Origin of the sequence: Sulfuriferula multivorans (genome assembly GCF_003851125.1) — a bacterium.
Taxonomy (GTDB): Bacteria; Pseudomonadota; Gammaproteobacteria; order Burkholderiales; family Sulfuriferulaceae; genus Sulfuriferula; species Sulfuriferula multivorans.
On the sequence record NZ_BGOW01000029.1, the window covers coordinates 1 to 48,293 of the forward strand.

At 57.5% G+C, this 48,293-nt stretch carries 41 protein-coding genes and 1 tRNA gene; 19 read left to right on the forward strand and 23 right to left on the reverse strand.

Going from position 1 to position 48,293, the window contains the following annotated elements:
• Window positions 1-110: 110 nt before the first annotated feature.
• Genes parC through EI185_RS13365 form a run of 3 tightly spaced genes read right to left on the reverse strand, consistent with a single transcriptional unit; the run spans window position 111 to window position 4,634 of the window.
• Window positions 111-2,492: a DNA topoisomerase IV subunit A gene (gene parC, locus EI185_RS13355; RefSeq protein WP_124705653.1), complete on the reverse strand. Its 2,382-nt coding sequence runs from the start codon at window positions 2,490-2,492 to the stop codon at window positions 111-113.
• Complete coding sequence (locus EI185_RS13360; RefSeq protein WP_124705654.1) at window positions 2,489-2,698, reverse strand: hypothetical protein; 210 nt, start codon at window positions 2,696-2,698, stop codon at window positions 2,489-2,491. Before EI185_RS13360 ends, parC begins: the two co-directional genes overlap by 4 nt.
• Entirely contained in the window at window positions 2,670-4,634 is a 1,965-nt protein-coding gene (locus EI185_RS13365; protein WP_124705655.1) for a DNA topoisomerase IV subunit B, read from the reverse strand. The genes EI185_RS13360 and EI185_RS13365 overlap by 29 nt, the downstream gene beginning before the upstream one ends.
• Before the next feature lie 199 nt (window positions 4,635-4,833).
• Between EI185_RS13365 and htpG the strand changes: the two genes are divergently transcribed.
• The 3 genes from htpG (at window position 4,834) to EI185_RS13380 (ending at window position 9,570) form a co-directional block, all read left to right on the forward strand.
• Window positions 4,834-6,735 (forward strand): molecular chaperone HtpG, encoded by a 1,902-nt coding sequence (gene htpG / locus EI185_RS13370; protein ID WP_124705656.1) that lies wholly within the window; start codon window positions 4,834-4,836, stop codon window positions 6,733-6,735.
• A gap of 302 nt (window positions 6,736-7,037) precedes the next feature.
• On the forward strand, window positions 7,038-7,460 hold the full coding sequence (locus EI185_RS13375) for a hypothetical protein (RefSeq protein ID WP_124705657.1): 423 nt from the start codon (window positions 7,038-7,040) through the stop codon (window positions 7,458-7,460).
• Window positions 7,453-9,570 carry a putative bifunctional diguanylate cyclase/phosphodiesterase gene (locus EI185_RS13380; RefSeq protein ID WP_124705658.1) on the forward strand — a complete coding sequence of 706 codons (2,118 nt, stop codon included), beginning with the start codon at window positions 7,453-7,455 and terminating at the stop codon, window positions 9,568-9,570. The genes EI185_RS13375 and EI185_RS13380 overlap by 8 nt, the downstream gene beginning before the upstream one ends.
• A 170-nt stretch (window positions 9,571-9,740) precedes the next feature.
• Here EI185_RS13380 and EI185_RS13385 read toward each other — a convergent pair whose 3' ends face one another.
• Together EI185_RS13385 and EI185_RS13390 are read right to left on the reverse strand one after the other, a co-directional pair.
• Window positions 9,741-10,205 carry a cyanophycin metabolism-associated DUF1854 family protein gene (locus tag EI185_RS13385; protein WP_124705659.1) on the reverse strand — a complete coding sequence of 155 codons (465 nt, stop codon included), beginning with the start codon at window positions 10,203-10,205 and terminating at the stop codon, window positions 9,741-9,743.
• Window positions 10,206-10,385: 180 nt separating this feature from the next.
• Window positions 10,386-12,692 carry a cyanophycin metabolism-associated ABC transporter gene (locus tag EI185_RS13390; RefSeq protein WP_124705660.1) on the reverse strand — a complete coding sequence of 769 codons (2,307 nt, stop codon included), beginning with the start codon at window positions 12,690-12,692 and terminating at the stop codon, window positions 10,386-10,388.
• Window positions 12,693-12,996: 304 nt separating this feature from the next.
• On the opposite strand from EI185_RS13390, the gene EI185_RS13395 reads away from it, so the two are divergent.
• Both EI185_RS13395 and cphA read left to right on the forward strand, forming a co-directional pair.
• The gene (locus EI185_RS13395) at window positions 12,997-15,198 is read left to right on the forward strand and encodes a cyanophycin synthetase (RefSeq protein ID WP_124705661.1); all 2,202 of its coding nucleotides are present in this window, start codon (window positions 12,997-12,999) and stop codon (window positions 15,196-15,198) included.
• Window positions 15,199-15,242: 44 nt separating this feature from the next.
• Window positions 15,243-17,816, forward strand: a complete 2,574-nt coding sequence (cphA, locus tag EI185_RS13400; protein ID WP_124705662.1) for a cyanophycin synthetase — start codon at window positions 15,243-15,245, stop codon at window positions 17,814-17,816.
• 20 nt (window positions 17,817-17,836) lie between these two features.
• Here cphA and cueR read toward each other — a convergent pair whose 3' ends face one another.
• Both cueR and EI185_RS13410 read right to left on the reverse strand, forming a co-directional pair.
• The gene (cueR, locus tag EI185_RS13405) at window positions 17,837-18,241 is read right to left on the reverse strand and encodes a Cu(I)-responsive transcriptional regulator (protein WP_124705663.1); all 405 of its coding nucleotides are present in this window, start codon (window positions 18,239-18,241) and stop codon (window positions 17,837-17,839) included.
• A gap of 151 nt (window positions 18,242-18,392) precedes the next feature.
• Window positions 18,393-20,813 (reverse strand): heavy metal translocating P-type ATPase, encoded by a 2,421-nt coding sequence (locus tag EI185_RS13410; RefSeq protein ID WP_124705664.1) that lies wholly within the window; start codon window positions 20,811-20,813, stop codon window positions 18,393-18,395.
• A 290-nt stretch (window positions 20,814-21,103) separates the two neighbouring features.
• Between EI185_RS13410 and EI185_RS13415 the strand changes: the two genes are divergently transcribed.
• From EI185_RS13415 to EI185_RS13425, 3 genes are all read left to right on the forward strand, one after another.
• Complete coding sequence (locus tag EI185_RS13415) at window positions 21,104-21,892, forward strand: class I SAM-dependent methyltransferase (protein ID WP_223247844.1); 789 nt, start codon at window positions 21,104-21,106, stop codon at window positions 21,890-21,892.
• Between the two features lie 46 nt (window positions 21,893-21,938).
• Window positions 21,939-23,981 carry a thioredoxin domain-containing protein gene (locus EI185_RS13420; RefSeq protein ID WP_124705666.1) on the forward strand — a complete coding sequence of 681 codons (2,043 nt, stop codon included), beginning with the start codon at window positions 21,939-21,941 and terminating at the stop codon, window positions 23,979-23,981.
• A 251-nt stretch (window positions 23,982-24,232) separates the two neighbouring features.
• Entirely contained in the window at window positions 24,233-25,282 is a 1,050-nt protein-coding gene (locus EI185_RS13425; RefSeq protein ID WP_124705667.1) for a YncE family protein, read from the forward strand.
• A 114-nt stretch (window positions 25,283-25,396) separates the two neighbouring features.
• Here the strand turns inward: EI185_RS13425 and EI185_RS13430 are convergent, their stop codons facing one another.
• The 6 genes from EI185_RS13430 to EI185_RS18225 form a co-directional block, all read right to left on the reverse strand.
• On the reverse strand, window positions 25,397-25,789 hold the full coding sequence (locus EI185_RS13430) for a carboxymuconolactone decarboxylase family protein (RefSeq protein ID WP_124705668.1): 393 nt from the start codon (window positions 25,787-25,789) through the stop codon (window positions 25,397-25,399).
• A 44-nt stretch (window positions 25,790-25,833) separates the two neighbouring features.
• Window positions 25,834-26,244, reverse strand: a complete 411-nt coding sequence (locus EI185_RS13435) for a YybH family protein (RefSeq protein WP_124705669.1) — start codon at window positions 26,242-26,244, stop codon at window positions 25,834-25,836.
• Between the two features lie 165 nt (window positions 26,245-26,409).
• A complete protein-coding gene (locus EI185_RS13440; RefSeq protein WP_223247838.1) occupies window positions 26,410-26,811 on the reverse strand; it encodes a nuclear transport factor 2 family protein in 402 nt (133 codons plus the stop codon).
• A 4-nt stretch (window positions 26,812-26,815) separates the two neighbouring features.
• A complete protein-coding gene (locus EI185_RS13445) occupies window positions 26,816-27,244 on the reverse strand; it encodes a hypothetical protein (RefSeq protein ID WP_124705670.1) in 429 nt (142 codons plus the stop codon).
• Between the two features lie 83 nt (window positions 27,245-27,327).
• Window positions 27,328-27,588 (reverse strand): glutathione S-transferase C-terminal domain-containing protein, encoded by a 261-nt coding sequence (locus tag EI185_RS18450; RefSeq protein WP_223247845.1) that lies wholly within the window; start codon window positions 27,586-27,588, stop codon window positions 27,328-27,330.
• Between the two features lie 80 nt (window positions 27,589-27,668).
• Window positions 27,669-27,953, reverse strand: coding sequence for a glutathione S-transferase N-terminal domain-containing protein (locus tag EI185_RS18225; RefSeq protein WP_223247839.1), 285 nt, complete (start codon window positions 27,951-27,953; stop codon window positions 27,669-27,671).
• Window positions 27,954-28,065: 112 nt separating this feature from the next.
• On the opposite strand from EI185_RS18225, the gene EI185_RS13455 reads away from it, so the two are divergent.
• Window positions 28,066-28,266 carry a heavy-metal-associated domain-containing protein gene (locus tag EI185_RS13455; RefSeq protein ID WP_124705671.1) on the forward strand — a complete coding sequence of 67 codons (201 nt, stop codon included), beginning with the start codon at window positions 28,066-28,068 and terminating at the stop codon, window positions 28,264-28,266.
• Between the two features lie 35 nt (window positions 28,267-28,301).
• On the opposite strand, the gene kdpE is transcribed toward EI185_RS13455, so the two are convergent.
• The 8 genes from kdpE to uvrB all read right to left on the reverse strand — a co-directional run bounded on the left by kdpE (window position 28,302) and on the right by uvrB (window position 39,537).
• On the reverse strand, window positions 28,302-28,997 hold the full coding sequence (gene kdpE, locus EI185_RS13460) for a two-component system response regulator KdpE (RefSeq protein WP_124705672.1): 696 nt from the start codon (window positions 28,995-28,997) through the stop codon (window positions 28,302-28,304).
• Window positions 28,994-31,726: a two-component system sensor histidine kinase KdpD gene (gene kdpD, locus EI185_RS13465; protein WP_124705673.1), complete on the reverse strand. Its 2,733-nt coding sequence runs from the start codon at window positions 31,724-31,726 to the stop codon at window positions 28,994-28,996. Before kdpD ends, kdpE begins: the two co-directional genes overlap by 4 nt.
• 30 nt (window positions 31,727-31,756) lie before the next feature.
• A complete protein-coding gene (gene kdpC / locus EI185_RS13470; protein ID WP_124705674.1) occupies window positions 31,757-32,329 on the reverse strand; it encodes a potassium-transporting ATPase subunit KdpC in 573 nt (190 codons plus the stop codon).
• A 15-nt stretch (window positions 32,330-32,344) separates the two neighbouring features.
• Window positions 32,345-34,417, reverse strand: a complete 2,073-nt coding sequence (gene kdpB / locus EI185_RS13475) for a potassium-transporting ATPase subunit KdpB (protein ID WP_124705675.1) — start codon at window positions 34,415-34,417, stop codon at window positions 32,345-32,347.
• A gap of 25 nt (window positions 34,418-34,442) precedes the next feature.
• Window positions 34,443-36,251, reverse strand: a complete 1,809-nt coding sequence (gene kdpA / locus EI185_RS13480) for a potassium-transporting ATPase subunit KdpA (RefSeq protein ID WP_124705676.1) — start codon at window positions 36,249-36,251, stop codon at window positions 34,443-34,445.
• Complete coding sequence (gene kdpF / locus EI185_RS13485) at window positions 36,248-36,340, reverse strand: K(+)-transporting ATPase subunit F (RefSeq protein WP_124705677.1); 93 nt, start codon at window positions 36,338-36,340, stop codon at window positions 36,248-36,250. Before kdpF ends, kdpA begins: the two co-directional genes overlap by 4 nt.
• 279 nt (window positions 36,341-36,619) lie before the next feature.
• Complete coding sequence (locus tag EI185_RS13490) at window positions 36,620-37,498, reverse strand: alpha/beta hydrolase (protein WP_124705678.1); 879 nt, start codon at window positions 37,496-37,498, stop codon at window positions 36,620-36,622.
• An 11-nt stretch (window positions 37,499-37,509) separates the two neighbouring features.
• Window positions 37,510-39,537 carry an excinuclease ABC subunit UvrB gene (uvrB, locus tag EI185_RS13495; RefSeq protein ID WP_124705679.1) on the reverse strand — a complete coding sequence of 676 codons (2,028 nt, stop codon included), beginning with the start codon at window positions 39,535-39,537 and terminating at the stop codon, window positions 37,510-37,512.
• 97 nt (window positions 39,538-39,634) lie between these two features.
• Between uvrB and EI185_RS13500 the strand changes: the two genes are divergently transcribed.
• Window positions 39,635-40,828, forward strand: coding sequence for a pyridoxal phosphate-dependent aminotransferase (locus EI185_RS13500; RefSeq protein WP_124705680.1), 1,194 nt, complete (start codon window positions 39,635-39,637; stop codon window positions 40,826-40,828).
• A 70-nt stretch (window positions 40,829-40,898) separates the two neighbouring features.
• Here EI185_RS13500 and EI185_RS13505 read toward each other — a convergent pair whose 3' ends face one another.
• A complete protein-coding gene (locus EI185_RS13505; RefSeq protein WP_124705681.1) occupies window positions 40,899-42,140 on the reverse strand; it encodes an OmpP1/FadL family transporter in 1,242 nt (413 codons plus the stop codon).
• Window positions 42,141-42,359: 219 nt separating this feature from the next.
• Between EI185_RS13505 and EI185_RS13510 the strand changes: the two genes are divergently transcribed.
• From EI185_RS13510 to EI185_RS13550, 9 genes are all read left to right on the forward strand, one after another.
• A tRNA-Asn gene (locus EI185_RS13510) sits at window positions 42,360-42,435 on the forward strand.
• A gap of 116 nt (window positions 42,436-42,551) precedes the next feature.
• The gene (locus EI185_RS13515) at window positions 42,552-42,818 is read left to right on the forward strand and encodes an ArsR family transcriptional regulator (RefSeq protein WP_124705682.1); all 267 of its coding nucleotides are present in this window, start codon (window positions 42,552-42,554) and stop codon (window positions 42,816-42,818) included.
• 200 nt (window positions 42,819-43,018) lie between these two features.
• Window positions 43,019-43,543, forward strand: a complete 525-nt coding sequence (locus EI185_RS13520; protein WP_124705683.1) for a hypothetical protein — start codon at window positions 43,019-43,021, stop codon at window positions 43,541-43,543.
• Window positions 43,544-43,606: 63 nt separating this feature from the next.
• The gene (locus EI185_RS13525; RefSeq protein ID WP_124705684.1) at window positions 43,607-43,975 is read left to right on the forward strand and encodes a MarR family winged helix-turn-helix transcriptional regulator; all 369 of its coding nucleotides are present in this window, start codon (window positions 43,607-43,609) and stop codon (window positions 43,973-43,975) included.
• 140 nt (window positions 43,976-44,115) lie between these two features.
• On the forward strand, window positions 44,116-44,418 hold the full coding sequence (locus EI185_RS13530) for a GIY-YIG nuclease family protein (protein ID WP_223247840.1): 303 nt from the start codon (window positions 44,116-44,118) through the stop codon (window positions 44,416-44,418).
• Between the two features lie 180 nt (window positions 44,419-44,598).
• The gene (locus tag EI185_RS13535; protein ID WP_124705685.1) at window positions 44,599-45,504 is read left to right on the forward strand and encodes a recombination-associated protein RdgC; all 906 of its coding nucleotides are present in this window, start codon (window positions 44,599-44,601) and stop codon (window positions 45,502-45,504) included.
• Between the two features lie 106 nt (window positions 45,505-45,610).
• Complete coding sequence (locus EI185_RS13540) at window positions 45,611-46,309, forward strand: UPF0149 family protein (RefSeq protein ID WP_124705686.1); 699 nt, start codon at window positions 45,611-45,613, stop codon at window positions 46,307-46,309.
• A 10-nt stretch (window positions 46,310-46,319) separates the two neighbouring features.
• Window positions 46,320-47,153 carry a ferritin-like domain-containing protein gene (locus EI185_RS13545; protein ID WP_223247841.1) on the forward strand — a complete coding sequence of 278 codons (834 nt, stop codon included), beginning with the start codon at window positions 46,320-46,322 and terminating at the stop codon, window positions 47,151-47,153.
• Window positions 47,154-47,264: 111 nt separating this feature from the next.
• Window positions 47,265-47,621, forward strand: coding sequence for a nitroreductase family protein (locus tag EI185_RS13550; protein WP_223247842.1), 357 nt, complete (start codon window positions 47,265-47,267; stop codon window positions 47,619-47,621).
• A gap of 146 nt (window positions 47,622-47,767) precedes the next feature.
• On the opposite strand, the gene EI185_RS13555 is transcribed toward EI185_RS13550, so the two are convergent.
• Complete coding sequence (locus tag EI185_RS13555; RefSeq protein ID WP_124705688.1) at window positions 47,768-48,136, reverse strand: DUF2934 domain-containing protein; 369 nt, start codon at window positions 48,134-48,136, stop codon at window positions 47,768-47,770.
• Window positions 48,137-48,293 lie beyond the last annotated feature (157 nt).

Here is a 48,293-nt window from a genome sequence, read left to right on the forward strand (position 1 = left end):
CTCGCGACTGCTTGCGGGCGTCTTCTTTTTCCATGCGCGCTGAGACACGTTACAAACCTTAAAGTTCACGGATAATTCGTGCCGAGTCTATAGTGCTTGCAAATGATGGTCTATGATTCAGTTACAATCGATTCCACTTTGAATTTCACCGGCGCCAATACACCCTTGCGGGCGCGGTGCAGAACGTAATCCTGCAATGCATTCCAGGCCAGCGAGTGTTCCGAGCGTTTGCCGCCCCTGCCCTGACCGAGGATTTTCACTGTGCCGCCTTCGCGTACCGTGGTAGCGGAAAGCATGGTCTCACCTTCCCCGACGGCCAGCACAATCACGCCTTTGCCGCCCGATAGCACTTTCATTTCGCCGACCGGGAAGGCAAGCAGCTTGCCATTGCTACCCAAGGCGACGATGAGCGCGCCGTCACCAACTTCAACGGGTGGCAACAGGACATCCTTCTCGCCGATGTTCATGAATGCCTTGCCGGCGCGTTGTCGCGACACCAGATCCTTGAGTACCGCGATGAAGCCGTAGCCTGCCGAGGTGCTGAACAGGTATTGGGTATCGGGTGCAGCCGCACACATGGCGACAATTTTCGCCTTGGCCGGCAAACCCAGCAGGGAAGCCACCGGCACGCCATCGCTGCGACCGCCGGGAATATCGGACGAGGCCACGGTGTAAGCGCGCCCACCGCTGTCGATCAGCACCACCGGATGCACGGTGCGTGTTTTGCAGAGCGCAAGCAGATCATCGCCGTCCTTGAAAGTCAGGGTGCTGGCGTCGGCGTCATGGCCGCTGCGTTGCCTGATCCAGCCATTCTTCGACAGGATTACCGTACAGGCTTCGTCGGGGACAGCAACGGCTTTGGCACTAATCCGCTCCGCTGCCTCGATCAGCGTGCGCCGCTCATCGCCGAATTTCTTCACGTCGGCCTTGATCTCGCTCACGATCAGGTCGCGCATGACCTTGCGGCTGCCCAGTACCTTGTTCAGGCCGTCTTCTTCCGTCCGCAGTTCGCCGATTTCTTTCTCGATGCGGATGGCCTCCAGACGCGCCAATTGCCGCAAACGGATTTCCAGAATGTCCTCAGCCTGGATTTCGCTGAGTTTGAAATGCATCATCAAATCGCTTTTCGGCTCATCCGATTCGCGAATTACGCGGATGACTTCATCGATGTTGAGCAGCACCGCCATCCGGCCTTCAAGGATATGCAGCCGCTTTTGTACCTGGGCCAGGCGCGTCTCGCTCCGGCGCGTGACGGTGGTGTAGCGGAACGCGATCCATTCGGACAATAGATCGAGAATATTCTTCTGGCTCGGCCTGCCATCCAGCCCGATCGCCACCATATTGGCGGATACGGTCGTCTCCAGGCTGGTATGCGTCAGCAACAGCGCGGTGAATTGCTCCAGCGGCATGCGCGAGGAACGCGGCTCCAGCACGATGCGTACGCTGGCGTCCTTGCCGGATTCGTCGCGCACCGTTTCCAGCGCATCGAGGAACAATTGCTTCATCGCCTTTTGCTCTGGGTTCAGGTCTTTCTTGCCTGCCTTCACCTGCGGATCGGTGTATTCGCCGATTTCCTCCAGCACTTTTTTTACCGACACGCCGTGCGGCAACTCGTGGATCACCATGCGCCACTGGCCACGTGCCTGCTGTTCGATGGTCCAGCGCGCGCGTACGCGCAAGCTGCCGCGACCGCTGACATAAGTGTCACGGATGTCTTTCGGGCTGGAAATGATGTGGCCGCCACCGGGGAAATCCGGCCCCTTGATGTGTTCCAGCACGCCATCCACGCTGAGGGCCGGGTCGCGCAACAAGGCCACCGCCGCTGCGCCCACTTCGCGCATGTTGTGCGGCAGGCATTCGGTCGCCATCCCCACCGCGATACCGGATGCGCCATTCAGCAACAGGAACGGCAAGCGCGCCGGCAGGTCCACCGGTTCCTGTTCGGAGCCATCGTAATTGGGGCGGAAATCCACCGTACCTGCGCCCACTTCGGACAGCAGCAGCTCGGCATATTTGGTCAGCCGCACTTCGGTGTAACGCATGGCGGCCGCGGAGTCGCCATCGCGCGACCCGAAATTGCCCTGCCCGTCGACCAGCGGATAGCGCAGCACGAAATCCTGCGCCATGCGCACCATGGCTTCATACGAGGCGGAATCGCCATGCGGGTGGTATTTACCGATCACATCGCCGACCACGCGCGCCGATTTCACCGGCTTGGCGCCGGGCATCAGGCCCAGCTGGTGCATGGCAAACAAAATGCGGCGCTGCACCGGTTTTTCGCCATCCGATACGGACGGCAACGCGCGTCCCTTCACCACGCTGATGGCATAGCGCAGATACACCTGATGGGTATATTCACCGAGCAGAAAACGCACATCCCCGTCTTCCGGCGGCGCCGCGGATGCGGGCGGCGGCTGATCGCCGTTACCGCCGCCCGCGGAGGCCGCCGGCAAATCACTGATCCCGGAAAATAAATCTGTTGGTTTGTTCATGTTAAGTCCTGATTTACAGCTCGAATAAAGCACACGCCACGAAGAACACTGAAAAGATAATCCTCAAGCCCAGTGGAGTCCTTGCCTTTTGCCTTTTGCCTTTTGCCTTTTGCCTTTTGCCTTTTGCCTTTTGCCTTTTGCCTTTTGCCTTTTGCCTTTTGCCTTTTGCCTTCCCCGTTAAATATCTGCCTCGACTTCATTGCCATGCACGGAGATCTGTTCCTTGCGATACGCTGCGTTGGCCTTGCCCATCAAGTTATCGAAGATGCTCAAAGTGCCGGGCAGATCGTCGCCGACCTCGACCCGCACCAGTCTTCTGGTATCCGGGCACAGTGTGGTTTCCCACAGCTGGATCGCATCCATCTCGCCCAGACCCTTGAAGCGCGATACCTGCCAGGCGCCTTCCTTGACGCCTTCCTGGCGCAGGCGCGCTTCCAGCACCGTCAGTTCCGTCTCGTCCAGCGCATACAGTTTGCGCGGCGGCTTGCCTTTGCCCTGCGCGGGAACGTCGACGCGGAACAGCGGCGGCTGGGCGATGTAGATATGCCCATGCGTGATCAGCTGCGGGAAGTGGCGGAAAAACAGCGTCAGCAACAGCGCCTTGATATGCTCGCCGTCATCATCGGCATCGGCCAGGATGATCACTTTTCCGTAGCGCAGTTCGTTCAGGTCCAGCGTGCTGTCCAGGCTATGCGGGTCGATGGCCAGCGAGACGGCGATGTTGTGGATTTCCTGATTGGCAAGGATCTGCGAGCGTTCCACCTCCCAGCTGTTCATGCCCTTGCCGCGCAATGGCAGCACCGCCTGAATCTCCTTGTCGCGGCCGGCCTTGGCCGAGCCTCCGGCGGAATCGCCCTCCACCAGAAACAGCTCGGTAATGCGATTGTCGGTGGATTCCGCATCGCTCAGTTTTCCCGGCAATACTGCTACCCCCGAACTCTTGCGCCGCTCCACCGCCTTCGACGACTTGGTGCGCGCCACCGCCAGCTTGATCGCCTGCTCGGCAATGCGGGTGGCCTCCGCCACATGCTTGTTGAGCCACAGATCGAAAGTGTCCTTGATGGCCGCACCGACCAGCTTGACTGCCTCGCGCGAGGACAGCTTTTCCTTGGTCTGTCCGGCAAAACTCGGATCGACCATGCGCACCGCCAGCACAAAGCGCAGTTTGGCCCACACGTCGTCGGCGGCAAGCTTCACGTTGCGCTGCATCAGTCCGTGCTGTTCGGCAAATATGCGTACGCTGTTGAACACCGTGTCGCGCAAGCCGGCCTCGTGCGTGCCGCCGCCCAGCGTCGGGATGAGGTTGACATACGATTCTCCGCCGCCCGATCCTGTCACCCACGCCAGCGCCCATTGCACCCCTTCGCCATTGGAAAAGGATTCGTTGCCGCTCAGATAGCGCTCGCCGCAAAACGCCGGTGCGATGGGCTCGTCTTCGGCAATCATCTGGTCGAGATACTGCGCCATGCCGCCTTCGAAATGCCATTCCTTCACATCCGTTCCGGATGCGGTTTCGATGTTGAGCGTGACGCGCACGCCGGGCAGCAGCATGGCCTTGGCGCGCAGCAGGTGTTCCAGCTCGCTGCGCGAAACACCGGGCGAATCGAAATATTTCGGGTTCGGCCAGATGCGGATTGCCGTGCCGGTGTCTTTGGCCGCACAGTTACCGGTGATGGTCAGCGGTTCGACAACCTCGCCTTCGGCAAAGCTCATGCGGTGCAGCTTGCCTCCGCGTTTGACTTCGACTTCCAGCCGCGTGGACAGTGCGTTGGTGACCGAAACCCCCACGCCATGCAGCCCGCCGGTGAATTTATAGCTGCTGTCCGCATCGCCTTTGGCGAATTTCCCGCCGGAATGGATGACGGTAAACACCACCTGCACCGTCGGCACTTTTTCTTCCGGGTGGATGCCGGTTGGAATACCGCGCCCGTCGTCGCGCACCGAAACCGAGGCATCGCGGTGCAGCGTGACTTCGATATTTTTCGCGTAGCCTGCCATTGCCTCATCCACGCCATTGTCGATGGCCTCCACAATGATGTGGGTGGGATCGTTGGTGCGGGTATACATGCCGGGGCGTAACTGGATCGGCTCCAGTTTGCGCAGTACGCGGATGGAAGATTCGTCGTAATTCTGTTTTGCCATGGGTGTGTTGCCGTATATATTTTATTCAGGAATGCGCTATAGACTAACAAGAATGCGCGCAAGCATAAATCGGTAGATGGTAATTCCCGGGAGGATTATCGTGCAAACCAGCCCGATAAGCCTCTTCCTCTTGAAAAATTTTCACTCGCCCCAATTTGATTACCAGCTTTTTTACCCTACTAACCGGAGAATCCATACCATGACCGTAGAGGCACACAAGGAAACCCTTGGCTTCCAGGCTGAAGTCAAGCAGTTGCTGAACCTGATGATCCACTCGCTGTACAGCAACAAGGAAATTTTCCTGCGCGAACTGATTTCCAATGCTTCCGACGCGGCCGACAAGCTGCGCTTCGAAGCGCTGTCGGACGACGCGCTTTGGGAAAACGACCCGGAACTCAGGATCCGTATCGCTTTCGACAAGGATGCCCGTACCGTCACCATTTCCGACAACGGCATCGGCATGAACCGCCAGGAAGTGATCGAGCATATCGGTACCATTGCCAAATCCGGCACACGCCAGTTTTTCGATGCCTTATCCGGCGACCAGGCCAAAGACTCGCACCTGATCGGCCAGTTCGGCGTGGGCTTCTATTCGGCCTTCCTGGTTGCCGACAAGGTGACCCTGATCACGCGCCGCGCCGGGCTGGGCGCCGAGCATGCGGTGCAGTGGGAATCCGCAGGCGAAGGCGACTACACGCTGGAAACCGTGGAAAAATCCGGTCGCGGCACCGACGTGATCCTGCATCTGCGCGCAGACGAGGACGAACTGCTGTCCAGCTACAAACTGCAATCCATCATCCGCAAATATTCCGACCATATCACCCTGCCCATTGTGATGAAAAAGGAAGAGTGGGACGCGGAGAAAAAAGAAACCGTGGTCAGGGACGAGGAAGAAGCCATTAATCAGGCCTCCGCGCTGTGGGCCCGCCCCAAGAGCGAAATCACGCCGGAACAGTACGAAGAATTCTACAAGCATGTGGCGCACGATTATGAAGCGCCGCTGGCCTATATCCACGCCAAGGTGGAAGGCAAACAGGAATACACCCAGCTGCTGTATATCCCCGCACACGCCCCGTTCGATCTGTGGGACCGCGAGCAGCGCCATGGCATCAAGCTCTACGTGCGGCGCGTGTTCATCATGGACGACGCCAAGCAGCTGATGCCGACCTACCTGCGCTTCGTGCGCGGCGTGATCGACTCCAACGACCTGCCGCTCAACGTATCGCGCGAAATATTGCAGGAGAGCAAGGACATCGAAGCCATACGCGGCGGCTCGGTGAAGAAAGTACTCGGCATGCTGGAAGACCTGGCGCAAAACCAGACGGAAAAATACACCGCTTTCTGGAAGGAATTCGGCCGTGTCATCAAGGAGGGCGTGGGCGAGGATTTCGCCAACAAGGATCGCATCGCCAAGTTGATCCGCTTCTCCTCCACGCACAACGACAGCGAGGAACAAGGCGTCTCACTGGCCGACTACATCGGCCGCATGAAGGAAGGCCAGGACGCGATTTACTTCGTCACCGCCGACAGCTTCGCCGCAGCCAAAAACAGCCCGCACCTGGAAATTTTCCGCGCCAAGGGCGTGGAGGTGCTGTTACTTGCCGATCGCGTGGACGAGTGGATGATTTCCCACCTGACCGAGTTCGACGGCAAAAAACTGCAATCCGTGGCCAAGGGTGACCTCGATCTGGGCAAACTGGCGGACGAGGAAGAGAAAAAGGAACAGGCGCAGGAAGCCGACGCCTTCAAGGAACTCACCGACAAGATCAAGGAAGCACTGGGCGAGCAGGTCAAGGAAGTGCGCATTACGCATCGCCTGACTTCATCCCCGGCCTGCCTGGTGGCGGGCGAGCACGACATGGGCGCCAATCTGGAACGCCTGCTCAAGGCGGCAGGCCAGAACGTGCCGGGCAGCAAACCGATCCTGGAAATCAACCCCAAGCACGCCCTGGTGCAGCGCCTCAAGGACCAGGCCGACAGCGACAAATTCAGCGACTGGAGCGCCATCCTGTTCGACCAGGCGCTACTGGCCGAAGGCGGCCAACTGGAAGACCCGGCTGCTTTCGTGCGGCGTTTGAACGGGTTGTGGCTGGCGATGTAACAGCTGACCACAAGAAATGAAAAAGGGCGCGAGAGGCGCCCTTTTTCATTGGTATCCGGGACGGGATACGCAGCAAAAAAAAACGAGGCATGGAGGGCGAGCCTGCCATGCAGCAATCCCATCACGTCACCAAAATAGCCCTGCGCCCTCGGCGCATCGGCAAGCTTGCAATATTTCAGCATCTATCATTTCCTCTGAGCGCTCGCTCTTCGGCTTATTATTTTTGGTTTATACTTTGCCAGGCTTCCTCGACCAGCAGATATTTCCCCTTGATTTATCTGCGTAAATAGCCCGGAAACATCATGACCATTTATGAATTTGGAATCACGGATTTTCGATGCATTGTTGCGGGTGCCGACATTCCTGGAAACGGCGGAGGCGGCAATTTCAGTGATGCGGTCGACGTGGCAGAAGAACAGGCAAAGCGTGGTTGGCACGGCCCGGATTCGAGTCCAAGCAACGTACCTGATATTGTTGCACCGGATTCAAACTGTTACTGCTCAGAAAGTACCGGCCTTGGTTTTTCCAATGCCACCGATGATCTGGAGACGTATTTCAATTCGAAGAAAGGCAGGAGCACCGGTCATGCTGTCATTGTTGTTACAGTCGGGACCGCACCTGAACTCTACAGTGCTGCCGGGGTGATCGCATCGTTCGCCAGACTGCTGCACGGCATCGGTTATGCCGGTGCGCTTCCCTATCCTGAGTCCCGCAGACATGGCTGAAAAGGATATCAATAAGGAGCGTCTCGAACTTGCCCTGGAAGCTGCCGGTCTTGATCTTTGGGAAAACGATTTGCTTACCGGCGAGGTGATCTGCAAATCGAACAAGATATTTTTCGAACTCGGTTACAGTGAAGAAGATATCGCCTCCAACATGGACAGCATTTTCGCAATTGTCCACCACGACGACATCCCCCTTATCAAGGCTGCCATCTACGATCATTTGACCGGTGTTACCGCGCAATATCGTAGCGAGTTCAGGGCACGCGCCAAATGCGGCACATGGGTGTGGTATGCCAACTATGGCAAAATCATGGATCGCGATAAAAATAGTCAAGGGCAGCGGTTTATCGGCGTAACGTTCAATATCGACGACCGAAAACGCCAGGAAGTGTTGCTCGCTGCCCGCGAGACGGAGTGGCGCACTTTAGTCGAAAACTCCCCCAATACCATCGTACGTTACGATAGTGATTGCCGGCGCATTTATGCTAATCCGGCAATATGCGCAGTATCTGCAGGTGGCAAAGCTGCACTGCTGGGAAGAAAACCTTCGGAATATCCGGGAGGTGAAAACTTTACGGCATATGAAAAAAAAATCCGGAAGGTATTTGCAACCGGAGACGATGCCGAGTTCGAGTTGAACTCGACAGGCAAGAACGGCAAGGAATTTTGCAGCCATATTCGGCTGACGGCAGAACGTGATCTGCATGGTGAGATCGTCTCTGTCATGGGGGTCGGGCACGATATCACCGAGCTAAATTCACAGCGCCTGAAGATTCGCGAGATTGCGTTCTATGATCCGCTCACTGGCCTGCCCAACCGGCGGCTGCTTGTCGACCGGCTTCAGCATGCATTGGCCTCCAGTGCGCGTAACGGTCTGCAAAGTGCGCTGATTATTATTGATCTGGATAATTTCAAAACACTGAACGACACGCTTGGCCATGACATCGGCGACCTGTTGCTGCAACAAGTCGCACAACGGCTCACCGCATGCGTGCGGCAGGGCGATACTGTTGCGCGTATGGGCGGCGACGAGTTCGTGATTATTCTGGAAAATTTGAGCGATAAAACTCAGGAAGCTGCATTCCAGGTAGAGACTTTTGGTGAAAAAATCCTGGCAACCCTCAATCAGCCCTACCAGCTCGCCAATCACAGTCGCCATAGCACACCCAGCATTGGCGTTGTCATATTCTCCGGCAACCAGATTTCTATTGAGGAGCTGATGAAGCGTGCGGATATCGCCATGTATTCGGCTAAAAAATCCGGCCGCAATGCCATTCGGTTCTTTGATCTTGATATGCAGGCTGCTGTAGAGAACCGTTCATCTCTTGAAGAGTCGATGAAGCAAGCATTGCCTCAACAGCAGTTCGTGCTTTTTTATCAGGCGCAGGTGGATAACGCAGGCGTGATTGTGGGTGCCGAGGTATTGCTGCGCTGGCAACGCCCTACCCACGGCATGACCCTTCCCGAGGCTTTCATTCCTGTTGCAGAAGAAACCGGATTGATCGTTGCTATCGGTCTGTGGGTGCTGGAATCAGTCTGTCACCAACTAAAAGTGTGGGAGCATGAACCGGGGAAAGAGCTTCTGCACGTTGCCGTGAACGTCAGCGCACGCCAATTTCAGCAGACCAACTTTGTCGAGCAGATTATCGATGTGCTGGAGGCGACTGAGGTCAATCCGGCACGCATTACGCTTGAACTCACCGAAAGTATGGTGTTGGCCAACATTCCCGAAGCAATCAGCAAAATGCAGGTGCTCAAGCAGAAGGGCATTAAATTCGCGATGGATGACTTCGGCACCGGCCACTCATCTTTATCCAGCCTGCAGAAGCTACCTCTTGATCAGCTAAAAATTGATCAGAGTTTTATTCACGACATAGCCGAGAATCACGATGGTGTCGTGATTGTACAAACCATCATTGCCATGGCGAATAAGCTAGGCATGGAAGTGATTGCGGAAGGTGTGGAAACGAAGGCGCAAAAGGATTTTCTTATCCAGCAGCACTGCCTGAACTTCCAGGGCTATCTCTTCGGCAAACCGATGCCTGTGAACGAGTTTGAACAGGCGTTAGAATACTGGGCAACACCTTCTGATGAATCCCTGCCGGTATAGCGCTCCTATCGCTTTTGGGTGACGACAGGACGTTCGCGACTGACATCCTGTTCGATCTCGAATCAGGTCCCGATTAACGTGAGACCGACGTATTTTCATGCAGAATCAATAGCAAGTTCTCATTTCCAGACCCTTCCAATGAAAAAGGGAAAGGTCTTTTGCGCAGCCTGTCAGAGAAACCGGTCCAGCAGTTTGCGGCTGGCTTTGTCCAGGGCGTTCAGGTCACGAATCAGGAACTGGATGCCGTGGCTGTCGGCGATGAGCAGGCTGGATGCGCCGAGTCGGCGAATATCGTCTTCGCCTTTCAGCACGAAACTGGTATCGCCGCGGTCTGTTTCCACCTCCCAGGTAGTCGGGGTAGCGAAGCTGGATACGTGACGCAGGCGGCGAATCTCGGGCACGAACTCGCGGCTTGCCAACTCCTCCTCCACCAGCGCGCGTGCATCCCCGGGCAAATCGCTCAGATGCTCGACCCACGCCAGTTCGTGACCATCCGCGCTCAGCAAGGCGATGCCCTCCTGAGGCGCGGCGATGGGAAAGGCGCGCACCGGCACCACGTTTTCGTGAACCTTGCCGTCGGACGCGATGAGAACCAGCTGGTCGAAGGGGTTGCGGTTTATTTTGAAATTAACCATGGATATCCCAGTGGTATGGGTCATCACGGAAAAAGCAATCGAAGCCACAGAGAACACAGAGGCCACAGAGTGGACGCGGGTTTGGAGAAAAATTATTTGCTCCTGAAGGACGCGCCTGGAAACGCCGCCCACACGTTGTTGTTACGCGGTGCTCTCCGTGGCCAATTATCTTTGTTAGGATCATGACTTAGCCAATCCATCGCTCAACACGATTGCGTTATCTACATCCACATCGTCCAGATCCGTGTCCACGTTGCGCGCCTGGGCCTGATACAGGCGGTAGTAGGCCCCTTCGCGCGCCATCAGGTCTTCGTGCTTGCCGACCTCGACAATCTGGCCGCGATCCATCACCACCAGCCGATCGGCACGGCGCAACGTGGAGAGACGGTGGGCAATGGCGATGGTGGTACGGCCGAGCACCAGATTGTCCAGCGCCTTCTGGATTTCCTTTTCGGTTTCGGTATCCACCGAGGAAGTGGCTTCGTCGAGGATGAGTATGCGCGGGTCGATGAGCAGCGCCCGGGCAATCGAGATGCGCTGGCGCTCGCCGCCGGATAGCCCGTGACCACGTTCGCCGACCAGCGAATCGTAGCCTTGCGGCAGCCGCAGTATGAATTCGTGGGCATGGGCGGCGCGCGCTGCGGCAATGATCTGGTCGCGCGAGGCATCCTGTTTGCCGTAGGCGATATTCTCGGCAATGGTGCCGAAGAACAGGAACGGCTCCTGCAGTACCAGGCCGATATTGCGCCGGAATTCGGCTACCGGCAGCGAACGGATATCCACGCCTTCCAGACGTATCGAGCCTTCGGTCACATCATAGAAACGGCAAATCAGATTGACCAGCGTGCTTTTGCCCGACCCGCTATGCCCTACCAGTCCGATCATCTCGCCGGGCGCGATGGCGAGATTGACGCCGCGAATCACCGAGCGGTTGCCGTAGCGGAAACCCACGTCCTGCAGTTCGATGCTGCCGGCCACCTGCTCCAGATGCACGGGTTTGGTCGGCTCGGGAACGCTGGACACATGATCGAGGATGTCGAAAATACGCTTGGCCCCAGCTGCGGCTTTCTGCGTTACCGAGACGATGCGGCTCATGCCGTCAAGCCGGGTATAGAAGCGGCTGATGTAGGCCAGAAAGGCAGTCAGCACACCCACCGTGATCTGGTTGGTGGAAACCTGCCAGATGCCGAACGCCCACACCACCAGCAATCCCACTTCGGTGAGCAGCGTAACCGTAGGCGAGAACAGCGACCAGATCCTGTTGATGCGGTCATTGACGATCAGGTTATGCCTGTTGGCCTCGCGGAACCGTGCCGCCTCGCGCCGTTCCTGGGCGAAGGCCTTGACCACACGGATACCCGGGATGGTATCGGCGAGAATGTTGGTGACTTCCGACCAGACCCGGTCGATTTTTTCGAAACCGGTGCGCAATCTGTCGCGCACCACATGGATCATCCAGGCGATGAACGGCAGCGGCAGCAATGTCACCAGCGCCAGCCACGGGTTGATCGACACCAGGATCGCCGTGGTCATGATGATCATCAGGATGTCGGTGGCGAAATCCAGCAGATGCAGCGACAGGAATACGCAGATGCGGTCGGTCTCCGAACCGATGCGCGCCATCAGGTCGCCGGTGCGCTTGCCGCCGAAGTATTCCAGCGAGAGTTGCATCAGGTGTTCGTAGGTGGTGGTGCGCAGATCGGCCCCGATGCGCTCGCTGACCCGCGCCAGGATATAGGTACGTGCCCAGCCCAGGCCCCAGGCAAGCAGCGCGGAGCCGAACAGCCCGGCCAGGTAGAGTGCGACCAGATGCACATCGATATGAGCGCCGTTCTGGTAGGGAATCAGCACGTTGTCCATCAACGGCATGGTGAGATAAGGCGGCACCAGCGTGGCGGCAGTGGAGGCGAGGGTCAGCAGAAAACCGGCCAGCAACTGATTCCGGTAAGGTTTGGCAAAGCGCCATAGCCGGAACAGCGTCCAGGTCGAAGGTGGCACATGCGCCTCTCTGGCGCAGAGGGCGCACTCATCCTGACCCGGCTCAAGCGCTGTCTTGCAGTTCGGACAAACCGCCACCGCATCACCCTCTACCGGCTGGCCGGACACCTGGCTGTCAAGCTGTCGTTCAAACGCGGCAATCACGCGCAGTGCTGCCACATTGCGTCCCAGCGTATAGCGCCAGCCCGCCAGGCGCGCCTGCGCATCGCGCAGTTCAAGCGTACCAACCCCGGCATGGTCATGATGAACGAGTGTCAGCCCGGCATGAAAAATCCAGCTATCCCATGTCTTCTCAGCCATGGTCCTGGCCAGAATCCGCTGGTTGGTGACGACCACCAGGCCTTGCGAAAACTGTAGCCGGGTATCGAGATCAAGCTCCACCCATGCCAGGATGTTTTCCGTATCAGTCAGCGTAGGGGCTATCTCGCCAAGCCAGGGATCGGGCAGCGTGGCATGAGCTGAAGTCACATTAATGGATCGGCTTGTCATCGTAAAAGTAGATTGGCACGTTAATCGCGGTTGTGAAGTTAGAACGCAGGGCGAACCTAACGTAAACCGTGCTTTTTTTGGTCTGTCGCTGGTTACCTGTCAGCGTTGCACTTTACGTACCTGCTCGGTTGACCGCATGTTTCGTCGAGCAAAATGCAATAAACGTTTAAACTATTAAAATTCCAGGCGCAGCAATGACCTTACACCTTGCTGGTGCTGAAACAGTAAATTATATCCTAGCCCAGAAAATAAACTGGCAGGTCTCGCGCAAATGTATGCCTGAGTCCTGCCATGCCACCCGGACATGAAAAACAAAGACATTCGGTTCCTTCGCATCACCCATCTGTCCGGCCCGAATATATGGACGTATCGTCCAGTGCTGGAGGCATGGGTCGACATCGGCGACCTCGAGGACTGCCCGTCCAACACCATTCCAGGATTTTACGAACGGCTCACGGCCTGGCTGCCCGGCCTGGTTGAGCACCGCTGCGGGGTGGGCGAACGTGGCGGTTTTCTGCAACGCCTGCGCGAGGGCACCTGGCCGGCCCATATACTGGAGCATGTCACGCTGGAGTTGCAGACCCTGGCGGGAATGAAAGTCGGCTTCGGCAAGGCGCGCGAAACCTCGGTACGCGGCATATACAAAGTCGCCGTGCGTACCCGCAACGAACAGGTCGGGCGCGCTTGCCTGCATGACGCACGCGACTTGCTGATGGCAGCCATCGAAGACCGCCCTTTCGATATGGCGGCCACCACAGAACGATTGCGCAATATGGCCGACAGTCTCTGCCTCGGCCCCAGTACCGCCTGCATCGTCGATGCGGCTACGGAGTGCCACATTCCCTTTATCCGCCTGACCGACGGTAATCTTGTGCAGCTCGGTTACGGTGCACGCCAGCGTCGTATCTGGACCGCCGAAACCGACCAGACCGCTGCCATTGCCGAATCGATCGCGAGCGACAAGGATCTGACCAAAAGCCTGTTGCATGCCTGCGGCGTACCGGTGCCCGAAGGGCGCATCGTCGACAGTCCGCAAGACGCCTGGGAAGCGGCCGAAGACATCGGTCTGCCGGTGGTGGTCAAGCCGGTCGATGCCAATCACGGGCGCGGCGTGTCGCTCGATCTGATGACGCAGGCGCATGTCGAAGCCGCCTATGCAGTCGCCCGCGCGGAAAGCCGCAAGGTGATTGTCGAGCGCTACGTACCTGGCCACGAACACCGTTTGCTGGTGGTGGGAGGACGTGTCGTCGCAGCGGCACGAGGTGAAGTTGCATGCGTAACAGGCGATGGTCGCTCGACCATCATCGAACTCATCGACAGTCAGTTGAATACCGACCCGCGCCGCGGCGCGACTGAAGACTATCCCCTCGATGTGATACTGATCGACGAGCAACCTGCGATTCGCCTGGAACTGACGCGACAGGGATTCAATCCGGACTCGATCCCGGCACCGGGTCAGGAAGTAATGGTGCAACGCAACGGAAATGTGGCCATCGATGTCACCGACACGGTTCATCCGGAGGTATGCGCGATGGCTACCCTCGCAGCCCGTATCATCGGCCTGGATGTGGCCGGCGTTGATCTGGTGGCGGGGGATATTACGCGTCCGCTGGAGCCGCAGCGCGGCGCGATCGTTGAAGTGAATGCCGGCCCCGGCCTGCTGATGCACCTCAAGCCCGCACAAGGCGAACCGCGTCCGGTCGGCCGTGCCATCGTCGACCATCTGATCCCGCAGTCGGAAAACGGCCGTATCCCGATTGTCGGAATCAGCGGCAGCAATGGGACGCTGGTTGCGCGGCTGGTGGCGTCACTGCTGCATCTCTCCGGGCGATATGTCGGACTTGCCTGCAGTGATGGTCTGTACATGAATCAGCGCCAGGTCGAGCGTGGCAATTGCACCACCTGGCAAGCCGGCCAACGCTTGCTCATGAACCGTGCGGTGGAGGCTGCGGTATTCGAGCATCCGGCTGTCGCCATCCTGAGCGAGGGGCTGGCCTATGACCGTTGCCAGGTAGGCGTGGTGACCGACGTCAGCGGTGCCGACACGCTCGGCGAGTTCTACATCAGCGAACCGGATCAGCTCTACAACGTGCTGCGTACGCAAATGGATGTGGTGCTGTCCGACGGCGTCGCCGTGCTCAACGCCGACGATGCATTGGTGGTGAAGATGGCGTCATTGTGTGATGGCGCGATTATTTTCTTCGGACTCGATCCCCAATCTCCGGTCATCACCGAACACCGGGCAAAAGGCGGCCGGACACTGTTTGTACGCGATGGAGAAATCATCCTGGCGAGCGGCGCGAAAGAAGTTGTTTTTGTCCAGCTATCTGCTTTGCCGCTGACCGGATCGGGACAGCCGGGCCATCATACCGCCAGCCTGCTGGCGGCCATTGGCGTCGCCTGGGCACTCGACATCGCACCGGAATTGATTCACGCAGGAGTCGAAACCTATGAATCAGGCCAGTCAGCCCACCCACTTTTCGGACACGCCACGCGAGATCATTAAGCGACGTTGATAAACGTCCACAAAAACCAAAGGAACACCGGTCCATGGAAGTCACACGCATCCGCGCACTGCGCGGCCCCAATTTGTGGAGCAGACACACCAGCCTCGAAGCGCTGGTGCGATGCTCGGTCGAAGAGTGTCACGTCACCCGGATGTCGGGCCTGGAAGCGCGGCTGCGCGCACGTTTCCCGGAAATCGGCGCACTGCGTTCCATTGGCGACGAAGGGGAAATTTCTATTGCGCATGCCCTCGCTTTCGCCGTCCTCGGCTTGCAGGCACAGGCAGGTTGCCCGGTCACCTTTATGCATATTGCGCAAACAGTAGAATCCGGGCTCTACCAGGTTGTCGTTGAATACACGGAAGAAACCGTTGGCAGGCTTGCCTTTGAACTCGGCGAGGCGCTGTGTCGCGCTGCCGCAGAAAACCAGCCATTCGATCTGGATGCCGCCCTAGCCCGGCTGCATGAACTGGACGAAGATGTTCGCCTCGGACCCAGCACCGCTGCCATTGTTCAGGCCGCGGTCACGCGCGGCATTCCCTATCGGCGCCTGACCGACGGCAGCCTGGTGCAGTTCGGCTGGGGCAGCCGTCAGCGCCGCATCCAGGCTGCCGAAACCGACCACAGCAGCGCCATTGCCGAATCCATCGCGCAGGATAAGGAACTCACCAAAAAACTGCTGCAGGCTGCCGGCGTTCCGGTGTCTGTCGGCCGCTCCGTATCGGATAAAGACGACGCCTGGGCAGCCGCCTGCGCAATCGGCCTGCCGGTAGTGGTCAAGCCGCGCGACGGCAACCAGGGCAAGGGGGTTACCGTAAACATCGTCACGCGCGATCATCTCGACATTGCTTATGCGGCAGCGGCTGAAATCAGCAGCGAAGTGATGGTGGAAGGCTTTATTCACGGCCATGATCATCGCCTGTTCGTGGTTGGAAAACATGTCATTGCTGCAGCCCGGCGCGAACCGCCGCATGTAATCGGCGATGGCATCCACAGCGTGCGCATGCTCGTGGATCAGATCAACAGCGATCCGCGCCGCAGCGAGGGGCATGCAACCTCGCTGAGCAAGATTCATCTTGACGACATCGCCGTGGCACGCCTGGCAGTCCAGGGCATGAATCCTGATTCGGTACCCAGCAAAGGAGAGCACGTCACGCTGCGCAATAATGCCAACCTGAGCACCGGGGGTACCGCTACCGATGTCACCGATGACGTGCACCCGGAAGTCGCGGCCCGTGCTGTGGAAGCTGCGCAAATGATCGGGCTCGATATCTGCGGTGTGGATGTGGTGTGTGAAAGCGTGCACAAGCCCCTTGAAGAACAAGGCGGCGGCATTGTCGAAGTCAACGCTGCGCCCGGTCTGCGCATGCACCTCAACCCTTCCTTCGGCAAAGGACGCCCGGTCGGCGAAGCCATTATCTCGGCAATGTTCGCCGACGGCGACAACGGCCGTATTCCACTGGTGGCAGTGGCCGGAACCAACGGCAAGACCACCACGGTGCGCCTGATTGCCCACATGCTTACCCTCAGCGGCAAGCGCGTGGGAATGACCAATTCCGATGGCGTCTACATCGAGCGGCGGCGCATCGACAGCGGCGATTGCAGCGGTCCGAAGAGTGCCCGTAACGTGCTGCTTCATCCCGACGTCGATGCCGCGGTGTTCGAAACCGCGCGCGGCGGCATACTGCGCGAAGGGCTGGCATTCGACCACTGCGATGTCGCGGTGGTGACGAATATCGGCATGGGCGATCATCTCGGCCTCAACTACATCACCACGGTGGCAGACCTGGCTGTGGTCAAGCGCGTCGTTGTTCAGAACGTCGCACCGAACGGCACTGCCGTGCTCAACGCGGCCGATCCGATGGTCGTGCAGATGGCCGCCTACTGTCCCGGTTCGGTGATATTTTTCGCGCGCGACATGTTGCATCCCATCATTGCGACGCACCGTGCACAGGGTCACCGGGCGGTCTTTGTTAACGCGGACGCGATCGTCGCAATCCAGGGCCGCTCGGAATGCCGTATTCCGCTTGCCGAAATTCCCCTTACCCGCAACGGCAGCATCGGTTTTCAGATTGAAAATGCAATGGCTGCCATCGCTGCCGCCTGGGCGCTAGGTATCCCCTGGGAAACCATCTGCGCCGGGTTGGGCAGCTTCATCAACGACGCGGCCACTGCGCCGGGGCGATTCAATGTGTTCAACTATCGCGGCGCGACCCTGATCGCCGATTACGGTCACAACCCCGACGCCATACTCGCGCTGGTGAATGCGATAGAAACCATGCCGGCAAAACGCCGCCTGGTGGTGATTAGCGGCGCCGGCGACCGGCGCGATGAGGATATCCGGCAGCAGACTCAAATTCTGGGTGACGCTTTTGATGAAGTGATCCTGTATCAGGACCAGTGTCAGCGCGGTCGTGCCGATGGAGAAGTACTGGCCCTGCTGCGCGAAGGGCTTACCGGAGCGAAACGAGCCGTTGCCATCGACGCGATCAATGGCGAATTCTCTGCGATTGATAACGCGCTCGCGCGGCTCTCACCTGGCGACCTGTGCCTGATCCTGATCGATCAGGTCGATGAGGCGCTGGCGCATATTGCCCAACGCCTCGCCGAAGCACGCTGATCTTCCTGTCGTCCGCGGAGCTACGGCGCCGCCAGCCCATCCAGTATCGGGCAGTCCGGACGTTCATCACCGTGGCAGTGCCTGGCGAGACGTTCCAGCGTGGCCTTCATGGCCTGCATTTCGCGGATTTTTTCATCCAGTTCCTGAATGTGCTGCAGCGCGACGTTTTTCACCTCGCGGCTAGGGCGCGTGCGGTTTTGCCACAGACTCAGCAGCACGGAAATCTGCTTCATCGAAAAGCCGAGATTGCGCGCCTGTTTGATGAAACGCAGGGTATGGATATCGCGCTCCGAATAAGTGCGATAACCGGAAAAAGTGCGTGCAGGTTTGGCGATCAAACCAATGGCTTCGTAATGGCGAATCATCTTGGCGGAAACACCGGAAGCCTGCGCGGCACTGCCGATGTTGCGAGATGGGATGTCCATGCAGTCTCCATTCAACCTAAAAAACGGTGATTTATCCACGAAAGACACGAAATTAAGTCATTCAATCTTTGAGTGATGAACTACCGCTTGTTATCTTTTTGAGTATTTCGTGTTTTTTGTGTTTTTCGTGGACCGGCTGCTTTTTCAAGGCTCAATCCTGATTGCGCTGTCCGGCAGGCCGCCAGCGCCGCAGCAGCAGCGCGTTGGACACCACGCTGAAACTGCTGAACGCCATGGCCGCCCCTGCGATCACCGGATTGAGCAGCCCGAATGCCGCCAGCGGGATACCGACCAGGTTATAGATAAACGCCCAGAATAAATTCTGGCGGATTTTGCGATATGTCCTGCGCGAAATATCGAGCGTATCCGCTACAAGCCGGGGGTCACCACGCATCAATGTGACGCCGGCGGTATGCATGGCCACATCGGTGCCGGTGGCCATGGCGATACCCACATCCGCAGCAGCCAGCGCCGGTGCATCGTTGATCCCGTCGCCCACCATCGCCACGACCGTGCCGTCGGCTTTCAAATCGCTTATCGCCTGCGCTTTGTCGGCAGGCAGGATTTCGGCTTTGAATTCATCTATGCCGAGCGCCTGCGCAACGGCTGCGGCGCTGCCCGGGTTATCGCCGGTCAGCATCACGGTGCGCACGCCTTGTGCCTGCAGTTGGGCAATGGCGGCTTGTGCCAGAGGCTTGATGGTGTCGCCAAAGGCCAGCAGGGCAAGCAATGTGGCCTGCCCGTCCTTGTTTTGCGCTAGCCAGGACACGCTGCGCCCGGCTTGTTCGTGGCGGGCAGCGCTGGCGGCGAGCGCGGCGGTGTCGATTCCCAGATTCTGCATCAGACGGCTGCTGCCCAGAGACAAGGTGACGCTGTCGATTTGCGCTTCTATCCCCAGGCCGGGCAGCGCCTTGACTGTACTGGCGCCCGGCAAGGCCAAGTGCTTGGCGGCGGCAGCTCGCATTACTGCGCGCGCCAGCGGATGTTCGCTGCCCTGCTGTACCCCCGCTGCAAGACGCAGCATGTCATCGGCGTTCCCCGTTGCTGGCTCCAGTGCAACCAGATCGGGGTGGCCTACGGTGAGCGTGCCAGTCTTGTCAAACGCCACGCAGCGCACTGCATGCGCGACTTCCAGCGCTTCGGCGTCCTTGATCAGGATGCCGTAACGCGCAGCAACACCCGTGCCGACCATGATGGCCGTCGGCGTTGCCAGACCCAGCGCGCACGGACATGCGATGACCAGTACCGCAACCGCGTTCAGCAATGCCTGTTGCCAGTCACCCGTGGTAAAGCCCCAGCCCAGCAAGGTGGCCAGCGCGATGACCAGCACCACCGGCACAAACACCTCGCTCACCTTGTCCACCAATCGCTGGATCGGCGCCTTGGCTGCCTGCGCGTTTTCCACCATGCGGATGATGCGCGCCAGCGTGGTTTCAGCACCCACCGCCAGGGTTTCCACCAGCAGCAGACCATCTCCATTCACCGAGCCGCCGGTGACATGAGCATCGGGGCCTTTGCTGAGCGGCAGGCTCTCGCCGGTGATCAGCGATTCATCCACCTCGCTGTGGCCTTCGCGTATCGCACCATCCACGGCGATGCGCTCGCCCGGACGCACCACGACCAGGTCGCCGACCTGCACGCTAGCGACCGCAACTTCGACATCCACGCCATCGCGGCGTACCCGTGCGGTATCCGGGCGCAGCGCCTGCAATGCGCGAATGGCGGCGGCAGTCTCGCGCTTGGCGCGAGTTTCCAGCCATTTACCCAGCAACACCAGCGTGATCACCACGGCGGATGCCTCGAAATACAGGTGTTGCATGGCATGACCAGCCGGCACAAACAGCAGGTAAACCGACAGTCCATACGCTGCCGAGGTCCCCAGCGCCACCAGCAAATCCATGTTGCCGGCACCCGCCTTGACTGCCTTCCATCCCGCACGATAGAAACGCCCGCCGAGCCAGAATTGCACCGGCGTCGCCAGCGCCCATTGCACCCAACCGGGCAAAGCCCAGTGTTGCCCGAATAGCAAGCCGAACATCTGCGCAATCAGCGGCAAGCTCAATGCAGCCGACAGCGCCACCGGCCACCATTCCGGCAGGCGCGATGGCTTTGTCTGACTGCCGGCATCCCCGGTCACTGCCGCCACTTCATAACCTGCGCTGCGTACGGCCTGCTGCAAGGCCTCTTGCGAGATACCGGCATTGGCCATGACACGCGCCTGCTCGGTCGCCAGATTAACCGACACCGAGCGTACGCCAGGCACCTTGCCCAGCGCTTTTTCCACGCGCCCCACACAGGAGGCACAGGTCATGCCCTGGATGCCGATGTTGATTTCCTGTACTGCGACTTCATAGCCGGCCTGTTGCACCGCCGCCACCAGATCGGCCGTGGAGACATCCGGACTGGCGCTGATGCTGGCCTGCTCGGTGGCAAGATTCACGCTGACATCGCTGACTCCGGGTACTTTGCGCAAGCCTTTTTCCACCCGCGCCACGCACGAGGCACAGGTCATGCCGGTAATTTGCAGGCGCTGTTCCTGTGTAGTCTGTTGCGCTGGGCTTGTAGCTGCCATGACCAACTCCTGATAGTGGCTAATGGGTTTATGTTAAACCTTACCATAATGGGAGAGTCCAGTATTTTTCTCGCGGCTGGCTTCCGGCATTCTTGACCATGTCATCGACGGCTATAATGGAAACGTCCATGTTTGATGGTGTTTATAAGCGATCAGGTGCAGCCAGATGGATCATTAGCGCTGTTCCGCTCAGTCATTCATCACACCTCCAAAGCCAGTCATGAACTCCATCCACTTTTACCACATGCCGCGAAGCAGGGAATCCTATGGATATGCAACAACGTAAGCAGATGATTAGAGATACATTCGATACGGTGGCCGAGGATTACGATCATCCCTCGTTAAGTTTTTTCCAGGAAACTGCGCAGCGAATGCTGGATTATCTTGCCCCTGACCCGGCTGCACGCTGTCTGGATGTGGCTACCGGCACCGGCATGGTGGCACTGGAAGCGGCACAGCGTTTGCCAGCCGGTTCCATCATCGGTATTGACCTGTCCAGCGGCATGTTGCGCCAGGCACAAGCCAAAGCACAGGCCCGGAATTTACACAATGTCGCCTTCCGCCAGATGGATCTGGACGAGATGGATTTTGCCAATGACCAATTCGATATCGTTACCTGTAGTTTCGGACTGTTTTTTATTGATGATATGGAAGACGCCATGCGCCGCCTTGCGCGCACCGTAAAACCCGGCGGCCAAATTGCCATCAGCTGCTTCATGGAAACAGCTTTTTCGCCATTCTCTCCGGCCTTCTTGTCTTTGTATGAAGATTTTGGAAAACATGTTCCGCCTCTATCCTGGAAACGTTTAGCCAATGCCTCGGTTATCGAAAATGTTTATCGTGAAGCGGGCATCACAGACATTACCTTGCACCATGAACCGCTGGGTTATGCGCTGCAATCTGAACAGCAATGGTGGGATATTGTTTGGAACGCCGGTTTCCGCGGGCTGCTCAAGCAGTTGAGTGAAAAAGAGCTTGTGGCATTCAAAGAACAGCATCTGGACAGGGTCCGTACACTGTTACGCAATGGGGAAACCTGGCTGGATACCAGTGTCACAATCGCTGTGGGAAGAAAATAACCGATCTGGTTCGCCCAACTGTTCCATATATCTTATCGAGCTGACCATGACCAACCGACTTGCACAGGAAACCAGCCCTTATTTACAACAGCACGCCGAGAACCCCGTCGACTGGTATCCGTGGGGTGAAGAAGCGCTGCGTCTTGCGCGCGAGCAGAATAAACCGATTCTGCTGTCGGTCGGTTATTCCGCCTGCCACTGGTGCCATGTGATGGCGCATGAATCGTTCGAAGATGCCGAAGTCGCAGCGGTCATGAATGAGCATTTCATCAATATCAAGGTGGACCGCGAAGAACGTCCCGACCTCGACCACATTTACCAGACCGCTCATTACATGCTGACCCAGCGCAACGGCGGCTGGCCGCTGACGCTGTTTTTGACACCGGACCAGACCCCGTTTTTCGGCGGCACCTATTTCCCCAAACAGGCGCGTCACAACCTGCCCGGCTTTATATCCTTGATGGAGCGTGTGACCGAAATTTACCGCACTCGCCAGCAGGATATCACCGCCCAGAATGCCTCGCTGCTGCAAGCGTTCGACACCACCCTGCCCGCACGCCCACAAGACCAGATCAGCTTCAGCGCAACGCCGCTGAACGATGCATGCAGCGCATTGCAGCATTCCTTCGACCCGATCCATGGCGGTTTTGGCAGCGCGCCCAAATTTCCGCGGCCCACGGATATGGAATTTCTGCTCAGGCATGCAGCGCGCGACGGCGACCACAACGCACGCTACATGGCGCTGCATACCCTGCGCAAAATGGCGGACGGCGGCATCTACGACCAGTTGGGCGGCGGTTTTTGCCGCTACAGCGTGGACGAGCGCTGGGCCATCCCCCACTTCGAAAAAATGCTCTACGACAATGGCCCGCTGCTGGCGCTGTACACCGATGCCTGTGTGCTGACCGGCGAGGCTTCGTTCCAGCGCGTGGTGCACGGCATCGCAGGCTGGGTCATGCGCGAGATGCAGGCGCCGCAGGGCGGCTACTATTCCAGTCTGGACGCAGATTCCGAACACGAAGAGGGCAAGTTTTATGTGTGGACGCCGGAGCAGGTTCGCAGCCTGTTGAGCGAGGAGGAATACGCCATTGCCATGCCCTACTATGGGCTGGATCAGCCGCCGAATTTCGAGAACAGGCACTGGAACCTGATTGTTGCCCGGCCGCTGGCCGCCATCGCCGAAGCGCACCAGTTTCCGCTGGAACAAGTTGAGCCACTGCTCGCCAGTGCGCAACAAAAACTGTTCGCCGCGCGCGCCAGCCGGGTGCGCCCAGGGCGCGACGAAAAAATCCTGGTGAGCTGGAACGCCCTGATGATCAAAGGCATGGCGCGCGCCGGGAGAATGCTGGACGAACCGACGTGGATTACCTCGGCGCAACAGGCAGTCGACTTCATCCATACCGACATGTGGCAGTACGGTCGTCTGCTGGCGACGTGCAAGGACGGCAAGGCACATCTGAATGCCTATCTGGACGACTACGCATTCATGCTAGACGCCTTGCTGGAATTGTTGCAGGCGCAGTTCCGCCTGGCTGATCTGGAATTTGCGCGCGCACTCGCCGACATACTGCTGGAACAATTCGAGGATAGCCAGGCGGGCGGATTCTTCTTCACCAGCCACGACCACGAACAGCTCATCCATCGCCCCAAACCCGGCCATGACAATGCCATGCCGTCGGGCAACGGCATCGCCGCCTTCTCCCTGCAGCGCCTCGGCTATCTGCTGGGGGAAGTGCGTTACCTCGATGCCGCCGAGCGCACGCTGGCGCTTTATTATCCTGCGCTGATGCACCAGCCAGCGGGCTACACCAGTCTGTTAATGACCTTGCAGGAACATCTCACCCCGCCGCAAATTATTATCCTGCGCAGCGCGCCGGGGCAAGGCGACGATTGGCGCCGCCAGCTATTCCAGCACTATGCACCCGACAAGCTGATCCTGGCGCTGGAAGGCGAGCTGGCCGGACTGCCCGAGGCGCTGGCGAAGCCTCTGTCGCAAAGTGTCAACGCCTGGATCTGCCAGGGCACGCAATGCTTGCCGCCGGTCGACGATTGCCAGAAATTGCTGGCGGCGTGTTTCCACAACAAATAAATCTGCAAAATATGTTGAAGTCATGAATGGGCATCACCGAATAGCATAGTCCAATCCCGCTTCAATTTTGTCATACCCTCATCTTCTTTAAGATTTTCTCAACTACTGGAACTAAGCAATTACACAGCAATCGTATTATTACGATAGCGAGATTCTTCACATCCCGCCCCATTCATCCACGGGAGTGCCTGTTTGCTCCTACCGTGACGGCTCTGTCATCGATATCTATCTTTCCTCCAGGAGGATTTAAAATGAACTCCAAACAGTCAATACATTTTTCCAGTATTTTGTTGGCCAGCCTGATTGTCGTAGCGGCTCCCGTAGCCCAAGCGAAGACTGATGCTGGTGCAGATTCGTTGCATATCCTGGTCGGTGCATTTCCCTCTGCACCTATGGGTGCAGGACCGGGTAAGCTGGCTGAAATTCGGTTGCCTGGCGATTCGGCGCAAGTTGTGGATTTCGGCAAGGCGGGCACACCCACCGGGAACAGTTTTTATGTCGCTGTAGATGCCCAGAACCAGCAGCTTTTTGTTCCAAGCGTGGCCGGTACAACCAACGTGATTGATCTCGCTACAAATAAACTGGTGCGACAGTTCAAGAGCATACCTGGTGGTCGTGCCGCAATTGTTTCACCTGACCACAGCATGGTTTTCATACTCTCAGGTAAAACACTCGCTGCCTATTCGACCAATGACGATACGCTGCGTTATCAAGTGCCGGTCGGCGGCAACGCGATGGCGTTCAATACAGATGGCAGCCACTTATATGTGGGCGGAAACATGAACAAAACCATCGCCGACATCAATCCATCCAACGGCCATATTGAGCACCAGATTTCTATCGGGCATTCGGGAGATTTGGCTTGGGCAAACGGCAAGCTTTTTTCCGCGGATATCAAGAGTGGTGTGATGTCTGCATACAATCCCGCAACCGATCATATTTATAATATTCAAACGAATGAAGTGGATCCAAATTTTTCGTACAACAAAATCCTCATGGCCAAGGCCGGATTCATGCAATTGTCCGTCAGCCCGAGTCAGGATAGCGTCTACGCTGCCGGGTTTTCTGGTCATATCCTGCGCTTCTCGACTGCCGAGCCAGCCTATCTAGGCCAGGTCAAAGTCTCGGTAGGTAAGGCGGGTCCAGACAAGCTCAGTGGGCTGGCTGTACTACCCAATACTGACGAGGCCATCACAACGATTGAAAATCGTCATGAATCCGTGATTGTGGACCTGCACAATGGCAAAGTGCTGAAACGCCAGCCGAATCTCGCCAGCAATCGTTGGGTAGCGGCTCTTTAGCCATCGGTATGAACCAGATTTCCGCACGAAAACTTCCTGCTTGCTTTAATTACAGCGATAGGTCTGGTTCAACCGGGTTCACGGGTTTGAAGCTTTGAAACAGCATTGCGGCACTCAATTGGATTGCCCATCGCCATCTCTTTCTGCGAATACTTCCTTGGCGGCAAAAATGCCATTCAATGCGGCAGGGAATCCCGCATAAACCGCCATTTGTATCATGATTTCCACTATGTCCTGTCGCGTGCAGCCGACGTTGAGCGCTCCATGAATATGAACCTTGAGCTGTGGCTGCGCATTTCCTAATGCGGCGAGTGCCGCAACCGTAGCGATTTCACGCTCTTTCAGGGAAAGCACGCCGCGGGAATAAACATCTCCGAAAGGAAACTCGATCGTGTAGCGGGCAAGATCGGGGGCGATGTCTTTCAGTGCTTCAATTACCCGTTCGCCGGCCTGTCCGTCAATTTCCTTGAGCTTTTCCCAGCCGCGTTTATAACGATCGGATTCCATGAGTCACTCCTGATGTGCTGTTAATCGGCATGCGTCTGTGTACATCAACCCATAGAACGCCGCATGTTCAGAACGTCAACGCCATAAGAATTATCAATCAGACAACGCCAGCCCCCATCCTCGGACTTCCTGAAAACATAGGTAGGCTGCCTTTCCATAGAAACGGGAGATGATGCCTTCCCTTCAGTAGTCAACTTCAGATTGCAGACAACCAGCGCTACACCACCACCTTCTATGATATGGAAGTCTCTCTGGGTTACCACCAGACTCTGGTTGAAGAAATCGAAAATGGCTTCGAATGCTGTAGCTATTTCCTTCTTACCTCGAGCGAATCGACCTGGTTCAATGACCAAGGTCGCGTCTTCTTCATAAAAATCCATAAGTGCGATCAGATCTCTCCGATTGATTGCCTGATCCGCACGTTCGATTGCTTTAGCTAGTTCGTGATCATTCATGTCAGTAACTCCAGCCAAGGTTGCTGCCTCACGCTAAAAAGCGAATTTGCTTTCGTAGTCTTTTAGCTGTTCATTCATAGCTTGATTCCTCCCGTACATTGCTTCAAAACACTCGCTCTATAACGGAATTAGTCTATTTGTAGCATAGCTAAGCAAGCATTCAGGTCATTGATCACTTACGACAGTTCCCTGGTGGTACACGATCTTCCAATCGAGACCGGACCGCCGCCAGATGGTAGACCGACGTGTCATTCGTTCACCCTGAAGGAGCGTATAGGTGAGGAGGTAATTGTCGGCAGCGATCTCGATGCAGTGAAAATCCTTCGCCTCCCAGCTATCTTCGATCGGGTTCGCGGAACGCTGCTCCAGCACATCCAAAATGTACTCCCGACTATAACGACGACCTGAAGCGCCGACTTCCCAAAACGTAGCTTCCGTCATCTTCTCGAAATCAAGGCGCGTCGTTCCAAATTCGGAGCGATGGAAAATGGGCTCCCGTTGCATGAGTTCTTTCATAACATCCAAAAGCTTTGGGTCAGTAATCAAAACGGGCTCCATATTTGACATGAAATCAGGCCTCGTTTTTAGCATTGGCAGCACTCAGCCGCGCCTGCACTTCAAACCGATTGTCCCAATACGGATTGTTCCCGCGCACCCACTGATAGAGACTTGAAGCGGGATAGGCAAGGAAGAAGAACAAACCCCAACGCTCGTATTGCCTTACGTGTTCATGCTCATGAGCACGCAAATGCTCAAGGTTGTGCGCGGTTAGGCCGATGACGACATGGCCGAAGGTTATGGCACAAAATGGCAGCCTATGCAGCAGGCGGAAGTCGGGTTTCACCTGCTGCGACAATGCGATTTCAAGCACGCCGCAAACGCTGTGAGCCTTGGCTCCGGCAAGGAGCAGAGGTGCCGCGAGAACCAAGCCAACCACCGAGCATGGCACCGCCCAGATATAGCGCACCAGACGAGGGAGAAACTTAGTGGCGTTAGGCATGGGAGATGGGCCTTGCGGCAAACGAAGACTCATGACAGCAGAAATCATGTCACCACCTGAAATCTTTCTTCTGTTCGCACCAGTTAATTTTTCGATAAAACAGTTCGAGTAGCCGGTAGTGTAGTTGCACGGTTACTAATCGCAGTAACCCAATTTCTCAAATTAGGGTAGTCACACAGATTAATCTCGGCCATATCCTCTAAAATTACCGACCATGGGTATAGCGCAATATCAGCGATAGAATATTCGCCACAGAGGTATTCTCGTCCATCAAGTTGTTGATTAAGGATAGAACAGTATCGAACGAGCTTGTCCTTATAACGCTGAAGAATGGCCTCGGAAATTTCCTAAGCATCTTTCAACATGTAATGGTACAACTCCACCATTGTGGGGCATACGTTGGCAACTTCAAACATCAACCATTTCACAACTTCAGCTCGATCAGTAAGGTCAGTTGGCAACAGTTTTCTGGTTTTTTCCGCAAGGTAATACAGGATTGCACCGGACTCAAAAGTGTAGTGCCATTGTCTGTATCAACAATAGCGGGCACGGTGGCATTAGGATTTATCGCGATAAAATCATCCGAAAATTTCCCGCCATTTTGTTTCTCCACGCATTTGACAGTATAGGGCAAACCGATTTCTTCAAGCATGATTGAAATCTTTCGAATATTCGGACTTTCGCTGTGCATTGTATAAAAAACAATCATTGGTGTGCTCCTATTGAAATGGATATGGTTGGGACTGTTGACGCATCTTGACCTTCCCATACAGGGAAGGTTTATATTGCTAAGTTACCAACCAATATAGTCGGAGTACGCCATGATTGAATTTAAAGTTGATGACATGACCTGTGGCCACTGCGCCGGGGTGATTACCAAGGCCGTCGCTGCGGTGGATGCGAAAGCCAAGGTAGCCATTGATATTCCCAACCGCACGGTACGCATTGACGGCAGCTCCCGGCAACAGGCGATTCAGGATGCGATTACCGAGGCGGGCTATACCCCGGTTCTGGTCGCCTGATTCAGGAACGCTGGACGCCGGAGAAATCAGCGCAACTACTCGAGCGCCAGCCTGTATCCAACCCCGGCCTCGGTAAGGAAGAAACGTGGCTGAGCCGGATTTTCTTCCAGTTTGTGGCGAAGCTGGCCCATGTAGATGCGCAAATAATGGCTGCTTTCGACGTGGGAAGGCCCCCATATTTCACGCAGAATTTGACGATGGGTCAGCATTTTCCCGGCATTACGGACAAGCAGTGCAAGCAGCCGGTATTCGATGGGCGTGAGATGCACCATTTGCCCACCGCGCATTACGCTGTGGTTGACTAGGTCGACACGCACCCCGCCAAACTCAACGACAGTCGCGCCTGCTGCGCCCGTCTTCTGGTGGCGCCTGAGCGCAACCCGTACCCGTGCCAACAACTCCCCAACGCCGAAAGGTTTGGTCAGATAATCGTCCGCGCCGGCATCCAGCGCCGCAATCTTGTCCATCTCGTGGGATCTTGCCGACAACACGATGATGGGCAGTTCCGACCAGCCCCGTAGATCGCGGATGAACTCGATGCCATCGCAGTCCGGCAGCCCCAGGTCAAGAATGACGAGGTCCGGTTTGCGCGTGCCTGCTTCGATCAACCCCTGCCGCACTGTTTCGGCCTCGTAGACCTGCCAGCCCTCAGCTTCGAGTGCGTCTCGCACAAAACGACGAATTTGTTTCTCGTCCTCAACGAGGATGGCGATGGGTGTGATCTCGTTCATTCTGGCTTTGGCCCCGCGTGTTCCGGACGCTCATCTTCGAGGAAGTCAGTGAGCGTCGGCGGCATGCCGCGCGGCAGCGTGAATATGAAACGGGCGCCACCCGCGGGAATGTTTTCCGCCCAGATGCGCCCTTTGTGGGCCTCGACGATGGCGCGGCAGATGGCCAGCCCCAAGCCCACACCTGGCGTTACCGACTCCCTTTCGCCGCGCGTGAATTTCTCGAATATCGCTTCTTCTTTTCCCGGTGGCAATCCCGGCCCATTGTCGCTGACCGAAATCTGGACTTCATAGCCTTCAATGCGCGCCTCGACCCGGATCTCGCTGCCCGGCGGCGTATATTTCGCTGCGTTTTCGAGTAGATTGCAAAACACGCGCTCGATCAGCACCGCGTCGAATTCCAGCAGTGGAAGGTCCGGAGGCAGCGCAACATGTATCCGGTGGCTGGACAATTGCTGTTCGCGTGCCTTGAGCGCGCTGCCGACCACCTCTTCCAGCGGCTGCCATTGCCGGTTGAGTTTGACGTCGCCTGCCTGCAGGCGGGCCATATCCAGCAGGTTATTGACCAGCGCGTTCATGCGGAAGGCTTGCTCCCGAATCGCGCCGGCCATTTCGAACTGCGCCCCGTTGAGCGCCGGTTTGGTGAGGGTGAGCGCATCAGCCAGGCCGACAAGGGCAGTCAGCGGCGTGCGCAAGTCGTGCGACAAAGCAGATAGCACTGAATTACGCAGCCGTTCGGACTCGATCCTCAGCGTCGCCTCCTGTGCCACCTGGATGTAATGGACGCGCTCCAGAGCAGTAGCAATCAGCGCGGCAAATGCATCCAGTTGGCGCCGCTGCTCCGGGATCATCAGCCAGCGCGGATTGATCGGCTCCACTGCCAGAACACCCCGCGTGCGCATCGGCGCAATCAGCGGCAAGTACAGCATTGGGCTGCCTGGTAAAGTGTCCGTGCCGAAACCGGCAGGCTCCGCATGATCAAAAGACCACTGGGCAATCCCATAGTCGATGGCGGAAACCGGTCCTGCATCATCGATCATTACAGGTGCTTGCAGCTTGTCGTGTTCGTCCGCCAGCAGAACACCCACCTTGACGCCGAAGGTGCTTTCAACAAACTTGTGGCTGAGGACAATAATCTGCTCCGGGAGCAATACTGCGGAAAGGTCCCGGGCCATTTCATAAAGCGCCCGCAGGCGCGACTCGCGTTGTGATGCCACACGTGCCTGATATTGGAGACTGGCAGTCAACTGGCCGATAATGAGCGCCACCGAAAGCATCACCGCAAACGTCAGCAGGTACTGCACATCGCTGACGGCGAACGACAGACGCGGCGGAACCAGAAAAAAATCGAACAGCGCAACGCTTACAAAGGAAGCCATAACAGCCGGGCCGCGTCCGAATCTGACTGCCACGAGGACCACGGCGAGCAGGAAAAGCATGACAACGTTAGCGAGATCGAAATAAGGCAGCACCTGGGTAGCCAGCACCGTCGTGGCCGCGCAGACAGCCACTGCCCAGACATAGGATGGCCAGGACGTTCCGGAGCCCTCACGCCATACGCGTCGTTCTGCCGGACTCCTCAGGCGATCCTCAGGCGATTCCTGTGCAATCTGGATCACATCCATATCCGACGACAATTGACCGATCCGGTCCGCAAAGGAACGTTTCCATGGCAGCCAGCTTTTCACGGAGTCCCGCCCGACGATGATCTTGCCAAGATTGTGACTGCGCGCATAGTCGACGACTGTCTCAGCCACATCCTGGCCGGCCAGGGTGGCAGTGTTGGCCCCCAATTCGTGGGCCAGTCGAAGCGTACTCAGGATACGTGCGCGTTCGGCTTCGGGAAGGCGCTGCAGCCGTGGGGTTTCCACGTACACAGCGTGCCAGTCCACATCGAGTTGGCTGGCGATGCGACTTGCGCTGCGCACGATTTTTTTCGAACCCCGATGCGGCCCCACACACACCAGCAAAGACCCCTTGGTCTGCCACACGGTCTCGATGGATTGCTCCAGCCGGTACGTGCGCATCTGATCGTCGACGCGGTCGGCAGTCCGCCGCAGCGAGAGTTCGCGCAGGGCGATCAGGTTGCCTTTGCGGAAGAAGTTCCGTATCGCTCCTTCGGCCTGCTGGGGCAGGTAGACCTTGCCCTCCTTGAGCCGCTGCAGCAGCTCGTCAGGCGTAATGTCAACCAGAACCACCTCGTCGGCCTGATCAAACGCCTTGTCCGGTACCGTTTCCTGCACGCGGATGCCGGTGATACTCCCCACAATGTCGTTGAGCGTTTCCAGATGCTGGACGTTGACTGTGGTCAACACATCAATGCCTGCAGCAAGGAGTTCCTCAATATCCTGCCAGCGCTTTGGGTGACGTGAGCCCTCGACGTTCGAGTGGGCCAGTTCGTCTACCAGGATAAGCGCCGGTTTGCGTTTGAGGGCACCGTCAAGGTCGAATTCACGCAAGATTTTTCCGCGATATTCAACCTCTCTGAGAGGCAGCACCTCCAGCCCATCCAGCAACGCCATTGTCTCGGATCTGCCGTGGGTTTCGACGATGCCAACCACCACATCACGTCCCTGGGCCCGGAGTTGGCGGGCTGCCGACAGCATCGAATAGGTTTTCCCGACACCAGCGGATGCGCCAAAGAATATCTTGAGCTTGCCCCGCTGGGCTTTCTCTTCCTCGCGCAGTATTTTGTCGAGGAGCGCATCTGGATTGGGGCGTTGATCGGTCATGTTAATCAGTATAAAGCGATATCCATCCCGTCAATGTAGTGCGCTCAGCGCCAGATTGAGCTGCAACACATTCACCCGTGGCTCACCCAATACGCCAAGCTGGCGGTCCTCGGTATGCTGTCGCACCAGCCGGCGTACTTCCTTGACAGGCAAGCCCCGCACCCGGGCCACACGCTGCACCTGATATTCCGCTGCGGCCGGGCTGATCTGAGGGTCGAGACCGCTGCCGGAAGCGGTGACGAGGTCCACCGGGATCGGTGCGGTATTGCCGGGGTCGGCATCGCGCAAGGCTTTCACCCTGGCTTTGACAGCATCGATCAAGGCCGGATTGGTCGGCCCCAGGTTGGAGCCGCTGGATGCGGCAGCGTTATCAGGCATAGGCCCCGTGGCTGAGGGGCGGCCCCAGAAATACTTGGGGTCGCTGAAGTTCTGGCCGATCAGTGCCGAGCCCATTGGCCTGCCGTCTTTCATGATCAGGCTGCCATTCGCCTGTTCTGGCATGAGCCCCTGGGCAATACCCGTTACGACGAGCGGGTAGGCGATGCCGGTGATCAGCGTGAGAACGAGGAAACTGATAATGGCTGGTTTAAGTTCTTTTAGCATGGCAATTCCTTTCCATTAAACCCATCCGAAGGTGACGAGAATCATGTCGATCAGCTTGATCCCGATGAAGGGAACGATGATGCCGCCGACGCCATAGATGAGCAGGTTGTTGCGCAACAGCACTTCCGCGCCGACAGGACGGTATTTCACACCCTTTAGTGCCAGGGGAATGAGGGCGACGATAATCAGGGCATTGAAGATTACCGCCGACAGGATCGCGCTTGCCGGCGTGGCCAGATGCATCACGTTCAAGGCAGCCAGCGCCGGATAGGTAGTAACAAAAGCCGCCGGGATGATGGCGAAATACTTGGCCACGTCGTTAGCGATACTGAAGGTGGTAAGGGCGCCCCGCGTCATCAGCATCTGTTTGCCGGTTTCCACGATCTCGATCAGCTTGGTGGGATTCGAATCCAGGTCCACCATGTTGCCCGCCTCCTTGGCAGCCTGCGTGCCGGTGTTCATCGCCACCGCCACGTCGGCCTGGGCCAGCGCCGGCGCATCGTTGGTGCCGTCGCCTGTCATCGCCACCAGGCGGCCCTGCGACTGATGTTCCCGAATGAGCTTGAGTTTCGCCTCGGGTGTGGCCTCGGCCAGGAAGTCGTCCACCCCTGCCTCGGCGGCGATGGCTGCCGCGGTAAGACGGTTGTCGCCGGTGATCATGATGGTCTTGATGCCCATGCGGCGCAGTTCGGCAAAACGCTCCTTGATGCCGCCCTTGACGATATCCTTGAGTTCCACCACGCCCAGCACCTTGGTGCCATCGGCCACTACCAGGGGCGTACTGCCGCGGCGCGCAGCATCATCAACCAGAGTTTGTACATCGTGAGGAAAATCGCCGCCCAGACTCTTCACATGGTCACGAATTGAATCGGACGCGCCTTTGCGGATCTGCCTGGCGTCCAGATTGACCCCGCTCATACGGGTGTGTGCGGTGAAGGGCACGAAAGTGGCACCAAGCTCATGAATGTTGCGTTCGCGCAACTCGAATTTCTGCTTGGCCAACACCACGATGCTGCGTCCCTCGGGCGTTTCGTCCGCAAGGGAGGCAAGCTGGGCGGCATCGGCCAGTTCACGCTCGGTCACCCCGCTGGCAGGGTGGAATTGGTTAGCCTGACGATTGCCCAGGGTGATGGTGCCGGTCTTGTCCAGCAGCAGCACGTCTACATCTCCGGCCGCCTCAACTGCACGGCCGGATGTGGCGATGACATTCTTCTGCATCATGCGCCCCATCCCTGCCACCCCGATGGCTGACAGCAGACCGCCGATGGTGGTGGGAATCAGGCAAACCAGCAGCGCCACCAGCACGGTGATCGTGACCGGCTGGCCTGCTTTCGCCACCTCGACGCTATACAGCGAAAAAGGCAGCAGGGTCACAGTGGCCAGCAGGAAAATGATCGTCATCGCCACCAGCAGAATGGTCAGGGCGATTTCGTTAGGCGTTTTCTGGCGCTTGGCCCCTTCCACCATGGCAATCATGCGGTCAATGAAGGCTTCGCCAGGGTTGACCGTGACGCGTACCACGAGCCAGTCGGACAGCACCGTGGTGCCCCCCGTGACGGCGTTGAAGTCGCCGCCGGATTCGCGGATCACAGGAGCCGATTCGCCGGTGATGGCGCTCTCGTTTACCGAAGCAACGCCTTCGATCACCTCACCGTCCGCCGGTATCATGTCGCCAGCTTCCATCAGCACCACGTCGCCGCGCCGTAAATCCGTGCCAGGCACGGAATCTAGCTGAGCGCCATAGCGCGGCTCGCGCAGTTTTTTGGCAAGTACCGTCTTCTTGGCGGCGCGCAGCGATGCGGCCTGGGCCTTGCTGCGACCTTCTGCCAGTGCCTCGGCAAAGTTGGCGAACAGCACGGTGAACCAGAGCCATAACGTGATTGCCAGAATGAAGCCGATCGGCGCTTCGCCGTGCCCACCCAAGGCCTGGAAGAACAGGATCGTGGTCAGGATGCTACCGATCCACACCACGAACATCACCGGATTTTTCATTTGCTGCTGGGGTGTCAATTTCTTCAATGCATCCCACAGCGCCTGCTTGGCGATCTCGCGATCGAACAGGGAAAAAGTCTTGCTTCTGCTGGTCATATCAATTCTCCTAAACAGCCCGCAATTAATGCGCGCCGATCATGGTCAGGTGCTCGACAATTGGACCAAGGCCCAACGCTGGCACGAAGGTCAGCGCCCCAACCAGAATCACTGTGCCGATCAACAGCCCGACAAATATCGGGGTATGGGTGTGCATGGTTCCTGCCCCCTCCGGAATGCGCTTCTTCGCCGCCAGGGAACCGGCCAGGGCCAGCACCGGGATCATCAGCCAGAAGCGGCCAAACCATGCCGAGAAGCCCAGTGCGGTGTTGTAGAAGGGCGTATTCGCGGAGATGCCGGCAAACGCGCTGCCGTTGTTGCCGACAGCCGACGTAAACGCATACAGAACCTCGCTGAAACCATGGGCGCCCGGGTTGAAAATGCTGCTCTTGCCTGCGTCCAGCATGACCGCCAGGGCCGTTCCACCCAGGATGATCAGTGGCGGGATCAGAATGACCAGGGATGCCATCTTGATGTCGAAGACCTCGATTTTCTTGCCCAGGTATTCCGGCGTGCGCCCGATCATCAAACCGGCGATAAATACCGCGATCACGGCGTAGATCAGCATGACGTACAGCCCCGATCCCACCCCGCCGAACACGACTTCACCGAGTTGTATTTGCGCCAAGGGCACCAGTCCGCCCAGGGGCATGAACGAATCGTGCATGCTGTTCACCGCACCGCACGAGGCGGCCGTGGTGACGGTGGCAAACAGGGCGGAGTTGACGATGCCGAAGCGGGTTTCCTTGCCTTCCATGTTGCCGCCGGGCTGGGTTGCGGAAGCGGTTTGGTCCACGCCCAGCGCAGCAAACGCGGGGTTGCCCTGCTGTTCCGAAATCTCCGCCACCGCCAGGAAGCCTGCGAACAACACGGTCATGGCGGCGAGGATGGCCCAGCCCTGGCGCGTATCACCCACCATGCTGCCGAAGGTGTAGCAAAGGGCGGCGGGGATCAGGAAAATCGCCAGCATTTCCAGGAAATTGGTTAACGGCGTGGGGTTCTCGAACGGGTGCGCAGAGTTGGCGTTAAAGAAGCCGCCGCCGTTGGTGCCCAGCTCCTTGATCGCTTCCTGCGAGGCAACCGGTCCAAGCGCGATGGTCTGCTCCTTCACGGTCATTTTTTCCGTCACCGGATTGCCGGTGGCGTCCTTCATCGGATTGCCAGCCGCGTCCAGCTTCGGCTGGTCATAACTGACGCCATCCACGAGGGGAACGGATTTATATTCCGAGAAGTTCTGCACCACGCCCTGGCTGACCAGCACCAGCGCGAGCAGAACTGACAGCGGCAGCAGGATGTAGACGATGCTGCGGGTCATGTCCACCCAGAAGTTGCCGATGGTTTCCGCGCTATGCCGGGCCAAACCGCGAATCAGAGCCACAAGGACAGCCATGCCACTGGCGGCAGAGAAGAAGTTCTGTACTGCCAGAGCCACCATCTGCGTGAGGTAGCTCATGGTGGATTCGCCAACGTAGCCCTGCCAGTTGGTGTTGGTGACGAAACTTAACGTCGTGTTGAAGGAAGAATCCGGGCTAATCGCACCGAAATGCTGGGGATTCAGCGGCAGCAAGCCTTGCAGCCGCTGCATGGCATATACCGCCAGCACCCCGAGCAGGCTGAACCACAATACGGCGAACGCATACCGGGTCCAGCGCATCTCCTCTTCGCGATTCACCCCGCACAGGCGGTAAAACAGATTTTCAGCAGGCGCCATCCAGCGCACAAACGCTGGCAGCTTGCCCTCGTAGACTCGCGCCATGTACCAGCCCAGGGGCTTCGTCAGGGCTAGAAGCACCCCGAGGAACAAGGCGATTTGCAGCAATCCATTCGCACTCATGAAAATAGCTCCGGTTTAAGCAATGCGACGACGAGATACACCATCAAGCCTATGGCGACGATTGCGCCTAATGTGTAAATCCAGGTCATGACGGCCTCCTTAGCTTTTCGCAGCCATGGACAAAAAGGGCCGATAGCCCAAAAAAGACCACAATAAGCCCGAGATAAAGTAAGTCCATTTGATTTCCCCCAGTGAAGATTCACTATAGGCATGCTAGATGGCAGGGGATAAAAATGGCCTAAAGATTGCGGGGAGATGTATAAAGATTTCGTAAAAACAGCTGGGAGGGCGTAGACAGTCGCAGCACCAGGCACTAACGTCGATTTCACCAAGGCAGTGGCTGGCGTGGATGCGATTGCCGAGGCGGGCTATATCCCGGTTCTGGTCGCCTGATTGAGGAACGCCAGCAATTTGTCGGCGTGGCGTTCCAGTTCAGCGGATGAATCATGCTCGCCGGGCAGGATCAGCAATTGCACGGCGTCACTGCTGCGTTGTGCATGGATTTCGCGAGCCTCGCTAACCGGGATAATAGTGTCGTCGCTGCCGTGGACCAGCAGCACCGGGCAACGGATTCGGGTAATGGTATGACGCGGCGCGATGGCATCGAAACGATGACCGATGATGTGCTGCACATAGCGTATGACATACCATCCGAACGGCATGTAGGGCACGTGACGGGCGGCCAGAAAGCGCCGCATCATGTTGGCCGGGTGAGAAAATGCCGCGACGCTGACCACGGCAACCAGATCCTTGCGGCGCGACGCCGCCAGCAGCACCGCGCCGGCACCGACCGAGTGCCCGAGCACGGCGATTTTTGCCGCATCCACTCCCGGCTGCTGCACCAGCCATCCCAGCGCGTAATCCAGGTCTTCGGCAAAGCGCGGCAGCGAAGCAAAGTTATCGTCATCACTGCGCCCATGACAGCGCGCATCGAACAACAGCACGGCATAACCCGCCTGATTCAGTGGTGCCGCCACCGGCAGCATCATCTCGGCATTGCTGCCCCAGCCGTGCAGCACCACCACTGCCGGAGCCCGCGCGTTATCGGCCGCGGGGATATACCAGCCGAACAGTTGTTTGTTGCGCGCGGCGGGGATGGAAACGGTCTGGTATGCCAGGCCGCGCAACGCGGGCGAGCCCTGCTCAGGGATGCGCGGCGCACGCAGGCTGTAGCGGATCAGCCAGTTTAAACCTGCAATGACGAGCGCGATTGCCAGCAGGGTGAATGCAACCGATGCGAGCGACATGTCTGTCAGGTTCAGTCGTGTTCCTCAACCCCGAACAGCGCCAGCTTGATTTTTCTCAGCTGGTCGCGCAGCTCGGCGGCACGTTCGAATTCAAGATTTCTGGCGGCGGTCAGCATGTCTTTTTCGATGCGCTTGAGGTCGCGGGTAAGGGTTTTTTCGTCCATCGCCTTGTAGCTGGCCAGGTTTTGCGCGGCCTTGAGTTCCTGACGTGCGCCGTCCATGTCGTACACGCCGTCGATGATGTCCTTGATGCGCTTGACCACGCCGCGCGGGGTAATGCCATGTTCCAGATTGAACGCAATCTGCTTGTTGCGGCGGCGCTCGGTTTCATCCATCGCGCGACGCATCGAGTTGGTGATGCGGTCGGCGTACAGAATCGCGCGGCCATTGAGGTGACGCGCGGCGCGGCCGATGGTCTGGATCAATGAACGCTCGGAACGCAGAAAGCCTTCCTTGTCCGCATCGAGAATGGCCACCAGCGAAACCTCCGGGATATCCAGCCCTTCGCGCAGCAGGTTGATGCCTACCAGCACGTCGAATAATCCCAGGCGCAGGTCGCGGATGATTTCCACGCGCTCTACGGTGTCAATGTCGGAGTGCAGGTAGCGCACCTTGATGCCGTGCTCGGCCAGATAGTCGGTGAGGTCTTCCGACATGCGCTTGGTCAGGGTCGTCACCAGCACGCGCTCGCCCAGCGCCACGCGCAGGTTGATCTCGGACAGCACATCGTCCACCTGACTGGTCGCCGGGCGCACCTCGATCTGCGGGTCGACCAGCCCGGTAGGACGCACCACCTGCTCGACCACCTGACCCTGATGCTGCTGTTCGTAATCCGCCGGAGTGGCTGATATGAACACGGTCTGGCGCATCACCCGCTCGAATTCATCGAAGCGCAGCGGCCGGTTGTCCATGGCCGAAGGCAGGCGGAAGCCGTAATTGACCAGGTTTTCCTTGCGTGCGCGATCGCCCTTGTACATGCCGCCGATCTGCGGGATGGTGACATGGGATTCGTCGATAAACATCAGCGCATGCGGTGGCAGGTAGTCGATCAACGTCGGTGGCGGCTCGCCCGGTTTGCGCCCGGACAAGTGGCGCGAGTAGTTTTCGATGCCCTTGCAGAAGCCTAGCTCGTTCATCATTTCCAGATCGAAGCGCGTGCGCTGTTCCAGACGCTGGGCTTCCACCAGCTTGTTTTCCTTGTAATAAAATTCCAGGCGCTCGCGCAACTCGACCTTGATCGCCTCGATGGCGCGCAGCGTGGTGCTGCGCGGCGTGACGTAATGGCTGGACGGATACACCGTAAAGCGCGCCAGCTTGTGCAGGATATGGCCGGTGAGCGGGTCGAACAGGGTGATGGACTCCACCTCGTCGTCGAACAGCGAGACACGCACCGCGTGCTCCGCACTTTCCGCCGGGAAGATATCCAGCACATCGCCGCGCACGCGGAACACGCCGCGCTTGAATTCGATCTCGTTGCGGTCGTATTGCATGGCGATGAGGCGTTGAATGGCGTCGCGCTGACCCAGCTTTTCGCCCTGGTGCAGATGCAGGATCATGCCGTGATAATCGACCGGATCGCCGATACCGTAGATGGCGGAAACCGTCGCCACGATCACGCTGTCGTTGCGTTCCAGCAACGCCTTGGTGGCCGACAGGCGCATCTGCTCGATGTGCTCGTTGATGCTGGAATCTTTTTCGATGAACAGATCGCGCGCCGGCACATAGGCCTCGGGCTGATAGTAGTCGTAATAGGAAACAAAATACTCGACCGAGTTTTCCGGAAAAAACTCGCGCATCTCCGAATACAGCTGCGCCGCCAGCGTCTTGTTGGGTGCCATGACGATCGCCGGACGCCCGAGCCGGGCGATCACATTGGCCATGGTGTAAGTCTTGCCCGAGCCGGTCACGCCGAGCAGGGTCTGGAATGCCAGGCCGTCGTTGATGCCTTCCACCAGTTTTTCGATGGCGGCTGGCTGGTCGCCGGCCGGCAAAAATGGCTGATGCAGACGGAATGGACTATTGGGAAAAGTGGCAATCACAGGTAAAATTCGCGCTTTCGTGTCATCAAAATAAACATTGCATCCTATCACGCCGGGTATTTGATTCTGCCCGCATTGCCAGCCCTAAGGACCCAAGTTGGAACTCTCGAAGCGCGTACAGGCCATCAAGCCCTCCCCCACCCTTGCCGTCACCGCGCGTGCAGCCAGATTAAAAGCAGAAGGCAAGGACATCATCGGCCTCGGCGCAGGCGAACCGGATTTCGATACCCCGCAACACATCAAGGATGCGGCAGTAGACGCCATTGCCCGTGGCTTCACCAAATACACCGCAGTGGGCGGCACCCCGTCCCTGAAGCAGGCGGTCATCAACAAGTTCAAGCGCGACAACGGGCTGGACTACACCGCCAAACAAATCCTGGTGTCATGTGGTGGCAAACAGAGTTTTTTCAACCTAGTGCAGGCGCTGATCAACCCCGGCGATGAAGTCATCATTCCCGCGCCGTACTGGGTTTCCTACCCGGACATCGTGATTCTGGCCGGCGGCAAACCGGTCATCGTCGAAGCCGGCATTGACCAGGGCTTCAAGATTACGCCGCAGCAACTGCAAGCGGCGCTCAACGCCAATACCCGACTGGTGGTACTCAACAGCCCCAGCAACCCGAGCGGTGCGGTGTACAACCTGGCCGAATTGACCGCACTGGGTGAAGTATTACGGCGCCACCCGCAGGTCATCATCGCCACCGACGACATGTATGAACACATCCTGTTGCAGGATGCGCCGTTCGTGAACATCCTCAACGCCTGCCCGGATCTCTATCCGCGCACCATGGTGCTCAACGGCGTATCCAAGGCCTATGCCATGACCGGCTGGCGCATCGGTTATTGTGCCGGACCGGAAATGCTGATTACGGCGATGGAAAACGTGCAGTCGCAGTCCACTTCCAATCCCACCTCGATCTCGCAAGTGGCGGCCGAGGCCGCGCTGAACGGTGACCAGAGCTGCATCCAGCCGATGCTGACGGCCTTCCGCGAGCGCCATGAATACGTGGTGGCCGCGCTCAACGCGATACCCGGCGTGAATTGCCTGCATGGCGGCGGCGCGTTTTACGCCTTTCCCGATACGCGTTCTGCCATCGCGCGGCTGCATCGTGAAGGCAAACTCGCCAGCGCCACCGACGTGGCGTTCAGCGAATACCTGCTGGAACAAGGCGGTGTGGCAGTGGTGCCAGGCTCCGCCTTCGGCGCGGAAGGTTATATTCGCCTGTCTTTTGCCACGTCCATGGACAATCTCAAAGCTGCGCTGGAGCGCATTCACAAGCTCCTCGCCTGAAACCGTATCCGCACCGCAGCATGAAAAAAGGCCGGTCACCCGGCCTTTTTTCATTTCCATCGCCCCTGTTTTAAAAACGATGGTTATATTGCACGCTGAGGATATCGACACTGTTGTCGTACGTGCCCACTAGTTTTCCGGTACTCGCACTGCCCATATTGATAGAGGAACTATTGATAAAGATGTGGGTGTAACCGGCATCCACCGAGGCAGCGCTGGAAAGCTTGTAGCTTGCCCCAACCGACAGCCAGGTACGATTGGCATCCGGAATGCGTGCGGTACGGTATGGGTCCGATACCGGCGACTGGTCATAGGCAATTCCGCTGCGCAGCTTGAGTTTGTCGGTGGCCTGGTAGTTGGCGCCCACCGAATAACGCAGCGTGTCATCCCAGTTTTCCGTAGTGAGCGCGACCAGTGCACCCGAGTCGCGCACGATACGCAACTCCTTGAAGCGGCTCCAGCGCGTCCAGGTCACGTCTCCCATTACCGCCCATTGCGGGTTGATCTGGTGGAAACCGCTCAATGAAACCGTTTCAGGCAAGGTCATTTCCGCACTGATCGGACCATTCAGCGCAGGCACGCCACCGCTGAATGTCACATCCCCCTCCAGCTTGTGGCGCACATCCGAGCGGTACGCCAGACCAAAGCGCGTTGCCGGATCCAGTTCGTACAACACGCCCAGATTGTAGCCCACACTCCAGTCATCACCCTTCACTTGCGCCAAGCCCTCGGCCACGCCCAGGTTGACTGCATTGGTGAGTTCCGCCTTGATGTATTGCGCATCCAGCCCTGCACCCACGGACAACTTGTCATTGATCTTATAGGCGAGCGAAGGATTGATATTGACGGTTTGCAACTCCGACTTGATCGCTTGAAAACGCCCCATCCAGCCCGGGTCATACTCGGTCTTGAGGCCGAACGGCGAGGAAATGCCGATACCCGCACGCAACTGCGGGCTCAATTCCGCCACGTAATAAAAATTGGGCACTGCAGCCCAGTACCCTGCGTCGCCACCACTATTACCCAGCGAACGCCCAGTCGCCGCTGTACTGGCCGTATTGGAAAACTCTATCGTCGGTTTGATGGCATGCAGTACCAGCGACATCTGCTGACCCGACAAGCGCGTCATCCCGGCCGGGTTAAAAAACAAAGTGCTGGCATCCTCTGCACTGGCTGCACCGCCCGCAAATGCATTGCCCAAGCCACTGGCGCTCTCCTCAATCAACGCAAATCCGGATGCTGCTGCAAGATTGGCCGTGGTTAGTCCGAACCCACTTATTAATGCTGCTATTACAGTTTTTTTAATAGTCATCCTCTCACCCCGATCTTATAAATTTGATGCACAAGAAACGCAATGCGCCAAGTCTTGATCCACCATCGCAGAAGTATACCCTCGGCACTACCTGATTTTTACAATCAAATGAGGGCAGCAAGAAGTTTTTGAGACGAGCATATTAACAAAACAGCCATAGCAAACGCATAACACAGTTGACCAAATGCCCTGCTTACTTTAACATTCGCGCTTCTCAATTCCCTGATAGCTCAGTTGGTAGAGCGACGGACTGTTAATCCGCAGGTCCCTGGTTCGAGTCCAGGTCGGGGAGCCAAAACACAAGCGCTTAGGCCATTCTTCGGATTGGCCTTTTTGCTTTTCCGAGTGTTCTGTATTGACTCGAGGCGCCACCTTGGGTCACACGCTCATCCACACGTCAAAGGAATCGACATGCAGGCAGACCAAGTTCTAAACCACTTGAAAAAACATGGGCAGCTTCTCGACTTGGAGATAGCTTCAGCAACCGGGATTGCACTGGCTCAAGTGCGCAAGACACTGGCTGACTTAACGACACGGGGAGAAATATCCCAGTGCAGCGTCACCCACTTCAATGGCAACAAGCGTATTGATGGTTTTCAGTGCAGGATTTCGGGCTATGTGCCGCCCGTCGCACCAGGTCGAAAGGCCGGGCCTACCAAAAGCGCCTCATCAGACTAGAAACGAGGAAACCATTGAAGATACGTCGGAGTGAAGCGGATCAAGGCCCCTGACCGCCAGCGACGATGGGTTCAAGAACGAACTCGGGCACAAGACGTTTTCGCTTCGAAGCCGTCTTGGCAGTCCAGGAGTCCAGCGGGTGATCCCTTCAGCGAGGGGTGATCCCAGTGGGTTTCAACCGATATTAAGGAGCAATACCAGTGACCAACGCACAACGCCGAGCAGCCGCTGCCCGCATGGCTGAAATAAATGGCAGCAAGCCTGAACCAACGCCCGGCAACGCGTTCTGCCCTCAAGAGGCAGGCGCGTATTACCTCACTGACGTGGGTACTGTGAGCAACACGATCAATCTGTTTTCCAAAGACCTCAAGCCGCCTGTTCACACCTACGGCATCATCACCGTTGATTTTGATCTGGATCCTGAGACCGGCAAATGGATCTGGTTTGATGGCGAGAAAAATCAATCCCCGCGCAAGAACCAGGATGGCTGGCGTCTTGGCAGCAGGAAGTTATATGACACACGCGAAGGCGCAGAGGCCGAGCTTCAGCGCGAGATGGTCAAAAACGGTGACCGGGTGACCAAGGTGCATGACCTGCCCGACGATATGACTGCGCTGAAAAAGATGCGTAGCGCCCACCATCCAGACCGCAACTCCGATGCCGATCAGGATCTCTATCAGGCTGTGGTCGAGAAGCTGGACAGGATGCGCTCGTTGAGTCAGTGAACCGTACCGAAGCCTGACCGATTCAGTACATAGTGGTGTCACCTGCCTATAGAGGAGAGCGGCATGTTAGTAGTAGAAGCAGTGAGCCCAAATGAATCAGCGCACTCAATGCGCAAACTATTCAAAACTTTAGAGTATCTTCGGGACAAAACGGGAAACCCCGACTTGTTAGTATTAGCGGTGCAGATACTTCTGGAGGTCTCCATGAGGGCGGAGACGCCGATGCCCGAGCTGGAGTCAGCCGTTGGGGTTAGCCAAGCTACCATCTCCCGCAACGTGGCAAAACTGGGGGACGGGGTGACCTTCAAGGAAAAGGGAGCGGGACTTGTGGAAGCCTATGAGGACCCCAAATACCGCAGAAGGAAGTTGGTCAAACTCACGCCCAAAGGCAGGCGTGTGGTGGACGAGCTGTACATCCTGCTCAACAGCTAAGAGGTTCCGCATGATTAAGAAAAGAGCAATGGTGTACTGCGGCTGACGGTTCTTAGACATGCTTGAATCAATCCAAGCGTGCCCACGATCCAGATCAACCGTGACGATTCACCCTGCAATCAATTTTTAATGGGACGTGCATGTCTGGTTTGGTCCAACTTCGCAATACAACCAACACAGAGCATCCCACGCCTATCATGGCCGAGTGGTACGTCTATATCCTCCAGTGCGCAGATCGCACCCTCTACACCGGTGTAACTACCGATATCACCGCACGCGTCGTCACCCACAACGCTGGCAAGGGTGCCAAATACACGCGTGGCAGGTTACCGGCAGTGCTGGTGTATCAAGAGAAAGCCAGTGATCGCGGAGCTGCGCTCAGACGCGAACATGCCATTAAGCAAATGCGTGCGGAGAAAAAGCGGCAATTATTTCGAGTGTAGGGTTGGCACGATGGCAACCATGCTTGAGCGAACGGGCTTCTCGTGATCCCCTTGAGGGTGGTACCAGCGTTCTGGGCATGAGTACGCCTGATCAATTTTCGATGCACGCCTGGATTTCTGGCTGTCTCCATTTGTCGGCCAGACGGGCTGTATAATCGCCACTTTTTTTGAGCATCCGCCATGTGGTTTAAAAACATCTTCGTTTATCGCCTTGCCTCTGACTGGGCCATGAGCGCCACGACCCTGGAAGAGAAACTCTCCCTTCACCCGCTTCAGGCATGCGCTGGCCTGGACAAGCAAAGTCGGGGATGGGTTTCCTGTCATGGGGATGATCGCCTGGTCCACGCATCAAATCGGCAGATGTTGATTACGCTTGGTGTAGAGCAGAAATTGCTGCCTGCATCCATAGTCAACCAGTTTGCCAAGGATCGCGTAGCTGATCTGGAAGCGCAGCAGGGCTACCGCGTTGGACGCAAGGAGAAGAAGGAGATCAAGGAACGAGTCACCGAAGAACTTCTCCCGCGCGCGTTTGCGCATCGGCGCATGACCTATGTGTGGATCGATCCGGTCAATGGTTGGCTGGTTGTGGATGCCGCCTCCCCGGCCAAGGCGGATGAAGCGCTGGAATTGCTGGGAAAGACGCTGGACGATCTACCGCTCAAACTGTTGCACACCCAGCGCTCTCCTGTTGCGGCAATGACGGACTGGCTCGCTGGGGGCGAATCGCCCGCTGGTTTCACCATCGACCGTGAACTGGAGCTCCGCTCCAGCGATGCAGGCAAGGCCACGGTGCGCTATGTCCGGCATGATCTGGAGGGCGATGAAATCCGTGCGCACATTGCCGCCGGCAAGACTGCCACCCGGCTGGGAATGACCTGGAATGACCGGATTTCTTTCGTGCTGACCGAACAACTCCAGATCAAACGGCTCGACTTTCTGGACATCATCAAGGAACAGGCCGAGACCCAGGCAGAGTCAGCAGACGAGATGTTCGATCTCGATTTTGCCCTGATGACTGGGGAACTGGCGAAGATGCTGGCTGATCTGGTCAACGCGCTCGGCGGCGAAAACCTGCAGCCGGCATGACTTGATTTACAAGTGAAATCAGCCAACCTCTCTATTCCCTCCTCTTAACCTATAGAATTGTGCTGGTCAGCACTTCATTACAATTCGTCAGAAAAGCCTCCTCGCCATGCAACCATCCGCCCCAATGACCCACCAGGAAATTCAGCAGCTGGAAAACTGGCTTGCATCACCCATGTTCAGTGGCAAGGCCATGCCGCTGGACCGTCTACAAGGCTTTCTGGCTGCCGTGGTGAGCTCACCTGACATCATCCTGCCAAGTGTCTGGATGCCGGAAGTGCTGGGTTGCGCGCCAACGTATGATTCGATGGAGCAGGCGCAGGCGTTCATGGATCTGCTGATGCGGTTTTACAATGAAGTAGCCAGTACACTCCCGGATAAGAAACCGCTCAAGCTGATCCTGAAGCCGAAGGTATCCGGGGAACCGGATATGGACTATCAATCCTGGTGCGAGGGCTATATTTCCGGGTGGTCGCTGTCGAAAGAAGAATGGCTGCGCCCTGGCAACGAACCGCTCAAAAAGCTGACCTTCCCCATTCTGTTTCTGTCCGGAGCATTCCGCGAAGCCGCAGAATTCAGCGGGCAGAAATATATCCCTGACGCTGACGACCTAAAAGTACAACAGGATTGTGTCGCGATGCTGCCGCAAGCCGTGACTGGCATATACAATTTCTGGCTGACGAAGCGCCGTCTGGCCCCCTCCCCCGCCCGACGGGAAACACCCAAGGTGGGGCGCAATGAATTATGCCCATGCGGCAGCGGTAAGAAATTCAAGCAGTGCTGCGGCGCCAACCGGATCGTTCACTGACAACTTTCGCGTGAATACCCCTTGCACACATGAGCTCGGCCCTCAGCCGGAAGAATTGCGTCAGACGGCGCTGTTCTGGTTGGCTGAGCCGGATGTCGCCCGCAAAGTCGAGGGGGTGGCGCTTCTGGCGCAAGCATGGATTGCCGGCAACGTCGTGCTGGATGCGCATGCCGCGTTGTCGCCACGATCCCCGTTACCCGGCCAACCGGATAAACCGGAACAGGTGGCACCGCGCCTGGTTAAACACCGCTCAATGAATACGCCGGAGGGGCGCGCTGTATTGATCCATGCGTTGGCGCATATCGAGTTCAATGCCATCAACCTGGCACTGGATGCCATTTGGCGATTCGCCGATATGCCGCTTGCGTATTACGCTGACTGGCTGCAGGTGGCGAAGGAGGAAGCGCTGCATTTCACACTGCTGAGCAAGCACTTGCAAAGCCAAGGGCATGTTTACGGTGATTTCCCGGCGCATAACAGCTTATGGGAGATGGCCGCCAAAACCCAGGGCGATATTCTGGCCCGCATCGCGCTGGTGCCCCGCACCATGGAGGCGCGCGGGCTGGATGCTTCACCACCCGTACGTGCCAAACTCGCGCAGGCGGGTGATATGGCCGCCGCAGCTATCCTCGATATCATCCTGCATGATGAAATTGGTCATGTCGGTATCGGCAACCGCTGGTATGGCTGGCTGTGCGAACAGCGCGGCCTGGATCCGGTCACCACCTACGCCCGCCTGGCCGCTGAGTACCGGGCACCGGTCATGCGCGGCCCATTCAATCTCGAAGCACGACGAGCAGCAGGTTTCAGTGAGATTGAATTGGCGGCGTTGGGACGGTCATGAACAAATTGAGCTGATGCCTTCGGGGTAGTATGGGGCTGAACAAAATCCTGTTGCAGTGAACCGGCAAGCTCATTTTGTCCAGATCGTGCCAAGCCGCTTTTCATCGAGCGCTTGCATCGCTCCCACCCGATGGGTGGTCATGCAATCGACACCTTCGCCAACCCGGATTTCAATATTTTCCATGACGCGGGCACACTCATCGTCATCTGTGCCAAACCATCCAGCCCGTTTGTGGAAGCCGACTGCTGGCTGGCGGCGGAAAACCTGATGCTGGCGGCCTGCGCCATCGGGCTGGGCAGTTGCGTCATCGGTTCTTCTGTTGCAGCACTGAACCTTCCGGAAGTGAAAGCGGAACTCGGCATCCCGGCAGAATTCAACGCCGTGGCGCCGCTCATTGTGGGCGTGCTGAGTGGAGAAACCGCTGCCACTTCAAGGAAGGAACCCTTGATTCTTTCCTGGAAAAAATGAGCTGAACCATTCGGATATGCGGCCTACTGCTCTGCGCAGACAACCGCCAGTCTCAGCCGACTATGTCGCCAGCCACAAGACTGGAGCCGGTTGTCGTGAAATTTGTACGCGCGGCCTTTCACAATGGCACTCCCACCCACACCGCGTTATTCCTTTAGCGGGGCTTCCTGGGGCTCTATACCCTCAATCTGGGGGATGCCTTTTCGCGGATGCTGCTTGATGGTCCGTTTCAATGCATCATCTCTCCAGGCGCTGTGGGCGCCGCTCTCCTGCGCCTCCAGTTCCTCCGTCAGGTTCTGCCCGGGCGGTTGCTGCTCGGCCTCCCCCCTGAAAATCGCATCTTCTGCCGTCAGCCAATCGTCGAGATCATGGCCAAGGACAGCGCCACGCTGCAGGTAGCGAAAATAGGCAGCTTCCCGAATCATGCGCTCGAGTTGCTCGAGGCTGATTTCTCTATCCGAAGGAACGTTGGAGCGACTTTCTGGAGTAATCGACGCACTTGTCTTATTAGCCATCTTTGCCCTTTCCGTAATTGACCAGAGAAATGAGAGATCGACGATGAATATTTATGTATATCCACTAGATAGTGTCGTCACGAGATAGCGAGCCAAAGCACCAAGCAGCGTATGCGGACTGCGGCCAGGAATGAGGAAGCGTTTTTAACGTAGCGCG

Excerpts from the sequence above, each read along its gene's own strand:
- EI185_RS13390 (WP_124705660.1), bottom strand. The coding sequence starts at position 12,692 with ATGACAAGCCGATCCATTAATGTGACTTCAGCTCATGCCACGCTGCCC.
- EI185_RS13490 (WP_124705678.1), bottom strand. The coding sequence starts at position 37,498 with ATGTCGCTCGCATCGGTTGCATTCACCCTGCTGGCAATCGCGCTCGTC.
- htpG (WP_124705656.1), top strand. The coding sequence starts at position 4,834 with ATGACCGTAGAGGCACACAAGGAAACCCTTGGCTTCCAGGCTGAAGTC.
- EI185_RS18225 (WP_223247839.1), bottom strand. The coding sequence starts at position 27,953 with ATGATTGTTTTTTATACAATGCACAGCGAAAGTCCGAATATTCGAAAG.
- EI185_RS13525 (WP_124705684.1), top strand. The coding sequence starts at position 43,607 with ATGTTAGTAGTAGAAGCAGTGAGCCCAAATGAATCAGCGCACTCAATG.
- EI185_RS13555 (WP_124705688.1), bottom strand. The coding sequence starts at position 48,136 with ATGGCTAATAAGACAAGTGCGTCGATTACTCCAGAAAGTCGCTCCAAC.
- EI185_RS13530 (WP_223247840.1), top strand. The coding sequence starts at position 44,116 with ATGTCTGGTTTGGTCCAACTTCGCAATACAACCAACACAGAGCATCCC.
- EI185_RS13540 (WP_124705686.1), top strand. The coding sequence starts at position 45,611 with ATGCAACCATCCGCCCCAATGACCCACCAGGAAATTCAGCAGCTGGAA.
- EI185_RS13425 (WP_124705667.1), top strand. The coding sequence starts at position 24,233 with ATGAACTCCAAACAGTCAATACATTTTTCCAGTATTTTGTTGGCCAGC.
- kdpD (WP_124705673.1), bottom strand. The coding sequence starts at position 31,726 with ATGACCGATCAACGCCCCAATCCAGATGCGCTCCTCGACAAAATACTG.
- EI185_RS13535 (WP_124705685.1), top strand. The coding sequence starts at position 44,599 with ATGTGGTTTAAAAACATCTTCGTTTATCGCCTTGCCTCTGACTGGGCC.
- EI185_RS13515 (WP_124705682.1), top strand. The coding sequence starts at position 42,552 with ATGCAGGCAGACCAAGTTCTAAACCACTTGAAAAAACATGGGCAGCTT.
- parC (WP_124705653.1), bottom strand. The coding sequence starts at position 2,492 with ATGAACAAACCAACAGATTTATTTTCCGGGATCAGTGATTTGCCGGCG.
- EI185_RS13375 (WP_124705657.1), top strand. The coding sequence starts at position 7,038 with ATGACCATTTATGAATTTGGAATCACGGATTTTCGATGCATTGTTGCG.
- EI185_RS13360 (WP_124705654.1), bottom strand. The coding sequence starts at position 2,698 with ATGGCAATGAAGTCGAGGCAGATATTTAACGGGGAAGGCAAAAGGCAA.
- EI185_RS13440 (WP_223247838.1), bottom strand. The coding sequence starts at position 26,811 with ATGTCAAATATGGAGCCCGTTTTGATTACTGACCCAAAGCTTTTGGAT.
- EI185_RS13435 (WP_124705669.1), bottom strand. The coding sequence starts at position 26,244 with ATGAATGATCACGAACTAGCTAAAGCAATCGAACGTGCGGATCAGGCA.
- cphA (WP_124705662.1), top strand. The coding sequence starts at position 15,243 with ATGGAAGTCACACGCATCCGCGCACTGCGCGGCCCCAATTTGTGGAGC.
- kdpE (WP_124705672.1), bottom strand. The coding sequence starts at position 28,997 with ATGAACGAGATCACACCCATCGCCATCCTCGTTGAGGACGAGAAACAA.
- EI185_RS13430 (WP_124705668.1), bottom strand. The coding sequence starts at position 25,789 with ATGGAATCCGATCGTTATAAACGCGGCTGGGAAAAGCTCAAGGAAATT.
- EI185_RS13395 (WP_124705661.1), top strand. The coding sequence starts at position 12,997 with ATGAAAAACAAAGACATTCGGTTCCTTCGCATCACCCATCTGTCCGGC.
- kdpA (WP_124705676.1), bottom strand. The coding sequence starts at position 36,251 with ATGAGTGCGAATGGATTGCTGCAAATCGCCTTGTTCCTCGGGGTGCTT.
- EI185_RS13365 (WP_124705655.1), bottom strand. The coding sequence starts at position 4,634 with ATGGCAAAACAGAATTACGACGAATCTTCCATCCGCGTACTGCGCAAA.
- EI185_RS13385 (WP_124705659.1), bottom strand. The coding sequence starts at position 10,205 with ATGGTTAATTTCAAAATAAACCGCAACCCCTTCGACCAGCTGGTTCTC.
- kdpB (WP_124705675.1), bottom strand. The coding sequence starts at position 34,417 with ATGACCAGCAGAAGCAAGACTTTTTCCCTGTTCGATCGCGAGATCGCC.
- EI185_RS13505 (WP_124705681.1), bottom strand. The coding sequence starts at position 42,140 with ATGACTATTAAAAAAACTGTAATAGCAGCATTAATAAGTGGGTTCGGA.
- EI185_RS13455 (WP_124705671.1), top strand. The coding sequence starts at position 28,066 with ATGATTGAATTTAAAGTTGATGACATGACCTGTGGCCACTGCGCCGGG.
- cueR (WP_124705663.1), bottom strand. The coding sequence starts at position 18,241 with ATGGACATCCCATCTCGCAACATCGGCAGTGCCGCGCAGGCTTCCGGT.
- EI185_RS13410 (WP_124705664.1), bottom strand. The coding sequence starts at position 20,813 with ATGGCAGCTACAAGCCCAGCGCAACAGACTACACAGGAACAGCGCCTG.
- EI185_RS13380 (WP_124705658.1), top strand. The coding sequence starts at position 7,453 with ATGGCTGAAAAGGATATCAATAAGGAGCGTCTCGAACTTGCCCTGGAA.
- EI185_RS13415 (WP_223247844.1), top strand. The coding sequence starts at position 21,104 with ATGATTAGAGATACATTCGATACGGTGGCCGAGGATTACGATCATCCC.
- EI185_RS13445 (WP_124705670.1), bottom strand. The coding sequence starts at position 27,244 with ATGCCTAACGCCACTAAGTTTCTCCCTCGTCTGGTGCGCTATATCTGG.
- kdpC (WP_124705674.1), bottom strand. The coding sequence starts at position 32,329 with ATGCTAAAAGAACTTAAACCAGCCATTATCAGTTTCCTCGTTCTCACG.
- kdpF (WP_124705677.1), bottom strand. The coding sequence starts at position 36,340 with ATGACCTGGATTTACACATTAGGCGCAATCGTCGCCATAGGCTTGATG.
- EI185_RS13420 (WP_124705666.1), top strand. The coding sequence starts at position 21,939 with ATGACCAACCGACTTGCACAGGAAACCAGCCCTTATTTACAACAGCAC.